This window comes from Photobacterium makurazakiensis (assembly GCF_050336715.1).
Classification (GTDB): Bacteria; Pseudomonadota; Gammaproteobacteria; order Enterobacterales; family Vibrionaceae; genus Photobacterium; species Photobacterium makurazakiensis.
Genome location: NZ_JAKJSJ010000061.1, coordinates 1 through 40446 on the forward strand (window position 1 = coordinate 1; position 40446 = coordinate 40446).

Annotated in this window: 35 protein-coding genes, 1 pseudogene and 1 riboswitch; of the genes and pseudogenes, 13 read left to right on the plus strand and 23 right to left on the minus strand. The window is 40.5% G+C overall.

What is annotated here, in order from left to right; all coding sequences use genetic code 11:
* Positions 1–659: 659 nt before the first annotated feature.
* Positions 660–836, plus strand: a complete 177-nt coding sequence (locus tag L4D09_RS22945) for a hypothetical protein (protein ID WP_428459861.1) — start codon at positions 660–662, stop codon at positions 834–836.
* Positions 837–1004: 168 nt separating this feature from the next.
* Here L4D09_RS22945 and L4D09_RS22950 read toward each other — a convergent pair whose 3' ends face one another.
* Entirely contained in the window at positions 1005–2024 is a 1020-nt protein-coding gene (locus L4D09_RS22950) for an AbrB family transcriptional regulator (protein ID WP_428459862.1), read from the minus strand.
* Between the two features lie 134 nt (positions 2025–2158).
* On the opposite strand from L4D09_RS22950, the gene L4D09_RS22955 reads away from it, so the two are divergent.
* The gene (locus L4D09_RS22955) at positions 2159–3178 is read left to right on the plus strand and encodes a helix-turn-helix domain-containing protein (protein WP_428459863.1); all 1020 of its coding nucleotides are present in this window, start codon (positions 2159–2161) and stop codon (positions 3176–3178) included.
* Here the strand turns inward: L4D09_RS22955 and L4D09_RS22960 are convergent.
* Positions 3165–4187 carry a DUF2955 domain-containing protein gene (locus L4D09_RS22960; protein ID WP_428459864.1) on the minus strand — a complete coding sequence of 341 codons (1023 nt, stop codon included), beginning with the start codon at positions 4185–4187 and terminating at the stop codon, positions 3165–3167. The two genes, L4D09_RS22955 and L4D09_RS22960, sit on opposite strands and share 14 nt — an antisense overlap.
* An 11-nt stretch (positions 4188–4198) precedes the next feature.
* A complete protein-coding gene (locus L4D09_RS22965) occupies positions 4199–5353 on the minus strand; it encodes an HlyD family secretion protein (RefSeq protein WP_428459865.1) in 1155 nt (384 codons plus the stop codon).
* 292 nt (positions 5354–5645) lie between these two features.
* On the opposite strand from L4D09_RS22965, the gene L4D09_RS22970 reads away from it, so the two are divergent.
* Entirely contained in the window at positions 5646–6554 is a 909-nt protein-coding gene (locus L4D09_RS22970; RefSeq protein WP_428459866.1) for a sensor domain-containing diguanylate cyclase, read from the plus strand.
* A 147-nt stretch (positions 6555–6701) separates the two neighbouring features.
* Complete coding sequence (locus L4D09_RS22975) at positions 6702–6983, plus strand: hypothetical protein (protein ID WP_428459867.1); 282 nt, start codon at positions 6702–6704, stop codon at positions 6981–6983.
* A gap of 69 nt (positions 6984–7052) precedes the next feature.
* On the opposite strand, the gene L4D09_RS22980 is transcribed toward L4D09_RS22975, so the two are convergent.
* From L4D09_RS22980 to L4D09_RS22990, 3 genes are all read right to left on the minus strand, one after another.
* Positions 7053–8684: a methyl-accepting chemotaxis protein gene (locus L4D09_RS22980; RefSeq protein ID WP_428459868.1), complete on the minus strand. Its 1632-nt coding sequence runs from the start codon at positions 8682–8684 to the stop codon at positions 7053–7055.
* A 132-nt stretch (positions 8685–8816) separates the two neighbouring features.
* Complete coding sequence (locus L4D09_RS22985; protein ID WP_428459869.1) at positions 8817–9575, minus strand: metal-dependent hydrolase; 759 nt, start codon at positions 9573–9575, stop codon at positions 8817–8819.
* A gap of 223 nt (positions 9576–9798) precedes the next feature.
* On the minus strand, positions 9799–10317 hold the full coding sequence (locus L4D09_RS22990) for a GNAT family N-acetyltransferase (RefSeq protein WP_428459870.1): 519 nt from the start codon (positions 10315–10317) through the stop codon (positions 9799–9801).
* A gap of 240 nt (positions 10318–10557) precedes the next feature.
* Here L4D09_RS22990 and L4D09_RS22995 point away from each other — a divergent pair, with 240 nt between their 5' ends.
* On the plus strand, positions 10558–12438 hold the full coding sequence (locus L4D09_RS22995; RefSeq protein WP_428459871.1) for a DUF294 nucleotidyltransferase-like domain-containing protein: 1881 nt from the start codon (positions 10558–10560) through the stop codon (positions 12436–12438).
* Positions 12438–13196, plus strand: coding sequence for a 3'-5' exonuclease (locus L4D09_RS23000; protein ID WP_428459872.1), 759 nt, complete (start codon positions 12438–12440; stop codon positions 13194–13196). The genes L4D09_RS22995 and L4D09_RS23000 overlap by 1 nt, the downstream gene beginning before the upstream one ends.
* Before the next feature lie 81 nt (positions 13197–13277).
* Here L4D09_RS23000 and L4D09_RS23005 read toward each other — a convergent pair whose 3' ends face one another.
* Positions 13278–14852 carry a BCCT family transporter gene (locus L4D09_RS23005; RefSeq protein WP_428459873.1) on the minus strand — a complete coding sequence of 525 codons (1575 nt, stop codon included), beginning with the start codon at positions 14850–14852 and terminating at the stop codon, positions 13278–13280.
* A 344-nt stretch (positions 14853–15196) separates the two neighbouring features.
* The gene (locus L4D09_RS23010) at positions 15197–16528 is read right to left on the minus strand and encodes an NCS2 family permease (protein WP_428459874.1); all 1332 of its coding nucleotides are present in this window, start codon (positions 16526–16528) and stop codon (positions 15197–15199) included.
* Positions 16529–16626: 98 nt separating this feature from the next.
* Positions 16627–16726, minus strand: a riboswitch (purine riboswitch).
* 242 nt (positions 16727–16968) lie between these two features.
* On the opposite strand from L4D09_RS23010, the gene L4D09_RS23015 reads away from it, so the two are divergent.
* Positions 16969–18873, plus strand: a complete 1905-nt coding sequence (locus tag L4D09_RS23015; RefSeq protein ID WP_428459875.1) for a PhoX family protein — start codon at positions 16969–16971, stop codon at positions 18871–18873.
* A 74-nt stretch (positions 18874–18947) separates the two neighbouring features.
* Here L4D09_RS23015 and L4D09_RS23020 read toward each other — a convergent pair whose 3' ends face one another.
* The 5 genes from L4D09_RS23020 to L4D09_RS23040 all read right to left on the minus strand — a co-directional run bounded on the left by L4D09_RS23020 (position 18948) and on the right by L4D09_RS23040 (position 22597).
* A complete protein-coding gene (locus L4D09_RS23020) occupies positions 18948–19985 on the minus strand; it encodes an acyltransferase (protein ID WP_428459876.1) in 1038 nt (345 codons plus the stop codon).
* A 118-nt stretch (positions 19986–20103) separates the two neighbouring features.
* Positions 20104–20625 (minus strand): peptide-methionine (S)-S-oxide reductase, encoded by a 522-nt coding sequence (locus L4D09_RS23025; protein WP_428459877.1) that lies wholly within the window; start codon positions 20623–20625, stop codon positions 20104–20106.
* Between the two features lie 97 nt (positions 20626–20722).
* A complete protein-coding gene (locus L4D09_RS23030) occupies positions 20723–21568 on the minus strand; it encodes a patatin-like phospholipase family protein (RefSeq protein ID WP_428459878.1) in 846 nt (281 codons plus the stop codon).
* 104 nt (positions 21569–21672) lie between these two features.
* Positions 21673–22149 (minus strand): hypothetical protein, encoded by a 477-nt coding sequence (locus L4D09_RS23035; RefSeq protein ID WP_428459879.1) that lies wholly within the window; start codon positions 22147–22149, stop codon positions 21673–21675.
* 31 nt (positions 22150–22180) lie between these two features.
* Positions 22181–22597 (minus strand): hypothetical protein, encoded by a 417-nt coding sequence (locus L4D09_RS23040; protein ID WP_428459880.1) that lies wholly within the window; start codon positions 22595–22597, stop codon positions 22181–22183.
* Positions 22598–22751: 154 nt separating this feature from the next.
* On the opposite strand from L4D09_RS23040, the gene msrP reads away from it, so the two are divergent.
* The 5 genes from msrP to L4D09_RS23065 all read left to right on the plus strand — a co-directional run bounded on the left by msrP (position 22752) and on the right by L4D09_RS23065 (position 27977).
* Positions 22752–23765 (plus strand): protein-methionine-sulfoxide reductase catalytic subunit MsrP, encoded by a 1014-nt coding sequence (msrP, locus tag L4D09_RS23045; RefSeq protein ID WP_428459881.1) that lies wholly within the window; start codon positions 22752–22754, stop codon positions 23763–23765.
* Positions 23765–24412, plus strand: coding sequence for a protein-methionine-sulfoxide reductase heme-binding subunit MsrQ (gene msrQ / locus L4D09_RS23050; RefSeq protein ID WP_428459882.1), 648 nt, complete (start codon positions 23765–23767; stop codon positions 24410–24412). The genes msrP and msrQ overlap by 1 nt, the downstream gene beginning before the upstream one ends.
* A 151-nt stretch (positions 24413–24563) precedes the next feature.
* Entirely contained in the window at positions 24564–25190 is a 627-nt protein-coding gene (locus tag L4D09_RS23055) for a hypothetical protein (protein WP_428459883.1), read from the plus strand.
* 342 nt (positions 25191–25532) lie between these two features.
* On the plus strand, positions 25533–26939 hold the full coding sequence (locus L4D09_RS23060) for an amidohydrolase (protein WP_428459884.1): 1407 nt from the start codon (positions 25533–25535) through the stop codon (positions 26937–26939).
* A gap of 465 nt (positions 26940–27404) precedes the next feature.
* Positions 27405–27977, plus strand: a complete 573-nt coding sequence (locus L4D09_RS23065; protein ID WP_428459885.1) for a DUF2913 family protein — start codon at positions 27405–27407, stop codon at positions 27975–27977.
* A 240-nt stretch (positions 27978–28217) separates the two neighbouring features.
* On the opposite strand, the gene L4D09_RS23070 is transcribed toward L4D09_RS23065, so the two are convergent.
* From L4D09_RS23070 to L4D09_RS23090, 5 genes are all read right to left on the minus strand, one after another.
* Complete coding sequence (locus tag L4D09_RS23070) at positions 28218–29819, minus strand: BCCT family transporter (RefSeq protein WP_428459886.1); 1602 nt, start codon at positions 29817–29819, stop codon at positions 28218–28220.
* A 471-nt stretch (positions 29820–30290) separates the two neighbouring features.
* Positions 30291–30911, minus strand: a complete 621-nt coding sequence (locus L4D09_RS23075) for a LysE family translocator (protein WP_428459887.1) — start codon at positions 30909–30911, stop codon at positions 30291–30293.
* A gap of 203 nt (positions 30912–31114) precedes the next feature.
* Entirely contained in the window at positions 31115–32467 is a 1353-nt protein-coding gene (locus L4D09_RS23080; protein WP_428459888.1) for a class-II fumarase/aspartase family protein, read from the minus strand.
* Between the two features lie 7 nt (positions 32468–32474).
* Entirely contained in the window at positions 32475–33839 is a 1365-nt protein-coding gene (gene dcuC, locus L4D09_RS23085; protein ID WP_428459889.1) for a C4-dicarboxylate transporter DcuC, read from the minus strand.
* 659 nt (positions 33840–34498) lie between these two features.
* Positions 34499–34873 (minus strand): winged helix-turn-helix transcriptional regulator, encoded by a 375-nt coding sequence (locus L4D09_RS23090; protein WP_428459890.1) that lies wholly within the window; start codon positions 34871–34873, stop codon positions 34499–34501.
* A 112-nt stretch (positions 34874–34985) separates the two neighbouring features.
* On the opposite strand from L4D09_RS23090, the gene nfsB reads away from it, so the two are divergent.
* Positions 34986–35642 (plus strand): oxygen-insensitive NAD(P)H nitroreductase, encoded by a 657-nt coding sequence (nfsB, locus tag L4D09_RS23095; RefSeq protein ID WP_428459891.1) that lies wholly within the window; start codon positions 34986–34988, stop codon positions 35640–35642.
* 93 nt (positions 35643–35735) lie between these two features.
* Here nfsB and L4D09_RS23100 read toward each other — a convergent pair whose 3' ends face one another.
* The 5 genes and pseudogenes from L4D09_RS23100 to L4D09_RS23120 form a co-directional block, all read right to left on the minus strand.
* Positions 35736–36434: a response regulator gene (locus L4D09_RS23100; protein WP_428459892.1), complete on the minus strand. Its 699-nt coding sequence runs from the start codon at positions 36432–36434 to the stop codon at positions 35736–35738.
* A gap of 2 nt (positions 36435–36436) precedes the next feature.
* Positions 36437–38020, minus strand: coding sequence for an ATP-binding protein (locus tag L4D09_RS23105; RefSeq protein ID WP_428459893.1), 1584 nt, complete (start codon positions 38018–38020; stop codon positions 36437–36439).
* A 310-nt stretch (positions 38021–38330) separates the two neighbouring features.
* The gene (locus tag L4D09_RS23110) at positions 38331–38534 is read right to left on the minus strand and encodes a hypothetical protein (RefSeq protein ID WP_428459894.1); all 204 of its coding nucleotides are present in this window, start codon (positions 38532–38534) and stop codon (positions 38331–38333) included.
* 383 nt (positions 38535–38917) lie between these two features.
* Positions 38918–39124 (minus strand): annotated as a pseudogene (locus tag L4D09_RS23115) (alternative ribosome-rescue factor A); the annotation flags it as partial.
* 89 nt (positions 39125–39213) lie between these two features.
* Positions 39214–40344 (minus strand): serine hydrolase domain-containing protein, encoded by a 1131-nt coding sequence (locus tag L4D09_RS23120; RefSeq protein WP_428459895.1) that lies wholly within the window; start codon positions 40342–40344, stop codon positions 39214–39216.
* Positions 40345–40446: the final 102 nt, after the last annotated feature.

Here is a 40446-nt window from a genome sequence, read left to right on the forward strand (position 1 = left end):
GGTAAAAACTTTACTATTCATTATATAACTCATCATGTCGTAGTGGTCATTTTTATAAACAAGACAAATGTACACATTATTAGGCACAAAAAATACCCCAGCTTATCCAGCCGGGTTTTTGGGAGCAATATCACATTAGTTATTATCTAAATACTCAATAATGATAATCAAATACTCCCCTAACTATCTAATAAAATTGAGTTTAATATGTGTAATGATAAATATGACAACATGCTAGATACATGTCCAAAATGCGAACAATCAGACCACTTCCTGATTGACGAAGAAGAGAATCTTATTATTTGTATTTGCGGTTATAAATGGTTGATAGAGATATATCACCCTGATGAAAAACGTCTAAATTAACGTTTAGTTACCCCGATAATTTATCAGCAACTTTATTAGTAAATATTACATTGCGAATCTGAAAGCACAAGTAGTTCCATTTATAGTCGAAATGGATGTATAAAAATGCATGCTTTCATAAACTAATAATTCCTGATAGGTGTGCTAATAACCATACCGTGACGTACATCACAGAACCCAACCAAGACATATGCCTATTATTCATATGCAACATAGATATTAAATTGCTTATCATCGTTCTTGGGGGGTTACTTTAGCTCATTTTTACGATACAGCCATTTATGAAGGTGTTTATGGATCAAGCAAATGGATTGCGTAATTTATTCAGTAAGGAAAGCAGTAAAGATAGAGTAATAAGTGCTCAACATAAACTGCGCCAAGCAATTATCAGAGGAGAATATAATGACTTACATAAATTAATGCTCGAGCTTGAAGATGCTCAGAGTGATTTCGAGTCTCGCTTTCAATAGCAAGACCAAAGCGCCTCACTTTAATAAAAGTAAAGTCGTTAGCAGAGTACCCCAATAGAAAATTATATTTTTCAGTGTCAACAATAAATACCAATATGACCAGTCAAAACTAGAAACGATATGCTTAAGATCACCTAAAGAGTAGTGACAGTGTCACTGCCGCTTTACTTATTTCATTAGGCTGATCTTTGACTTCAACATCATAAATACTGGAAATAAATGTAAAAGTAGTAATCGGACTACATGGCTAATCATAACAAATGCAGGCTCTATTCCTAATAATAACGCCGTCGCAGTCATCGCTTCGATGCTACCAGGCACCCAAGACATCACCAATACGAGAAATGATATATTCAGCAAACTACTAAAGATCCCTGCAACAACCAATGTCACCGAGAGCCCGATGAGCATGACTGCTATTCCTGCCCATATGTACCGTAACACCTCACGGAATGTAACAAACTGAACCCTGACAGCAACTAAACCGCCTAATAACACCATTGCAAGCAGCCCAGTAAATTCAGGAAGCTCAACATTAACATCAGGGAATGCAAACCTAAAAACTGCCGTAGATACAACACTGGTTACCATAAACGGTGCCGGCATTCCCCATTTTCCCAAAATGAAGCCAAGTACATAGGAGATTAGAAACACCCATAATATTGCGTGATAATTAGGTACAATAATTGTCGGGATATGGACAAGAGAACTGCTTGTATCCCCTCCCTTCATGGCAATAACACTGGCAAGTAACATCAAGGCGACTAAACGAACGGTATGAGTAAATACCACACGCTGAGATGGTGACTTTTGGCTATCGGCAATCGCTAACACAGCTCCCATTGCACCAGGAAAAGACCCGAGCATACTTTCATCTTTACTCCACCCCGCCATTTTATTCAGCCATACATAACCAAATAGCATCTGCAAGCTTAAACAAATCAGTAAGCCTATAAGTAATGAAGGTGGCAGTGTCTCATGAAACGTTTGAACATTAATGAGAGCTCCAACCCCAATGCCTAAAATCAGCTGTATTACCGTTAGTACCGAGCTGGGTAAGTGCATTTCCTTATGAAGTTTACTCGCACCAATAACCGCGATCATTGCCCCAAACATTTCACCCATAGGTAAATTAGTCTGTGCTCCTAACATGGCACCCAAGATCATATAGCTGAAGGTTAATAACATTCCATGTCCTAGTCCTATCGTGGGCTTTGAAATACAATGCCCATTAATCACAGTGTACCAACCATTGGTAACTCACTCTGAGTATATAATGTGTATGAGTCTTTTTAGTTCACTACTTTTCGGAGCGCTATTTCATGCAACAGGGGCAACTGGTTCCACTCATTAAAACCGTTCATGCCAGTACTTTTGTATCTTTACTCAAACACTTTGAACAGGATATCTACCCTCTGCTGCAAACTGTTGGGCTACCCGACGATATTTTGTCCAGCAAGCATGAGTACATCCCTGAAGCACCGATAAAGCACCTTTTAGTTCTGATGTCTGAACGTGCAGAGCCCGATTTTTACGGTAACTTACTTCGCACCACTATACGCGAATATTTCATACCTAAAATTCTTAAGCACCTGAACCAACCATCAACGATCGGTGAGGCACTCGAGCAACTCAGAACAGCAATATTACACGATTCGCCCTCAACTGAGTTAAGTATTCAATATTTTAAAAACACACCTTGGATTTGTCGTCATAAAAATAGAGAAATAACGGAAGGTTTTATGTGGGCAGAGATTTTTTCTGTCTTATACCTCATTGAATTTATACAGTATGTATCTAAAAAAAATTGGCTACCCAATAACATAGCATTACAAGCAGACGGCGCTCATCATCTAAGAGGGATTCTGAAATGTCGCCGAACAACCTTTTATACAGAAAGACAACTTGCCGCCATAGAGCTGGATACAGAGATAATGGCACTACCATGCCATTTACCCGTCAGTTTAAGTTTAACCCCTGCAGATGTAGCAAAGACGCAACCTGATGCACCAACGTTTATCGAGTCTGTTTATCTTGCTTTGTCACCCTACCTTTCTCGACAAGATATGGCTATTGAACAAGCAGCAGCTTTACTAAACACAAGTACCCGCACCCTTCAGAGACGGCTATCAGCTGAACACACTAGCTTTAAACATGTTAAAGATAACATCATGCTCGCAACTGCCTGCCGCCTAATGGAACAGAAAGAATACTCACTAACCGATATCGCCTCAGAGCTTGGTTATGCCAATATTGCGCACTTCTCTCGTGCATTTAAAAAACTAACGGGCTTCCCTCCAAAAGATTACCGCAAACGCTTTTTAACCCTTAGCAATACCTAATGCTCCGCTGTTGTGCTCGATATTCCAGCCAACAGGCAACTAATACCATGTATACGCTGGCTAAAATAATCTGCCAGATCCGAGCATAAACATTCAGGTCTATTTCTTTACCTTCACTGGCAATAGCTGCGCCAAAAAGTACCAACATTGCTGATAATACACTCGCATATAGCGCTGCTTTTTCCGGGTTACTGTATAGGTTCTGTGCAAACAAGAGAACGATAAATGTCATCAAAGCTATTAAGAATGGAAACCAAGGGACTATCACCAATAGCTCGTAAGCAACAACAGCTAAGACCCCTCCCGTCACATTCGTAAGAAGTAAGAATACAGATAACTTAATACTTTTTAAACGCGTGATTTGTAATGACAATATCCCAATGAATGCCATTGTGAGTAAGGCACCATGTATTTGAAAATAATAAAAATACACAATCACAGGAAAACTAATTAGTAGCGCTTTTATCGATTCATTGACCTGAATAACCTGTTGTTGCTTGATTCTACCACCAGTAACAGCTTGCTCATCTTTGCTTGTCGAAGGCTCAGGTAATAAGGCATGCATGGCCAAAAAAATAACGACAGCGCCAACGCCTGACATCATAAGTCCCTTACCCAAGCTTAATGCTGCTATTGGGTGAGAAATCCCTAAGTAGGGAATAAGAAGCGTTGAAATAATGAGTAATGTTGCAAAAAAATTCCATTCTGGGTTCTGAAATAAATAGTAGGCCCAAAACATAAGCAAGCCGATAAGTAGCAAGAGAATAAACGGGTAATGAGTAATACCGTTACTCACTAGCAGCGCAATGAGTACAGTCCCGATCATTGATGCAAATAACTCTATGACGGTATGACTCGTTGGACTAGGTTTATCAATAAAAATTTTAGCGACAAATACCGGCATAATATATGCCAGATCCCAATTAATACCATAAGCAAGTGTGATAGATAGCATAACCCCTAAGGTATATCGAACAATTTTCCTCGTTGGTGTGTTTAGCTTCGTCATTCTCTTGCCCTCTATCGAATATATGACAACCAACTAATTACACGTATCCAAAGCCTGCCAAACATATTCATTAATGACGTTTCTTGGGTATAGAGCATAACATCTGCTTGACCGCCAACACGTAAGGCCCCATCAGGTGATTTACCATCAAAACGGATCACAACAGGGAAACGCTGGCTCTGACGTAACCAACCGATTTGGTTTTCTACACTCGCCAACTCTCCAGACTGATGGCCTTGCCCCCAATTCACCCCAAAGTCAATACTGGCAACTTGCCCTGTAAATATCTCACCAGGCACATTGTCCAACGCAATTTCAACAGCATCACCTGCTTTAATGTTACCCAGACTGTTTTCACGATAATAAGCCTCAATCCACCGATCTTCGCCTGAAACAAATGTCATTATGGGTTGGCCTTTATTGGCGTAAATACCTTCATCTAAACGAAAGTTTGATACTCCACCGAAAGAAGGTGCACGAATCGTTGTACGCTCTAAATCAAGTTGTGCTTTTTGAAGTGCCAAGATCGCAGTTTGCATTTCTGTGTTTTGCTCACCGTCACGACCTAACTGTTTCTTCGCTTGTACCAAGCCTGCTTTTGCTTTTTCGACCTGAGCACGAGCTTGAGCAAGTGCTGCCCGTGTTTTGTCAGCATCCGACTGCGTTACAATGCCTTTTTCGACCATTGATAACACCCGGTTCGCTTGGCGGCGAGTATTTTCTTGATTGGCAATCGCATCAGAGAGTTGAGCCTGTGCCGCTTTAATGGACGCAGTTTGTACACCAATCTGCTTACCGGCAATTTCAAGCCCTTGCTCTGCTTTCTTAACAGCAATACGATAATCTGATTGATCGATCTCAATCAACGGCTCCCCTATGCCAACAACGTCATTGGGTTTAACGTGCACAGCTGTTATCTCGCCAGAGACTAATGGCGTCAATGGCACAACATTACCACGCACCCTAGCCATATCTGTACTCGGGATCACGCGATCAGCAAGCACATAAAATATGAATAAACCGATACATACTAACAAAACATACAACGTCACTTTCTCTGGTGCTATCGCTACTTTCTTAGCTTGTGTATTACTTCCGTCGACTTCGGAATCTAACTCTTGTGAAGACGGCTCATTCTTTACTAATTCATTGCCACGTTTACTCATACCAACCTCAAGAATAAATACTTATTCGCAGACTTGCTCTGGATGCTGGCCTATATTGTATGCAGTTTTATTATTAATAATTTACCAATAGACGCCAGATGGTAAATCGAGTGCTTATGCTGTGTAACCTCAAAGTGATTAGACACAAGTGATTGTTTAAACGAAGTAAAGAAGAAGCACCTCAAAATTTTGGAATCGACCTCTCACATTTCAGCTACTGATTATTATATAAATAATGCTAAGCGGAATAGCATGATGGCTATGAAGAATGAAGTAAGTCACACGAGGCAAAATGGAAAGGTTTCCAGAAGTACATATTGACTATGATAATGCATTCGATTCCGATTTTGGCACCTTAATACATCGTGAATTTAAACCCGTTTATGCCGATGAAAGTTTATGCCGTATTCTTGGGTTTGATTCTACTTTTGATATCCTATCGCTACCAAGTCTACTCGACCTTTTCAATAACGTTTCACCGGAGTCAGCTTTCAAGCAATATCACAACGTCATCTCTGGTAAATTAAAGCCAAGAGTACGTACTTTTTTCTTTAGTAAAGCTGATAATAGACGAATGAACCTTCTTACAACAGAGTCTGTAGTTGAGTGGGAGGGTAATCCAGCAATACAAATATTCGTTATTGATATCACAGAAAAATATGAAAAATACAACCAGCTACAACAACACGCGAATATAGATTCACTGTCGAAACTCGCGAATCGCTATCGATTGGGAGAAATTTTAGAAACTGAGGTAAAAAAAGCACAGCTGCAAAACTACCCTGTCACTTGCTTATTTATTGATATAGATAACTTTAAAGCCATAAATGATCAATATGGTCACGCCGCTGGTGATGAAGCTATTCGGCGACTTTCGCATTGCTTTAAAAGTAGTCTTCGTAAATCTGATTTTATTGGTCGTTGGGGAGGAGATGAATTTTTGGTCATTCTTCCTAAAACCCCCCAAGAAATTGGTGAAAACCTAGCCGAACGATTACGCTGTCGAGTCAGTAAACTCACAATCCCTCATGCTTTGGGCACGTTTTCATTCACGATTAGTCTTGGCAGCCACACACTCATTCACAATCCTTATAACGCCCTTACCTTAGTCAAGCAAGCTGACATTGCATTACACCATGCTAAAAGTCATGGTAGGAACAAAGTTATAACCTATTCGTCATTATTTGAAGATGCCGTTTAAATCTAACATGACCTATATTCACCTAAAGTATAAACCTACAAGTATGTAGACCGAAGCTACTGAGTCAGTTGGCGTGAAATGGTAAATATGTGTTGATGCTTTCTCATACACTTCGTCTCGTTATCAACAACATTAAGCGAGATAAAGATGAAGAGCATTTGGACGAACATCAAGCAGTTTCTGATGACTCCCTACGGTAAAGCATACTTAGTTTTAATCACTCTAACCAAGTTATACCTTGTTTATATATGGGCATTAGAGCATGTAAAAAGCTTTGGTGGTGAAGTGTTTAATATGGTTGGCGCGTCAGTATCTTTCGGTGAAAGTTTATCGGCTATCATTTTTACTTGTATCTGTGGCTATTATACTGTGCAAGCAATTATCAATATATTCCGCACACCCACAAAAAAAGTTGAAGAAATTGTATGACACCCATTGTTATAAAAATGGGAGTATTCGCTCCCATTTATACATCAACAGCAAGTATCTAGAACACAACTAGCACTGGAAGAATGAAAGCTGCTTACGCTGATGTTCTGCTAATTGGGAAAGCTCTTCACTTGCACTAGCACTTTGTGAAATACCCACCACATTCTGGTGAACCAACTCTGACATCGTCACAACGTTGCGGTTAATATCTTGGGTAACTTGTGACTGTTGCTCAGCCGCGGTTGCAACCTCCGTATTCATATCACCAATAACACTCATGGCATCAGTAATACCTTCAAATACTTCATTTGCTAAGCTGGTTAGATTTTCTGACTCTTCCAACATTTGCAATGATTCTTGCATACCTTGGTTTGCATTGACCGATTGCGCTTGCAGATCTTCAATAATGATCTGTATTTCACGAGTTGAATCTTGTGTTCTTGCTGCCAGTAATCGTACTTCATCAGCGMCAACGGCAAAACCTCGTCCAGAAGCCCCAGCTCGTGCTGCTTCAATCGCGGCGTTCAGTGCTAACAAATTTGTTTGCTCTGAAATGCCTTGGATGACATCAATAACTTTACTGACTTGAGCTGATTGTTCTCGAAGATGTAATACTACTTTTGCAGCTTCAGACATTTTACCCGATGTTTCACGATTAGCTTGCTCGCTTTGTACGAACACACTTTGACCTTCATCGACCATTTTCTGACTTTGCTTTGCACATGTATCAGCTTCACCCGCATTGGTGCTCACGTTATCAGCCGTACTCGATAGTTCATTAACCGCAGAAGCAACTTGTTCAATCTCTGCAAGTTCACTTTGTGCATTATTTTGTGCTGAAACCATAACGGCAGTAAGCTCTGTTGATGCTGACGATACTTCTTCACTAATACGATTTAAAGAAGAAATAGTGTCTTGCAATCTATCAAGCGTGTTATTTAGATCTCGGCTTAATTCACCGATTTCATTAACACCCACCTCTTGCGAGCGTACCGTCAAATTACCTTGAGACAGTTGACGCAATACATCTCTTACCGCAACAATTGGCTGTACAATGCGACCTGAAAGGTACCAGGCTATAAATAATCCAATGGCAACAATACCTGACATTATGACCATGATGTTTCGCATCATTTGGCGATAATCTTCAGCCACATCACGAAGCTGTACTTGAACATTATTATTAATCGCAAGCGATAACTCATCGATAGCATCAATCAACTCTGTACCAGCTAATTGAAAGCTTGTTGACATGCGCTCAGCTTCAGGCTGAGTAACGCCCATGCTCGCTGATTTCACCACAAAAGGTTTCAACTGATTTTGAATAAATTGTTTATAGTTTTCAGTACGTGAATTCACGTTATTTACTGCACTCGAAAGTGCGGAGTCTTCAGCAATGTTATTCAATAACGTTTTATTCTCATTGAACCCTTGCTGTACTGTCTGATCAAGGTTGCGAAATGCGACCTCATCATTTAATGCATAAATAGCACTCACTCGAATATTAAACGTGTTTTCCAATACTTGCTGAATGCTGGTCTTATGGTTCAATGCATTGAATGTAACATCATTATTACGCTCACGCTGAGCAGCAGATTGCTTTGCAACCACCGTAAACGCGATTAGCATGATCAAGCAAATCAGCAGGACAGGTATCAACACCTGCTTTCTCACTGAAATATCATTAATATTCAACAACATATGAAACCCACAATCAAAGATAGCTATTTATAAAATATTTAGCTGGCGACTTTAACATGTATCCATAAAGGAATGTTGATACTTATCAATATATTAATAGTGAAACCCCACTGTTGCGATTACTTACCCACATCAACTTGCTTTATTATTCATTGCATCTCGGGTTGAGGAAATAACGCTGTCAAAAAAGCGGGTTACCTCTTCGCGATTAAGCCATTCTGGCTTAAAACGAAATTCACTCCAATTACTTACCTCTACCACCGTTCTATCCCAAGAGGGGCTATGGATATATAGCATGCCTATTAGTACGCATTGCAGCGCGCTTAAGAATGGGTTTTTCGGTGAGAATACTTTTAATGCCGATCCAAACGACATCTTCAACCGGCGGTTCGCCAAATCAACACTATAAAGTTCATCAAGTAGCAGGTGGACAATACCACCAAAAAATAGAAAGCAGCCAGAGAGCCAAGCAGTAACATCATTATAGCCAAGCAAATAAAGTAGCCAGACCGTAAATAGCCCCGAAAGGAGGATAAAAGCCAATGAATGACAGCACCCGCGATGAACCGTTATTTTTTCTAGCGTTGACTTACAGTTATATCGAATAGTTAAATAACAAAAACAGCCATAAACCATAAGCTCTAGCATTGATACCATTTGATAGATATGGCCTACGAAACTAAACGTAACCAACCCGCCGAATAGTCGGAATAATGTACTCATTGATGTTGAGTTATCTGAATCAATATCGGGCAGTAAACCACCAACTGTACCCAACAGCATAAGCCACAGTGCTGTTATTGGCACAACATGTCCCGCAGACAATAACGCAGTCGCCGCTAAACTACTGGTTATCGCGGCTGATCCAAGATGTGTTTTGAAATTAGCCACATTATTCACACTACACGACTATCACTAGAATGAAGTTTACTCCATTAACGTACAGTCACCGCCTCTAAAACTGGATAAATAAACAGTATTATGTAGTAAATGCATGTGACTGCAATAAAAATCACAAAATTAACAATAACATGACGTCATATGATGCTTTTTTAGTCACTAACTGTGTTTGGGGTTTTATAACATGCTATCGATAAGGCTCACTGTAAGTCGCTTATTGAAACTGTTCGTTTGTTTTTCCTAAATCATATTGATAAAAAACCAAATCGAGCCAGCGGTCAAATTTATACCCAGCCTGCGTGATCGCGCCTTGCTTACGAAAACCTCTTTTTTCATGAAGCGCTAAACTTGCTAAATTTTCTGCATCAATAGCGCCGACCATAACATGAAAGTTCTGCGCTTTTGCGGCATCAATAATGGCGTTCAATAATTGCTTAGCAACCCCTAGCCCCCTGAAATCAGGATGGATATACACACTGTGCTCCACGGTGAATTGAAAAGCGGGTTGCTCACGAAAGCGACCAAATGTCGCAAAACCCATAAGCTCTCCATGACGATCAAATGCGCCTATAACAGGGTAGCCACCGGTTACCTTGGTATTAAACCAATGCTTCATAACAAGCATATTTCGCGGTTCATACTCATACAATGCCGTTGTATTTAAAATAGCGTCATTAAAAATATCGAGAATGGCTTCTGCATGTTGTTCATAAGTACAAGGTTGGATGTACATATACTTGTCCGTAAGCTAATGTCTTGGTTCTTTAACCTTTATAATATCGAATAGCTTCAAGTGTTCAATCCTCGTAGTGGTAGATTTGCTTTCTCGCGATGAACCTCTAGCCCTAGAATTGGTTAATAGTTCCTTGTTCTTAGAGAGTTAACCTCTCATTCATCACCATCAATAACATACAGAGCTAAAGATTATCGGTATACTTAAGACATACAAGAACGCGCAATATATGGATAACACATGGAAGCTGAACAGCTCGAAATTCTCAACTTCATCAGCCAATACACCCCCTTTAAGCAGTTACCAGAAGACGCCCTCAAGCATATCGCTCTGAATATTGAAGTCTCTTACTATCGTGCTGATACAATGGTTTTAAATTTTGGCGACGATATACATGATTTATACCTCATTCGTAGTGGCACCGTAGAGATTTACCGTCGAAAAGGTGAGTTGTATAACCGTATAGATGAAGGTGACTTGTTTGGACAAATGGGTCTATTGATGAGTAATCGCGTTCGAATGCCAGCCCGTGCTATTGAAGACACACTTGTTTACTGTATCCCTGAACAAATTTTCAATTCGCTATGTGATGAGTTTGATTCCTTTGCTGACTTTGTTGAAGTAGAAGAAAATACACGATTGCGAAATGCTGTATCTACTCACTCAGAAGGAAATGATTTAACCACATCAAAAGTGCGTACTCTACTAGCACGTGAACCCATAATGATTGCAAAGAACGAGTCGATTCAGACTGCAGCAATGACCATGGCAGAAGAAAGCGTTTCATCATTACTTATTACCGACCCAGAGCGAGATAATAGTGATGAGGAATATGATCCTTTAGTGGGAATTATTACTGACCGTGACCTTTGTTCACGAGTAATAGCTGAAGGTATTGATATTTCAACGCCAGTGTCTGAAGTAATGACCACAGAACTCATTTCACTCGATCATAACGCCTATGTGTTCGAAGCAATGTTAACCATGCTGCGTTACAACGTTCACCACTTACCCGTATTAAGAAACAAATATCCAATCGGGGTTATTGGGCTAACAGATATCGTTCGTTACGAATCACAAAATAGCTTGTTGCTCGTTAGTACTATATTCCAACAGCAAACAATTGAAGAGCTGCAAGTCGTCTCTGAACAAGTTAAACACTGTTTTGTGCGTATGGTAAATGAAGATGCCAATGCACATATGGTAGGTAGCGCCATGTCCGTTATTGGCCGGAGTTTCAAGCAACGCCTAGCTGAACTTGCCGAAGAAAAATTTGGTCCACCACCTATTCCTTATTGCTTAATAGCGCTTGGTTCAATGGCGAGGGATGAACAACTCATTGTTACCGACCAAGATAATGCACTGATTTTAGACGATAGTTACGATGAAAAGATTCACGGTGAATATTTCGAAAAGTTTTCGCATTTTATTTGTGACGGACTGGCGGCTTGTGGCTATACCTATTGTACTGGCGATATTATGGCAACCAACCCGGAATGGCGGAAAACGCGCAGCCAATGGGAAGACTGCTTTGCTGAATGGATAGATAATCCTAAGCCTCAAGCATTACTTAACAGCTCTATCTATTTCGACCTTGCTGGTGTTTATGGACGTGAGAAATGGGCAGAGCAGCTAAATGGTTTTGTTATTCGCCGAGCACGAAGAAACAACCGATTCCTTGCTTGTTTAGCACGAAATGCGATTACTCGCACACCACCACTAGGCTTCTTTAAAGACTTCGTGATGGAGAAAGACGGCCAGCACCGAAATTCCATTAACCTGAAACGCCGTGGTACAGCCCCACTCGCTGACCTCATTCGTGTGCACTCTCTTGCTGTCGGCTCTCGTGCTCAGAATTCATTTGAACGTTTAGATGACATCATTGACGCCGGCATCTTACCCAAAGGACGAGGGCAAGATTTACGCGACGCGATGGAATTTATCTACATGGTTCGCATTCGACATCAAGCACTCGACATAGAAGCTGAAATCGAAGCTGATAACAGCATTGAACCTGAAAACATGTCAGATTTCGAGCGACGAAATTTAAAAGCGGCATTCCAAATTCTAAGTAATGCTCAAAACTTTATTAAATTCCGCTATCAAGGGAATCGTCGTTAATGAGTGATACATCTTCAGGTTCAAAAACAAAAAAGCCGAGTCGTCAGCTATTGAATACTCGTTCGACCCCTGAATGGCCGACGTTCTTTAATACTTTATTAGAATCAGCAAATGATGAGCGCATCAAGCAGTATTACTCAACCCCAGTGCCTAGTGGTTCAACACCATTAAAAGAGGTTGAATTCGTCGCACTTGATTTTGAAACAACAGGATTAGACCCCAAAAAAGATGCCATCATCAGTATTGGCGTTATTCCTTTTAACATAAACCGTATTCGCTGTCGTGACTCAGCTCAATGGTTTGTTAACCCTCACCGCCCGCTTCAAGAGGAGTCTGTTATTATTCATGGCATTACAGACTCAGAAGTAGAAAACGCACCAGATTTATTAAAGATTCTAGAGAAAGTATTAGATTCATTAGCAGGAAAAATTGTTGTTGTTCACTACAAGCAAATTGAGCGCGAGTTCATGAATCAAGCGCTGCATGACCGACTGAATGAAGGAATACATTTCCCTGTTATTGATACGCTTGCGATAGAGTCGGCGATACAACAGCGTAAATTTGGCGGCTTAATCAACCGTATGAAAGGCATTCGTCCTGGTTCCGTTCGTTTAGGCCGTGCACGCCAACGATATGGTTTACCGCCTTATCAACCACACCATGCCCTAACAGATGCGCTTGCAACGGCTGAGCTATTACAAGCCCAGATTGCTTACCACTTCTCGCCTGATACACCATTGTCAGAAGTCTGGTTATAACGCCTTACGTAGCACCATAAAAAAACGCCGCAAAATTTGCGGCGTTTTTACATTTGAGCACTAACTAAACAGGAAAATTAATTAACGAAATTTCTCTGTTTTAAAGCCCATAATCAAGCTCACACACATCAACAGCAGAATGAATACAAATGGCAATGCTGTAGAAATAGCACCCGCTTGTAATGCTTCAATGGCTTCAGTACCACCGACATAAAGCATCACTGCTGCAACCGCACCTAACAGTGCTGCCCAGAAGATACGTTGTGGCATTGGTGACTCAATTTTACCACCAGCGGTGATATTATCGATAACCAGCGAACCTGAATCAGATGACGTAATGAAAAACACCATAACCAAGATAATCGCCACAATAGAAATGAATGAACTCATTGGTAGTGAGTCAAACATTTCATACATCGCTAGTGGAACAGATGTTAAACCGTTCGCACCAAGCGTACCAACGCCATTTATGACCTGATCAATTGCCTGACCACCAAATACAGACATCCAAAGGGTCGTAATAAGGGTCGGTACAATCAGAACTGCGATCATAAATTCACGAACAGTACGGCCTTTTGATACACGCGCAATGAACATACCCACGAATGGTGACCATGACATCCACCAAGCCCAGTAGAAGATTGTCCAGCCATGCATCCAAGACTGATCTTCACGACCATGCGGGTTACTTAGCGCTACAAAGTTCTCGGCATAACCCGACACTGTTGCTGGAATTGTCCCCATAGAAACCGCAAAACTAGCAAGTGCAACAAATACAAGTAGGGCTATAGCCACTAACATGTTTATGTTACTAAGTAGCTTTACACCACCATCAATACCGCGTGCAACGGATACGATAGCAAGCAAGGTAACAACAACAATCACGGCAATTTGCAGACCTATGCCACCATCAATGCCAAACACATGCTCAATACCGCTCGCAGCTTGTTGTGCACCTAAGCCAAGTGATGTAGCCAAACCAAACATCGTTGCGATAACAGCAAAGATGTCAATAATGTGGCCAGGCCAACCCCAAACGCGGTCCCCTAATACTGGGTAGAAAATTGAACGGATAGAAAGTGGTAAGCCTTTGTTATAAGCAAAGAAGGCAAGAGATAATGCAACGACACCATAAATAGCCCATGGGTGTAGACCCCAGTGGTACATAGTTGCACCCAGAGCCAACTCCCTTGCTTCAGGTGTGTTTGCCATAACATTCAATGGCGTACCAAACCAACCAGTATAGTAAGCAACAGGCTCCGCAACACTCCAGAACATCAGGCCGATACCCATACCGGCAGCAAATAGCATTGCTAACCAAGACATACGAGAGTAGTCGGCTTCTGCATCTTGACCACCAATTCGAATTTTACCGTATGGTGAAACAATTAGAGCAAGACAAAATATAACAAAAATATTCGCAGCCCAAACAAATAGCGAATCAAAGTGATCGATGATGCCATTCTTTACGCCGTTAAGGGTTTCTTTAGCTGTAGTAGGGTCGCTGATTAACACTGCAACCAAAAACAAAACAATCAAGCCAGCGCTGGTACCAAATACGGGATTATGAACATCAAACCCCCACTTTTGGACGTTATCCTGACCTACCGTATAATCCGTATTATCGATACTGTACTTATCTACTTTACTCATCATTAAACCCTACTTGGTACAACTTTCACCAAGAATACTTAGCCCTATAAATAATAGAAAAACATATAGATCAAACCATTCTCACCACTACAATGTCAAGTTTTAATATAAATCAACGATTAACGACTAAATTTTAGACACAAACTCCATTTATGAGGACATTAGAGTATAAAAAACATTCACACAGTTATTTCGTGATCTAAGTATTTTTCTGCTGATAAGTTTGAAAATACTTAGAGCTATACCTATTTACTCAGCATTTTTGCCATTCTGCGGTCACTGGTATTAGCCTTAATAAAAAAGCGACCAATTTGGTCGCTTTTGTCAATCGGCTTAAATGCTTTACGCTAGATAAAAATCAGATAAGTCAAAAACATCGCTGCTAAGCTGTAAATTAATGGATGCACTTCTTTACCCTTTCCTGCTACAACCATCGAGAATGCATAGCTAACAAAGCCCATTGCCATACCGTTTGCCGGTGAGAACGATAGCAAGGTGAACATAATGGTAAAGAAAGATGCTATACGAACTTCAACAACGTCCCAGCTGATATCTGCAATACGGCCAATCATGTAAACACCCACAACAACCATTGCTGGCGCAACCATTGCAGCAGAGAAGATGGAGAACACCGGATAAAGGAATAATGAGACAAAAAACAATCCTGCAACTACAACCGCACTCAAGCCTGTTTTAGAACCTTGCGATGACGCAATGCCAGACTCTGAGAATGCTGTTACAGAAGTTGTGCCTAATACCGCACCTACAACCGTACCACCTGCATCTGCAACCAGTGCCGACTTCGCATTTGGAACCTTACCGTCTTTATCAATAATACCAGCATCGCGCCCTACCCCAACAATGGTGCTCAAACCATCAAAGAAGTCGACAATTAAGAAGATAAGTACAATGAAAAATAGATCAAATAGCTTTTCAGGTGTAAAGCCTGAAAAGTTAAAAATATGCCCAAATGTCGGTGCAATACTTGGTGGCAACGAGAATAAAGAATCAGGAATTGGTGCATTGCTGGTGCCCATAAAGAAATCAGCAAGCATGGTTAATACAATGGCAGAGACAAAAGCAATGAAGGTCGCAAGTTTAATATTGCGAATCATGCACGCTAAAGCAATGAAGGTTGAAATATACGCAATCGCAACTTGAGGATTCGTTACATCACCTAGGCTTACTAAGATAATAGGGTTTGAAACAATGATACCTGCGTTTTTCAACCCTAAGAATGCGATGAATAAGCCCAGTGACACCGAAATGGCTAGCTTAAGATCTTCTGGAATAGATTCGATCAAAGTCTTACGAATCGAGGTCATGCTAAGAATTAGGTAAATAATACCAGATAGGAATATACCCAATAATGCTTCATGCCAAACCAGAGCAATAGAGCCACTGAGTAGAATGCCTTTAAAAAAGCCGTTCATACTCATGCCCGGCGCTAACATGACCGGATAATTACCCCATACGCCCATGACTAAGGTTGCTAATGCTGAAGCCAACGCTGTCGCTGTGAAAAGTGCTCCGCGGTCCATCCCCGGAATATCACCCAAAATAGCTGGGTTAACGGCAAGAATGTAGCTCATGGCCAAAAAAGTAATAAAACCAGCGTAAATTTCAGTTGAAACCGTTGATTTACGTTCCGTAAGCTTGAATATCTTATCCAGATTCACAACAAAGATCCTAAGATGTTAAAAGTAGTTGTCACTTGGGTATAAGACAGGTATCAAATTGATATTCAAGGGTTGGATCAGCCGCTAGCTACTACAATATCGCTAGCATGTTCAATTGTAGTTTCGAGAATAGGCCTCGAAGTAGAAACTTTTGGTCCATATCACCAAAAATATACAATAGAATCCGTCTTTGGCGCGGATTTTATAGTGATATGGAAGAAATACAATACTGAAAAGTGTGATCGGTCATTATTGAAACATTTTGAAACAAATCAAGGCAAACGGTTGCGCAACCGTTTTCATTTTCTTGCTAATAAAATCAAAATTCCGTCATCAATTATTAACAAAAGTGAAACAATACCGCTTTACGATTAACGGCACAAAACAGCTTCAAGCACCAACGACTATCCGTTGGAATTAATAAGAAAAAGGAAGTAATAATGAGTCGTCTTGATCGCCTAGATAGCCTTCTACACCCGCGTAAAGAAGAGCCAGAGTTCAATGATATTATTCGTAAAGGTGTTAATCGCCGTCAGTTTCTAAAAGCAAGCACGGCAACAAGTACTGTGGCTTTCTTTGCTTCTGCACCAATTGCACAAGCTATCGCCAGTACTAAACAAACGAATAATCATCTGCTGGGTTTTGACGCGGTTCCGGCTTCTACTGCAGATGATATTGTCGTCCCTAAAGGCTATCAAGCGGATGTTCTTATCTCTTGGGGTGACCCAATGTTCAAAAATGCACCACGCTTTACTCAAGGTGCAGACAGCAACGCACAACTCCAGCAGTTTGGCGACAACAACGATGGTATGACGTTCTTTCAAATCAGCGATGATCGCGCCGTATTATCAGTGAATAATGAGTATACCAATCACGTTTACCTTTTTGCTCACCAAGGGAAAAACTTAACGGCTGATGATGTACTCAAGTCTCAAGCAGCACATGGTATTTCTGTGGTTGAGCTTCATAAGAAAAACGGTAAGTGGGTGATCAATCAAGAAGGTCGCCTAAACCGTCGTATTACTGCTAATACTGAAATGGAAATTACAGGTGAGGCTGCCGGTCATGAGCTAATGAAAACGGCGGCAGATCCTAAAGGAACAAAGGTACTCGGCACATTCAATAACTGTGCAAACGGTGAAACACCTTGGGGCACATACCTTACTTGCGAAGAAAACTTCAACGGCGTATTTGGCTCCGACAGTAACCCTGCCCTTGATAGTAACTATAAGCGCTACGGCTTATCAAAAGATGACTGGGATTATCAGTGGTATAAGCATGATGAGCGATTTGACCTTGCTAAAAACCCTAACGAACCACACCGCCATGGATGGGTTGTTGAAATCGATCCAATGAACCCAAATTCTACACCCAAAAAACGAACAGCCCTTGGTCGCTTCAAACATGAAAATGCCGCATTAACAATTAACAATGATGGCTACGTGGTTGTGTACCTTGGTGATGACGAACGTGGTGAGCACCTTTACCGCTTCGTATCTAAAAATAAATACAACCCATCTAATCCAGCAGCTAATCGTGATTTGCTAGAAGAAGGCACGTTATATGTGGCTAAATTCTCGGCGAAAGACGGTGAGCTAGAAGGTAAAGGTGAATGGATTGAGCTGACCTTTGGTAAAAATGGGCTTACACCCGAAAACGGTTTTGCTAGCCAAGCTGAAATTTTGATTTTCGCGCGTAAAGCGGCAACACAGGTTGGCGCAACGACAATGGACCGTCCTGAGTGGGTTGCCATCAATCCAAAAAATCAGCAAGTCTTCTGTACGTTAACCAATAACAAGTACCGCGGCGTTAAAGCCAACCAACCGGTTGATGCTGTTAACCCACGAGAAAAAAACCCGTATGGCCACATTGTTCGTTGGTCACCTTCTGGCTCAGACCATACCTCGAAAAACTTCGACTGGGATCTCTACTTAATTGCTGGCAACCCAACCGTACATGAAGGGTTAATGGCTGGTAGTGACAACATTAATGCAGATAACATGTTTAACAGCCCTGATGGTGTCGGTTTTGACAACGCAGGTCGCCTATGGATTCAAACTGATGGTAAATACTCGAATAAAGGTGATTTCGAAGGCATGGGTAACAATCAAATGCTATGCGGCGATCCAAACACAGGTGAAGTACGTCGCTTTTTAACAGGCCCTATTGCTTGTGAAATTACGGGGTTAACATTCAGCCCAGACCAAACAACCATGTTTGTTGGCGTTCAGCATCCAGGTGAAGATTTAGCGCCCTCACATTTCCCTGATGGCGGTAAATCAATACCACGCTCTTCTGTTATTCGCATCACTCGCACTGATGGTGGCATTATCGGCGCGGCGTAAAAATATTCCAATAACGAAAAGACACACCTGCATCACGTAATTTGGCAGACCAACATGGTCTGCCTTTTTTCGCACTAGATACATCGATTTAAATATCTCACTTTACTCATGCAGAAAGCCGTTATATACGATAGAGTAAAAGCTAAAAATGCCACTAGCCATATATACAAATATATATCCATCATCTCTAGCAACCGCTGTTCACCAAACGAGGATATTAATTTTATAAAAAGTGGATGTATAAGATAAATTCCAAAACTATGAACCGCGAAACAGCTTAATTTCAAGTCGTTGTTGGCGTGCTTTTTAATCAGGAAAAACACTGCCACGGACGCAGCAGTAATATTCACACTTAAATATGAGTAAAAATAAAGGTGTGTTATATAATAGCTACCAACAATAGTAATTAATAACGCTACTATAAATATCAGAAAGCACCAATGAGTATTCGCCTTAACTTTATACTTGGCAATATACCCACCCAAGCAGAAATAGCCTAAATAACTTAGAAAATCATTGGTAAATAAGCTAACTTTAGCGCTCAAGTCAAAATATAAAAGAACAACATTTGAAAGAGCAGATAGCATGGCCAATGCAAAGCAGATGCTAATAAATGCGAAAAACTCCTTTTGTTTAAGCGAGCTGATAATCACCCTTAAAACAGGCGTTACTAAATATAAAAAAGGTATCATAAAGAGATACCAAAGGTGATAGTAAGGTTCACCAAGCGCCCAGCCTTGAGCAACCGTAAAATAAGCGGTAGAGATATCACCTTTAATAAAGTACTTTAGAAGCACCCACAGAGAGTAAAAAAAAGACCAAAATAAGAGCGGGATCAGAATTTTATTTATTCTTTTTTTGAAAAAAACGGCATTTGATTCTGTCTTATTTAGTAAGAAATAACCGCTAATCATTACAAATAATGGGATACACCACAGAGTTATAGATGCGTATATGTTACCAGCCCACCAGTCACGACTGCCGTAGATATCGTTACTTATATCAATATCACTAACAAAGCCAGAAGCAACATGTAATAAAACCACAGCAAAAACAGAAAATACGCGTAAGTTATCAGCCCACAAAAACAGAACCCCATCAATTTTTGCCAAAGTCTATCACTAAAGGAGGAATGATAGTATGAACAAAAGTAATATCTCGTTAGGTTGTGTATGAACCACTACAAATCGCCTATCTAGAGAGTAAAAATCTCTTTATTGCTTCTGTTTTCTATACACCTCGGATAATCGCTTTTTTTTCATCACTAATATGATCAGAGAATCGCATAAGTAATAGCTGTAATTTAGGGTTTATTCTCGATTGACAAAATGGCTTATTTGGGTCCGAGTAATAATAATTCCATAGCGTTTCCTTGCTCAACTTAAAATCGCCGAAATCATATACTCGAGTTAATAGAGGCATACTGAAATCAGCCTGATTTAACGCCATTGCTCGTTTAGCAACAGTACGTTGTGCTTCATTCATAACATAAACACCGGAAGGATACCGGTAGCGAAGTGCATGACTAGAGGTGCAATCATGGGTATGCAGGTGAACAGCAATAAGTACTTCCAGTGAGACTTTATCAGGGGAAAAATCAATTAAGACCCCTTCAGTATAACTCAATCCATTAATGGGTTTTATCCAGCCTTGCTGTACCGAACTAACCCCAATTAACGATTGAAATACAGCTTCGATACACCAGTAACACCCGCCAGAAAAACCAGCTCGCTGAATTTTTCTATCATTCATAGTGACCTACTTTTTTATGTGTTAGATATAAAATACATCTCGTCTAGTAAAGAATAGATTAATGCCTCAAGTCATCCTTTCGGTATCTAAAGTAAGCCTATAGACATAATACAGAGTATGCAGCGACTCCTTGTTGGTAACCTGTATCCAACTTTTGTTTATCTGTCGTTACACGCCCTACTGCAAACTCTTCCGGTGGTGCAATAACCGTTAACTTACAATCTGCTGGCGGGTTTTCAATAAAATCAATCGCTTTATTGTATGCATCAGCGCGTTGTAGCATTGCTTCCGCCAATTCAGGTGTATCTGACAGTAACTGCCTAACTAACCACTTACTCTTTGGCGCCGATTTACGGTAACCTTCAGGTTGAGAAAGCACAACAGTAATATCTCTTGCCCCCATGTCGTAGGCTTTAATGACAGGTATTGAGTCCGCGACCCCGCCATCAGTCATCGGTTCGCCATGAATTTCTGGATAATTTCGATAAGCAATAGGCACGGAACAAGACGCTTTTAATAACTCATTCAAATTTTCGGCAGTTGCTTGTATGTACGCCGCATCACCCGATTTAACTTTAGTGGTTACAACGTATAAAGGAATTGGTTGACGCATTAAAGTATTGCGGTCGATCTCAATTTCAGCAATTGTGATATCCCAAAGCCAATCAAGATCAAGCCAATGCCCGCCTTTGATGAAACGGTATAAATCAATGAATTCAGGTCGACAGGAGTAATCAGTAATAACGTTATAAATACGACCATGTTGATTCGCAAGCCACGATGCTAGGTTCGTTGAGCCAGCAGATACACCGATGCAGAAATCGAAAGGACGATGATCCTTCTCCAAAAACGTATCGAGTACACCTGCAGCAAAAATACCTCGCATCGCGCCACCTTCAACTACCAGCGCTGAAGAGCCGTTACTATTCTGTATCACGTCCATATCAAACCACCCTAATCATTCACGACTTCAACAGCTTAGAACATACGCTCTAGATGTGGGCTGAATAACGGTCAATTTGCTAAGGGGCTCAAACTATCCATTTTTTAGAGTTCAATGCCAACTCGTTGGAAACGAAGATTAGTATCAAGGTATGATAGGTTCGTCGGCTGATAATACTCTGGTGGCATCGCTTCAAGCCAACCATGCTGTTTCAGCGCTTGCCATTCCTGACGACCTAATATGATATATTCAAGCGATTCATCAAGAAGTTGAGAGATGGCTTCGATCGTTAATCGTTCATCTCTTACCAGCGTTTTTAACTTCCCAGTAAGTACGGATAACGGCAATAAGAGCTCCCTTACCGTTTGTTTTCGGTCAGTAATGTTCGCAGCTTGTTTTGTTCGACGAGCAACGTCAAAAATCTGTTCCCAGTCAGGCTTGCCTTGACGGGTCACCAATTGATGGCGATAGCAGTAATAGGCTTCAAAGTATTGTCTTAGAGAATGATAACGCTCAGCGTAAGCTTCAAGATAGATATGTTGAAGCTCAATGTTAGCATTAAACTCATTGATATTTTGCATTATATTTTCCACATATTACTGCTGCAATTTACTAGAGTCGGAATCTTACCCCAACTGCACCTTCAAGTTCGATATTTGAAGAGTCTTCTATATACCACGTTGGCCCTGCTTCCGCGTAAATCTGAACGTTGCGAAGCGGTAATACAAAACCTAACCCTGCTCTTGGCCCCCATTGATTATCCCTATCATCGACCCATTGCAGGCCAGTATACGAATAGAAAGGAGCGAGATCAGTACGCCCAGTTAACTCGTTGAGATACCATTTTGCGTCAACACTCACACTAAAAGTATCTAAACCAACCGCAAGTTGAATTTTATCCCAGTATTGGAACGTCAATCCAGATGTTGGACTTCCTAAAAAGACACCTGCAGATAAAGGAGATGACGCAGCAAAAGACGCCGCTGGTAAAACCAATGCTGATGCTAATAAAAGCGCACGTATTTTCATTCTATTTCCCTGAATTTTCTTTTGATACCAATGAAATAACGAGGAGACATTACCGTCTTCTAGACTAAAATCAAGTAATTGTAGGGTTTAATGAAATTTTATTAACAAGGATCAGGTCTATTGATGTAATAGAAATCTTTGAGTAAGGAATGCTATGTTAATCAAGAAACCATCTCGCTGGTCATTAAGCGAAAATGATGCAACACCAGAAGGTGTTTATCAGAAGCGTCGGGACATTTTAAAAAAGTTAGGCATCACCCTCGTCGGTATGCCATTGGCATCTCAAGCTAATGCAGGTTTATTTGACGCTTTTACCAGTAAAGATAAAAAAGTCATCGATAACCGTACGGCATTGTCGACATCTCCATCGCCTTATTCTAACAAGCAACTGGCCTTAACCCCGGAAAGTAAAATATTGCAATACAATAATTTTTACGAGTTCGGTACCGATAAGTCTGATCCTGCTGAACGCGCTCAGAATTTTAAAACAAACCCATGGAATATTGAAATTGATGGCATGGTTCGCCGCCCTCTTACACTGGGCTATGAGGATATCTTTAATAAATTCACCCTTGAAGAGCGTATATATCGCTTACGCTGTGTTGAAGCATGGTCGATGAATGTACCGTGGGTTGGTTTTTCATTAGCAGACTTAATCAAACTCGCCTCACCAACTAGCAATGCAAAGTACGTTGCTTTTGAAACATTGTACGACCCTAAACAGATGCCCGGACAAGCTTCTCGACGGCTTGGAGGAGGGATAGATTACCCCTATGTAGAAGGCCTACGTTTAGATGAAGCTATGCATCCTCTCACACTCATGTCGGTAGGGCTATATGGTAAAACGTTAGCACCGCAAAATGGTGCACCACTACGCCTTGTCGTGCCTTGGAAGTATGGGTTCAAAAGCATTAAATCCATCGTCAAAATCACCTTAACCGATAAAATGCCGCCCACAACATGGAATATATTAGCCCCCAATGAGTACGGTTTTTATGCCAATGTAAACCCAACGGTCGATCACCCGCGCTGGAGTCAAGGTAGTGAACGTTTTATCGGTGAAGGAAGCCTATTCAGCAGTCGACGCCAGCCCACCCAAATGTTTAATGGCTATGAGCGCGATGTTGCTAGCTTATACAAAGGGATGGATTTGAAGAGGAACTTTTAATGAAAAAGGCCATTGGGAAAATATCACCGAGACAGATTATTTGGCTAAAAGCCTTCATTCATTCAGTGTCGCTTGGCTTTCTCGCTTTCCTTATCTATTCAGTTTTTTCTGGTGGTTTAGGGGCTGACCCTATTGAGGGGATCAGCCACTTTACGGGGAAAGCAGCACTTAACACGTTAATGTTAACCCTGATTATTTCCCCGCTTGCCCGTTTTCTTAAACAAGGCTTACTCGTAAGAACACGACGATTAGTTGGGTTATACAGCTTTTTTTGGGCATTACTTCATTTGGTGGGCTATCTGGCGCTCGATCTAAATTTTAATGGGTCACTATTATTATCTGAAATTATTGAGCGTCCCTACTTAACATTGGGCGCCGTAAGTTGGTTAATTCTTTTTGCCCTAGCGATTACATCAACTCAAGCAATACAAAGAAAAATGGGTGCCCACTGGCAAAAGCTGCATAATTGGGTCTACCTAGCGGTACTTCTTGCTCCTATTCACTACTATTGGTCGGTAAAATCAGGGCTTATTGAGCCCGCCATTTATATTATTTGTGTGCTAAGTATTTTGGCGCTACGCCATAAAATATTTCGTCGTTGGTTAATGACTTTCATACCACTTCACCGTTCAACCGAAAAAAGTTAGCTCTATAGCATATCTATATTAAATTACGGTTCTCAAACACTTGAATTAAGTAGAATATATTGTTTTTTCTGATACGATATAAACCATTACATATCTAACTCGGCGGGCATCACCCTTACCCGTTAAGTTAGTCGTTTGATGGGGTCTACCTTTGGTTTCTGAGTATCTTTCAATTAGCATTCAAGCATTTCAAGCTGATTGCCTTCAACTTTGTGAACAGCACTATCCAACTGTTCACAATAGAGGAATGCGTGAAAATCACTTAGGTAAAGCACTTTGTCGCCGCATTATTACCACGTTACATCAAGCGGGTATTTCATCAACGCTGCAACAGTGTCAAAACAATGACAGCCTTTCACAACCTATATTTCATATTGAAACCGATGACTTTTCGGTTTGGGTCGTTGCACATAGTATGCTGAGTGCGAACATTGCACGACGTAATAGTTTGCTTACTGCGATAGTGCAGACTCAACAAAAAACCAGCTCAGTTAAAGACCAATATTTAGTATTAGTCGCCGATCACTGGTTTGACCGAAGTAAAGCCAGTAAAGAAATACCAGCGTGGTGGCTTGGACAATTACCCTCAAACAGCCAAGATTATCTACAAGATGGCGTTAAATTGCTAACACCCGTAAAAAGCTTACCTGAACAACTTGAGCAAGAGCTCGGCTTCACTGATGGGAGCCATCATATTCACCACCCATTAAAGCGTGAAAATGATGGAAAAACCGTTCATAAGTATATTCTTCTTACCGCGCATTACCTTCTTCCGTAAGTGAACGCCTCATGTCTGGTACTAGCACTGCATCACACCTATCTTTAAAAAACGACTCTCTATACCGCTTATTTATTCACAACACTATGTTTAGTTATTGCGTTGGTCATCTGCTGCTTAGGTGTGTTATTTAGCGACGACATTCTGATATGGCTAGGTGCTTTTGCAAAAGGCAAACGTTTACACCTCGGAGTTCGATGGAAAATTAAACATTAGTAACCGCCCTACAAAGAAAAAGTGAGACTCTAATCACAGAATGTAACTGACCATTACAATAGTGATTCTCAACCGATTTGCAGTAGGTATCATCAGACCAATTCAATCGCACTTCTGGTGGTAACCATGTTCAATAAAACCCTGCTTGCAGTTTCTCTGGCAGCAGCCTCTTTTGTAAGTAGCCCAGCATTTTCTGCTGAGAATGTAGATCTTCTTATCAAGAATGCTACTGTTCTTACCATGAACAATGAGAAGACTGTTTATGAAAATGGCCTTGTCGCAGTAAAAGAAAATAAAATCTTCGCGGTTACCGACGGTAGTGATGTAAAAGAATACAAAGCAACAAAAACCATTGATGCTGACGGTGACATCGTTATGCCAGGTTTAATCAATACACATACCCATGTATCAATGACCGTTTTCCGCTCAATGGCTGATGATGTTCCAGACCGCCTGCACCGATACATTTTCCCACTTGAGAGCAAACTCGTTTCTCGTGACATGGTTCGCATTGGTGCGCAATTAGGTAATGTCGAGATGGTAAAAGGTGGCGTTACCACTTATGCCGACATGTACTACTTTGAAGACGAAGTAGCTAAAACCGTCGATGAAATCGGTATGCGTGCAGTACTTGGTGAAACCGTTATCAAATTCCCTGTTGCCGATGCTGCGAATGCTGAAGAAGGCATTAAATATGCGGTTAACTTTATTAAAGAATACAAAGATCACCCACGTATTACCCCAGCATTTGCACCACACGCTCCTTACACCAACACCACTGAAACACTGCAGAAAATTACTGAGCTGTCTAAAAAGTATGATGTGCCAGTAATGATTCACCTTGCGGAATCTGAGCGTGAAAACCAAGTGATTGCTGAACGCAGTGGTGGTAAATCACCTGTTGAGTACATGGCTGATATCGGTGCCCTAACCCCTAACCTTATTGGCGCGCACGTTATCAATGTAAGTGATAGTGATATTGAGCTACTTAAAAAACACGATGTTGGTGTTGCTCACAACATGAGCGCTAATATCAAATCAGCAAAAGGGGTTGCGCCTGCACCCAAAATGCTTGAAAAAGGTGTACGTATCGGCTTAGGTACTGACGGACCGATGTCTGGTAACACCATTAGTACTCTCGACGAGTTCAACCAAGTTGCAAAAGTACACAAGCTAGTAAGCCAAGACCGTGCAGCAATGCCTCCAATTCAAGTCATCGAAATGGCGACTATTGGTGCAGCACGTGCACTTCATATGGAAGATACTATTGGCTCACTAGAAATCGGCAAACTTGCTGATATTATTGTCGTCGATACAACAGCGCCAAACATGGTGCCAGTTTATAATCCATATTCTGCGCTAGTTTATTCAGCCTATGCAACGAACATTAAGCACACCATTGTTGATGGTCAGATCCTAATGGAAGACCGCAACATGCTAACGGTTGATGAAGATGCTATTCGTGAAGAAGCACTTGAATTTGCTGATAAAGTTCGCAAAACAGTCGTAGAAAGTGGCGAAGTAGTACAATAATACCTCTTCCCTTTTACTTCTCGACCTAAATGATAGGCTGCATGAATATGCAGCCTTTTTTATACACTACACAACGAGTAAATAAACAAAAGTTCCGACAAAGCCTATGATGAACATACAGATAGATGCTTTAATGTAGAGCCATAGAATTTTTACCATATAAGGCTCCATTCATTGTTAATTGCTCGAATTAGACCTCATACAAAGCTCGTTAATGAGCTCAAGAGTATTAGAGGATCGATTCATTAACCATAGCCGCTATCGTCAACTCAAATTGTCTCAAAATCGCAGCAAAGACACTCAGCTTAATAGGGTTAAGCCATTGCTACCCATCTAGCCGGTGCAGCTGATTGTTTAAAACATAATCAAATATTGCCCGTAACAAGAAAGAGCTTAGGTGACAGTTATCTTACAGCGGTAATAGTATGATATTATTCAGCTATACCGCTTCAACTTGGTAAAAGAATGAACCAGTCTCAACTGCTTTTAGACATTAGTACCAACGCTTTATTACACCTCGAATTTAAAAAACTCGACAAACGCCTAACACAAGCAGAAAAGAATAACCTGCTTGTTCAAGTACTTAAACGAGTTGTGAAATCCAACAGATATAGAACGGTTAGAAAAACAACTAAGAAATGGCTTTTACTTGGCCGGAAATCAGGCACCAACCTAGAATCAATTATAGAACAAGAGTATGAGGGCCTATTGCAAACCTGCTCAACGGATCTGTTTCGTTTTATTGAGCTTGTTGGGGGTGTAGAGTCTCAACTGAATACCAACGTGCAATACTCACAGGCTCGCGACATCGACCTAAATGCTCGATACGGCGAAGTATTAGTATGTGTCGTCGATGAAAATTTAACATCGAGTTTTGATGATGACGGGTTAATGATCAAGTCGACCCAGATCCTTTTCATCGGAAGCTCTGATCACAAAGATATTTTTTCTGCTGCTATAGAACAAAGTGATTATTTTCAATCTGTTATCGCATACGAAGACGAAAACCACCTGAGAGTTGAGCTCTTTAGGTTGTAAAAGTGCCACCCACAAACACCGTTGGGTATGACGCCACAATGAGTGATTATTCATGACCGAATTTGGGTATTGGAAAAACATTTATGTTAACGGTACTAACACGATAAAATAAATTAACCCGTTTCATATTCGCTTTGAATCGCCCTTTCCCATTAAAATAAAAGCCAGTAACGCCCTCCTGAGTGATATTCAGGACGAAACATTACTGGCTCCTGTTCTTCTTCAGAACATCGTTCTTGGTTAATTCGCTGTTGCGATTTTAGCCTGCTTCGGTCGAGGTTCTGTACTCAGCCCCTTCATTAAACTAACGCATATCAACAATAAAACGAATGTAAAAGGTAACGCCGTTATGATAGTGCCAGCCTGAAGTGCTTCAATCGCTTCAGTACCACCAATCCAAACGAGTACAGCGGCAATTGAACCTGATACAACTGACCAAAATACTCGCTGCGGTGTTGGGGTATCAATTTTCCCGCCTGATGTAATGCTATCTAGAACCAAAGACGCTGAATCAGAAGTCGTTATAAAAAAGATCATGATTAAAACAACAGCAATGGCTGAAATCGCATAGCTAAATGGTAACGCATCAATCAATTGGAATAGTGCTAAAGAAACATCGGTAATACCATTAGCACCAAGCTCTCCGATACCATTCATGACTTGATCGATAGCAATGCCACCTAAAATCGTCATCCAAAAAATACACACTACGGAAGGAATAAAAATAACGGCAGATAAGAATTCACGAATTGTCYGGCCTTTAGATATTCTGGCGATAAATATGCCAACAAACGGCGCACACGTAACCCACCAAGCCCAGTAAAATACGGTCCAGCCCTGCATCCATCCTTCATCCCCCCTGCCATGTGGGTTACTTAATGGGATGATATTTTCAATATAACCCACTAGCCCTAACGGCAAGCTAGACACAAACGACGAAAAGCCAACACAGCCCATGAAGATAAGAAAGCAAAAAGCAATGCAGATATTAGTATTGCTTAAAATTCTCACCCCACCTTGCATTCCTCTGACGATTGATACGATGGCTAACGATGTAACAAATACAATTACGGCAAATTGTAGCCCTAAGCCGTAGTCAGTACCGAAAAGGTGATTTAAGCCTGTCGCAGCTTGTTTTGAACCAAGGCCGAGTGATGTTGCCATACCAAAAATAGTGACTAAAACAGTCATGACGTCAATAATATTGCCAAACCAGCCCCAAGTACGATCACCAACAATAGGATAGAATATTGAGCGTACAGATAAAGGCAAACCTTTATTATAAAAGAAGAAAGCCAGTGCTAATGCCATGACCCCATAAAAAGACCATGCATGTAATCCCCAGTGGAATATCGTCGCGCCCAATGCAACTTTTTTAGCTTCAATTGAATAAGCCTCTACACCAAGCGGCGTTCCGCCCCAGCCAGTAAAAAATGCAGTAGGCTCTGCAACCCCCCAGAAAATAAGACCAATACCCATACCAGCAGCAAATAGCATGGATAACCATGAAACCATTGAATATTCAGTTTCACTTTGCTCTCCGCCCAACCTGATTCTACCGTAGGGAGAAACAATTAAAAACAAACAAAAAAATAAGAATATATTACCGGCCCACAGAAATAAGCCATCGAAATTATTAATGACCTGCCATTTAAAATTATTAAGAACAGTATTGGCTGTTGAGGCGTCTGATAATAATATCRCAACGAGAAAAAACAGAATTAAACCAGCACTTAAACCGAAAACACGGTTATGTACATCAAATCCCCATTTTTCCACATTGTCTTGGCCAACTGAATAATCAGTATTTTCTATACTGTACTTGTCTTTGTTTATACTCATTGATCCTCTTAAAAACGTTAGAGTACTAATAGCCACCAGAAAGGTGGCCTGCTAATAAATTGCATTATTTTGTTAGTACTCAAAGTGTTTTGATTTATGAATTCCCGAGTACAGTACCAGCTAAATCCCTACAAACCAAGGATCTGTTGATAGATCCATCAGAAAAATTGATATAGGATAACTTTATAGAGAGTAACTTTACTTAGACATCGAAACAAATTTAACCTTCAACAACCTACATATTGACTAAATTATGCCTATCAAATGGCTAGGATAGACAACTTTGGCACTTGAATTTTCAGCTGAAAGTTTAATCGTCACTAAATAACAGTGGCTACCTAGCCAATACGCTGAACAGCATAAATCTTATTTTCTACAGGATCACGAAATGGGGCGAAATAATGCTTCCCCCCATAAGAATAATCTCGAACTAATGTAATTTACTTATTTAGAATCAGACTTCAATTGTCATTAGCTCAAGAGTAACCAAACTGCAACACCAAACATTAAGCTACCAGAAATACGGTTCATCGTACTAACGTTTTGCTGGTTCATTAATAGCGCACGCAACGCTTTACCGCCGCTTGCATACAACGACATGCAAACAAATTCAGATAACATGATTATACCAACCAGCACACTAAGTTGAGGAATAAGTGATTGCTCAGGATTGATAAAGGGAGGAAGTAACGAAATCATAAACGCCCAGCCTTTCGGGTTAGCAATTGCAGTCACAAAACCTTGAACTAACAACCCTAAATTTGAGGATTGTGTTGACTGTAAATTATCGTCACTTAGCGCCATTTTTCCGCGCGATTGCCACATTTGTAGCCCTAAGTAGGCCAGATATAGTGCACCCGCTGTTTTAAAAGCAATAAACAACCAAGGCATTTTAATCATAATTGCAGCAATACCCAGCACGGCACTAATCGCAACCAATGCAACGCCAAAGACTTCCCCTAGCATCATCCATAAAGTGCGGCGAAAGCCAATGCTCATACCAAGCCCTAACGCTAACGTCATACACATGCCTGGGGTTATCGACACAAAAAAGAACGTTGGAATAAATACCAACAACACTGCTAATTCCAAGTGACCACTCCTACTAAATACTGACACGGCACTTTAACGGTATTATTTTTTTTCACAAATGTTTTATTGGCTCAAATCTCAACCAGTAGTAACGCAGGCTACCTATCCCAATAACCTCAGAAGAAACACGCAAAAAAAAGCGCTGTTAAATGAATAACAGCGCCTCTCTATGGTCATGGCTACCAATTGAATAAATTATCGGTTTAGACAGACCTCAACACTTCATCAATGAGTTGATCATTCGAACCCAAGTAATTACTTGGATAACAGGCTTGAGTGATTTCAGATTCACTTAGGTGAAATCTAATTTCTTGGCACTCCAGCATCATTGCTGGCAATAGTTTTGCCTGACAAGAATGCTCAGCAATAGCTTGCTTCACCAGTTGATAGCTTTGGCCCCGCCCAATTTTCCGCGCCAATGCCATCATTACCGACTCAGACATCATCATATAACGTGAATGCTCAAAATTCTTTTCCATCCGTACGCTATTAACGCCCAATGTCGACATCATTTCGGTAGCTTTCGCTAATGATGTTGAAACAGCAACACTCGCCTCAGGAACTACACTCCAGCTCACGACACGCATAGAGGCTGCCCTAATATCTTGCTGATCCATTAACGACGGCGCACCTGAAGCATACATCCAGCCTAAACGCGATAATGACTGGATCATATTCGCTAAACGTGGATTTGACTTATGTGGCATGGTTGATGATGCCCCACCCTTCGCTCCCTCAACAAGCTCTCCGATAGCACTACGCCCCTGCAACTCCACATCATTTGCCATTCTGACTAATGAACCGTGAATTAACGCAAAAACTTGTACCACTTCCACAATACTGTCTTGGCTGCCATTCCAAGCACCATTGGGCACTGTTAAGCCTAATGCTGCTAACAATCGGTCACGAATCATAAGCCCATCGACATCATCACCCAGTGACGATAAATTACCAATCGCACCACCAAACATGCCAGTACATGCTCGTGGATACAGTTCAGTAACTCGTTGCCTATGGCGTATCAACTCCGATAAGTAGCTTGATACTTGCAACCCCCAAGTTGTCGGCAAAGCATCCTGTGAGTTTGTTCGAGCAACCATTACAGTATGGCGATGCTCATCTGCCATTTTGGCTAATACTTCAATGAGCTGTTCTAATTGACTCAGAACTAGATCAAGCGTACTTTTCAGTCGTATTGCTTGGCCCGTATCAAGCACATCTTGCGTCGTTCCCCCCCAATGAAGATAAGACTTAACGTACTCATCCCCAGCGTGGGTCAATTGGTCAATAACAGGCTTAATTGCCATGCCATTAAATGCAGTCTGCTGATTTAACTCCTCCCAATCAATTATATCTAAGTGACAAATTTGCTTTATTGAGGCCAATGCTTCAGCGGGTATAATACCGACTTCTGATTGCACTTTTGCGAGTGCCACTTCAAAATCTAGCCACGATTGAACAACAGCTTGGTCATTCCAAATCGCTTTCATATCCGCGTTAGAAAACACTGATGAATATAACTGAGAGTCAAATACAGAGACCGCATTTTCATTCATAATTTAATTATCCTAACATCGCGCTCATTGCAACAAGTGCAACCAAACCACCCATCATAGGAATCGCAGTACGTTTAACAAGTTCTATTGGTGATACACCTGCAGCACCGGCACACGCAATAACAACACCTGCAACAGGCGAGAATGAACGGAAGATACCTGATGATAACTGCATTGGCAGTGCGAATGCGGCCGTTGATACACCCAACGTACCTGCAACTTCTGGTGCTAGGTTAGAAAAACTAAAGAACGGTGCATTACCTGAACCAGAAAGAAGCGCCGTGGCACCAATGATTGATACCATAACGATAACCATTGGTAAGTAGCCTAAACCTGCCGTTGATGTTGCACCCAATAGCATGCCGATGAAACCAATAGTGCTTAAACCAACAACAAACGTTTGAGCTGCGATAATCAGTGATACAACACTTGCAAACGCTTTGCCCATACCATCTAGGAACACTTTTAATGATGCCGCTACTTTTTTACCGTTGCGAGTGACAATAAAATCACAAACCATCGAGATAAATAGGCTGACGAACATTGCTGTTACAACGTCAACTTTAATGGTATCAATCGCAAAGCTACTGAACGTTAGTAACATTAATAGAGGAAGAACTGGAAGAATAGCAAACCATTTTGGTGCGCTTGTTTCTTCTTTCTCTTCGACTTTCAGCTCGTAAGTAACACCGTTTTCTGCATCTTTCTTATCAAACCAGCGTTGACAGAAGAAGTGAAGAACCGCGATAACCGCCATAACAACTGGTGCAACAACAATCTGGTGGTTGATAAAGTAAGCCGCAGCATCAATACCAATAACTTCTGCTGCCTTTAATGAGTTACCCGATGCTGGACCTAAATCCAAACATGCTGTTGTTGCTAATACTGCAGCAGTTGATGCTGGTGTACAGCCGATACGTACTAAGACTGGGTACATTGCAACAAGCAACAACATCGCCAAACCAACCGCTGATGGAATGAAGATATTCAGCACCTGACCAAGTACATAAGTCAGTGCTAGTACAACATATGGGCTTTTGATCAATGAAAGTGGCTTGGTTGATACCTGAACCATCGCATTTGCAGCACCAATATGATTCATGTAGCTAGAGAAACCCGCTACACTCATGATAATTAGACCAAGATTCGCCACTGTTGATGAGGAAATGGCTTTAATTACTAGAAAGAAATCAAAAACAACGGCGCCTGACGAATTAGTTCCTGCAGGTAGAAAGTCACTATTACCTGATAGAACACCAATAAAGATCATTAAAAGACCAGCTGCGAACAGTGCAGCTTGTGTATTATATTTTTTAACAATCAAAAAACCCGCACCGAATATAATCGGTAGCGATAGTAATGGGATGAACATAATATTTCTCACTCTGTAGCTTCAGACAATATCTATTGTTTCATATAACCCTAAGATTAATTACAAGTTAAATTACCTTTTTACTTGTTTGAAACAACACAAATGGGTCTACACAATACATTTGTATACAAGGCCAGTCCTTCAGCTTTATAAACCCTAAAACTTGACGGTGCGCAATAAAAACAGAACACTTACAATCACCGTAAATAATTCAACCATGACTAACACTCTCGATAACAAAGCGTTAACCTATCAAACGCAATCTTTATTCCGTCTTCATCGTTGCACCACATGTTTAATTTTACTGAATATCTAATTAGAGTAATTGTATAATCAGCGCCTGTTGAGAGCTGCATCATATTCGCATTTGTAACATAATGTTACTTGTGAAGGAGTTAATTACAGAAGGTGAACATTATAAATAACGATGGGTATTTATAATGGCTCAAAGTTTCAAAAAATGAATGACTGGTGACCAGATCAAGCAACATGTTAAATAAAGATCAAGCGTCAAACAATATTGAAACGTTTCGCCATTCTTATCTACATGCTATATAAAGGCGATATATAACACCTTTATATACCAAATGAGAATGCACAGCTATCATTATTATTCCAGGGTGGCAATGCAACCCCTTTGTAGCAAGTATTAGCTAAAATTAACTTTCATCAAATTTTACAACCGCCTTTTCTTTTAATAACGTCGGCAGTGCATGCTCTTCTCCCCAGTCTTTTAACGCAAGTAAAATAGGTTCGAGTGAACGTCCTGTTTCCGTCAAACTATATTCAACCTTAGGCGGTACTTCTGGGTATACTTCTCGGTGAATAAGCCCATACGCTTCCAACTCTCTCAACTGCTTAGTCAGCATTCGTTGGGTCACAGTACCAAGACGACGTTTTAACTCATTAAAACGTATGGTTCCAGAGAGTAAATGGTAAAGAATCATGCCTTTCCCTTTACCACTAAACAGCTCTAATGTTGCCTCTACAGGACACCCTTCATAAGCGTATGAGTCATACCTACTTCGTTTCATAGTATCCTTTTTGTACCTATGGCACATAAATGTGCGTACTTGCGATTTTGGAACATAACACTATCATAGCTCGCCAATAACAGGATAAATATATAAGCAGGAGACGCTTTAAATGAACCTTACTGATATCGTGCAAACCCGCTACTCCACTAAAGAGTTTGATGCGACAAAGCAAATCCCAAGCGAAATTTTTACTCAATTAAAAGATCTTCTTCGTTTTAGCCCTTCAAGTGTAAACTCTCAACCTTGGCACTTTATCATTGCTGATACTGACGAAGGTCGTAAGCGTATCAGTAAAGGCACACAAGGTTTGTTTGCTTTCAATGAAGCAAAAGTACTAAATGCTTCTCACGTTATTCTTCTTTGTGCAAAAACCCAAATTGACGAAGAATACTTAGGCCACCTTTTAGACGCTGAAGAAAAAGATGGACGTTTTGCAGAATCTACATTTAAAGAAACCGTTCATAAAGGCCGCTCAATGTTTGTTAACATGCATCGGTTTGATCTGAAAGATGCTCAGCATTGGATGGAAAAACAAGTCTACCTAAACATGGGAACAGTATTACTGGGTGCTGGTGCGCTTGGCGTTGATGCTCTACCAATCGAAGGTGTCGATACCAAAACGCTAAATGAAGAATTCGGTCTACTTGATAAAGGTTACTCTGCGGTTGCACTTATCGCTTTAGGTTACCGTAAAGAGACAGATTTCAACGCAGCATTACCTAAGTCTCGATTACCAGAAGAAGAGATTTTCACGATCCTGCCTTAAATAGCTCGATATAAATCGTAATAGCAAACACTTAACTAACCTAGAAAGCGTATTCATATGAATACGCTTTTTTATTGTGTGCAACTACTCATGTTAATATTCGAGTTTATAACCTGCCCCGTATACGGAATGAATAAGCTCATAATCAGGCTGAATTTCAGTGAACTTCTTACGCAGTTTCTTAATATGGCTATCAATGGTACGTTCACTAACAATGCGATTGTCCCGGTAAATTGCTTCCATCAACTGCCCTCTTGAATATACCCTTCCAGGCGATGCTGAAAGTATATCAAGCATGGCAAATTCAACAGCAGTGAGCTCTAGCTCTTTTCCTCTGAGCTTGGCCTTATATCGAGCTTTGTCGAGCTGCAATACCATTTTCGGCTCAGTATTAGATTCTGTTGTTTGAACAAGGTTTTCAGGCACTAATGCGTGACGCCGTAACACCGCCTTCACCCTAGCTACGACTTCTCGTAAACTGCATGGTTTGCAAATATAATCATCTGAGCCAATCTCTAGCCCTAGCAGCCTATCTATCTCATCAACTTTAGCCGTAACCATAATGATAGGTACCTGAGAGAACTGCCGTATCTCTTTGCATATTTCAACACCATCTTTACCAGGTAACATACCATCAAGTAAAATTAAATCAGGACTATGTGTTCTTACCCATTCAACAACTGATAACCCCTCATAAAGAGCACTTGTTTGAAATCCTGATGCTTTTAAATAGTCTTCTGTTAATGTCGCTAATTGTATTTCATCTTCAACGACTAATACGTGCTCATTCATGTCTACACTTCCTTGCGGATAACCAACTTCATACACACACCACCCAATGAAGAATGCTCTGCTGATAACGTCATACCGTGTGCATCAGCAATGTTATTGCATATCGCTAAACCTAACCCTGCACCATTATTATTTTGCCGAGTGCGGGAACGATCTGTACGATAAAGTCGTTCAAAAATCTGATTCATCTCGTCATCTGATAAACCTGGTGCCGAGTCATAAAAAGAAAATAATAACTTATGCTCACCAATCATTTGGGCTTCTATTTTCAAAACCCCACCACTATCGGTGTACTTCAAAGAATTCTTTATTAAATTTGAAAATAATTGCTGAATCCGATTTTGATCCAGTTCAATCATCATATTTCTCATTAACTCTGGATTACCTTCATAATGAAGACCAAGTGTCAGCGTCTTCTCTTCAAACGCATCGCTATAAAGATCAACACACTGTTCAAGCATTGCCACTGGTGATGCTTGAATTTTATTGTAGCTCAATGCACCGATATCACTTAAAGAGAGTTCATAAAGGTCATTCACTAAATGCGAAAGATGTATCACGTTGTAGTGCAATGATTTAAATGTTGCATCACTATTTTCTCTAACACCATCCTGCACCGCTTCAACTTCAGCCTGCATTATTGCTAGTGGGTTCCTTAGCTCATGAGAAATATCAGCGATCCATTGCTGCCTAGCCTTTTCATTTTTTTCTAATACCTTCGCAAGATGATTAATATCGCACGCAAGATGCCCTAGCTCATCGCGTCGTTTTATAGGTAGTCTCGTTTTATAAGTGCCTAAAGCCAATTGACGAACGCTGGCATTAAATGATTCAACTGTTTTAATCAGTCCATGCGCCCAAGGATATGCCATTGCTAAGGTTACACCGCATGATATAACCCAAATCCATAAGAGACTGCCATTAAAATCTTGCACAAACTGCACTTCTGTTGCTTCAAGGATTTTTTGATGGGGAATATGACCAAGAAAGGCAATAGTTTGGCCATTAGCTGTAATAGGATACAGCATTTCATCTGGGTGATTGTTCGCTCCAATGATAAGGTTTTTATCAGCATCAAGGAGCATTAAACGGTGTTCAAACAAAGATGACCCAGCTTCTCGCCTTGGCGGAAAGCCTTGCTGCTGGCTTCCATCTACGAATTTGCCGTCAGTCATGTTCCATCGCGGTTGTTCATTAAACATGGTGGGCTTAGGTGACAAAGAACTGATACGACTACGTTCCAATTCATTAGGATTAAAGCCAGCACTTAATGGTGATGCTGGTCTTTGCCACTCCTCAGCACTCTCAGGCAAGGTGGAGTTAACGAGTTTTGGCCACCAGCTATGTGGATTACTACTATTTTCTAAGTAAGCAGGAAGATATTTCTCTAATTGGACAATTAGCTTCTCAACTCTTAACTTTTCTTCACTATTAACATAACGTAGAAAACCTTCATTCATGGTCATTTTCGTTAGCATAATAAGTGTTATCGATCCGACAAGCGTAGTCGCAACAATCATCAAAATTGCACGAAATCGTATATGATTTTGAATCGCAGATATCAGATTTCGAATCATAGTATCCATTTAATGACTCTTAATAATCAGTATGTAATAGTTTAATTATAACCATTATTCAATATTTATTAGACTTTATTTAAATATGGTTATTCTGATGAATCAATAATATATAAAGTAAATTTGCTTTTTCATTTTTCTTAGACTACTGACCTCTATCAATGCAATAATCATTAAAAGCATAAAACCAATCATAAATAATGCTGTAACCACGATGTTATTCAACAGCAATGATAGCATTAAGCATATAAATGAAAGTATTAAAGAAAAAGTCCTCATAATAATATCTATCCTTGTTATACAAAAAGAGGGGATTAAGCTACTCTACAAACCATTTATCACTATAAACAGCTGTTGATGTTATTTTTTCCTTTTCTTTCTGACTCGACACTGAATCAACAATAAACCCTAAAACAATTGAAAAGTAACCGAGTAATGAGAAAGAAATCAATAAAATATCCTCTATCTCAACGGCTAGATATATACTAAAAAACGATATCAATAAGCCTATATACTTTGTCATCATCTTTCCCTCTCAATCAATACATTCTTCAATGTGAAACTTACCTAAAATCTTGCAGCTAATCATTTTTCCAAGGTTGTCAAAACACTCACAATCAGACAGTACATCTGTCACTTTCACCGTCACAGCACGATACGAACGACTTTCCAGTTTTTGTCTATTTTCATTTTGACATCCACAAAGAATGATAATGGAAATACTGAATATCATTTTCAAAAACATCACTCTGCCCCGTGTTGTTGATTTGATTTAAATGATACGAGTTGAATATGGAAGGATTGGGGATGAAATGTGCAAATAATGAGGAGAAACACAATAGCGGTATTTTAAGAAGAGATAGATAGAAAAAGTCCTATTCAATAATGGCTAAATTAAGCGGCTATTGAATAGGACTCTCGTCCTGAATGCTTACCTTTACGCTGAAAACTGCCCTTGCCCTTCTTCGATTTCACAATACGAGTATAAAACAACTGACTCGTCACTGCAGCTTTTAACGCATTGTCTTTAATTATACCACGGCCCAAATCGGTATCATGACAACCGCTGCTTGGAGAAACCTCTACCAGCTGCAATTTACGCTTTTTACTCATCGCTGTATCCTCTTTAATCTTTGTTTATGGTTGATAGCCTCGCTATCTAACACCGTAGTTTAACGCGCTCATGCTACCGTTGACTAGTGTTAGCTTGTTTGCGGTTGATAATGCGCTTTATAAAGCTTCAAGAAGTGCAACACAATCTCACGCGCTACATCAGTCTCACAGTTTGTGAGAAAGACAATCCCCGTCTGCGTTTCAGTATTAAATAACATTTCAGTTCGAATCCCCTTCACCCAACCACCATGATGAACAAAGCCTTTAATCTTCTTGTAATCAAACGTACGCCACCCTAATCCATAATATACATTACTAAGCTGTTTACGATATCGATATTGATTTGCGCGAATATGAGGCTTATGCATTACATCTAATGAAGATGGCCGAATTACTGTTGGGTTATGACCAAATTGCGCCAGCATCCATTTAGCAAGATCTTGCGCACTGGCATTCACACCTGCAGCGGCTGGTACTCGATAATAATAAGGTGCAGGCTTAACTGCCGCAAAACCCGCTTTCACTTTTACATGAGGTACAACACGGTTTTTCGTCGCTTTAAAAGCATCCAGCCCATATGAGGCATGATCCATTTCTAATGGGATGAATACGTTTTCTTTCACAAAAGTGGCGTAATCCATACCAGAGGCAAGTGCCAACATTTCAGCGCTGAGATTATAAACAATATTTTGATAGCCGTAGCAATTACCAGGATCACAAACAAATTTGACGCGATCAAGCATCTGTAAAATGCGCGTATATTTCACATTATCTTCTAATAAGTCTGAATATGCTTGTGGTACCAACCCAGTAGTATGCGACAACAAATGACGTAAAGTCACTTCACTGCCAAGTTCAGCATCACTGAACTCTATGTTTTCGAGATAAGGTATAACATGGGTATCCCATTCTAATATGCCTTTATTCACCAAGATAGATACTGCAGCCGAGGCAAATGTTTTAGAAATAGACGCCAAAGGAAACACTGTAGCTGAATTGACTTTTTTTGCCCCCCCGGTCTTCGTAACCCCATACCCTCTTAATAAACGTACATTGCCATCGATAATGACGGCTAAAGATGCGCCGGGAATACCCTTCTTCACGGCTTTTTTCACGTAAGTATCAAGGTTAAGTGCTATATCATCATTATTAGCCGCGACGCTCTGATTTGTAATCGTTATTAAAGCAGCGAACCACAGCACCTTACATAACTTGCTCACGATAAACACCTCACCATTCACCCACACTAAGCGTAGTTGCTGGTAATGCCTTCCCTTTTTCTCTCAATTGAGAATTTACGCGATTATTAGCAGGCTAATGAG

Bases quoted from the DNA above. Each gene is read 5' to 3' on its own strand.
- L4D09_RS23105 (WP_428459893.1), bottom strand. From the start codon at position 38,020: ATGGATACTATGATTCGAAATCTGATATCTGCGATTCAAAATCATATA.
- L4D09_RS22995 (WP_428459871.1), top strand. From the start codon at position 10,558: ATGGAAGCTGAACAGCTCGAAATTCTCAACTTCATCAGCCAATACACC.
- msrP (WP_428459881.1), top strand. From the start codon at position 22,752: ATGTTAATCAAGAAACCATCTCGCTGGTCATTAAGCGAAAATGATGCA.
- L4D09_RS22945 (WP_428459861.1), top strand. From the start codon at position 660: ATGGATCAAGCAAATGGATTGCGTAATTTATTCAGTAAGGAAAGCAGT.
- L4D09_RS22970 (WP_428459866.1), top strand. From the start codon at position 5,646: ATGGAAAGGTTTCCAGAAGTACATATTGACTATGATAATGCATTCGAT.
- L4D09_RS23000 (WP_428459872.1), top strand. From the start codon at position 12,438: ATGAGTGATACATCTTCAGGTTCAAAAACAAAAAAGCCGAGTCGTCAG.
- L4D09_RS22960 (WP_428459864.1), bottom strand. From the start codon at position 4,187: ATGACGAAGCTAAACACACCAACGAGGAAAATTGTTCGATATACCTTA.
- L4D09_RS23080 (WP_428459888.1), bottom strand. From the start codon at position 32,467: ATGAATGAAAATGCGGTCTCTGTATTTGACTCTCAGTTATATTCATCA.
- L4D09_RS23090 (WP_428459890.1), bottom strand. From the start codon at position 34,873: ATGAAACGAAGTAGGTATGACTCATACGCTTATGAAGGGTGTCCTGTA.
- L4D09_RS23025 (WP_428459877.1), bottom strand. From the start codon at position 20,625: ATGAATGATAGAAAAATTCAGCGAGCTGGTTTTTCTGGCGGGTGTTAC.
- L4D09_RS23110 (WP_428459894.1), bottom strand. From the start codon at position 38,534: ATGACAAAGTATATAGGCTTATTGATATCGTTTTTTAGTATATATCTA.
- L4D09_RS22950 (WP_428459862.1), bottom strand. From the start codon at position 2,024: ATGTTATTAACCTTCAGCTATATGATCTTGGGTGCCATGTTAGGAGCA.
- L4D09_RS23005 (WP_428459873.1), bottom strand. From the start codon at position 14,852: ATGATGAGTAAAGTAGATAAGTACAGTATCGATAATACGGATTATACG.
- L4D09_RS23060 (WP_428459884.1), top strand. From the start codon at position 25,533: ATGTTCAATAAAACCCTGCTTGCAGTTTCTCTGGCAGCAGCCTCTTTT.
- nfsB (WP_428459891.1), top strand. From the start codon at position 34,986: ATGAACCTTACTGATATCGTGCAAACCCGCTACTCCACTAAAGAGTTT.
- L4D09_RS23040 (WP_428459880.1), bottom strand. From the start codon at position 22,597: ATGAAAATACGTGCGCTTTTATTAGCATCAGCATTGGTTTTACCAGCG.
- L4D09_RS22990 (WP_428459870.1), bottom strand. From the start codon at position 10,317: ATGTACATCCAACCTTGTACTTATGAACAACATGCAGAAGCCATTCTC.
- L4D09_RS22975 (WP_428459867.1), top strand. From the start codon at position 6,702: ATGAAGAGCATTTGGACGAACATCAAGCAGTTTCTGATGACTCCCTAC.
- L4D09_RS23030 (WP_428459878.1), bottom strand. From the start codon at position 21,568: ATGGACGTGATACAGAATAGTAACGGCTCTTCAGCGCTGGTAGTTGAA.
- L4D09_RS23100 (WP_428459892.1), bottom strand. From the start codon at position 36,434: ATGAATGAGCACGTATTAGTCGTTGAAGATGAAATACAATTAGCGACA.
- L4D09_RS23035 (WP_428459879.1), bottom strand. From the start codon at position 22,149: ATGCAAAATATCAATGAGTTTAATGCTAACATTGAGCTTCAACATATC.
- dcuC (WP_428459889.1), bottom strand. From the start codon at position 33,839: ATGTTCATCCCATTACTATCGCTACCGATTATATTCGGTGCGGGTTTT.
- L4D09_RS23015 (WP_428459875.1), top strand. From the start codon at position 16,969: ATGAGTCGTCTTGATCGCCTAGATAGCCTTCTACACCCGCGTAAAGAA.
- L4D09_RS23065 (WP_428459885.1), top strand. From the start codon at position 27,405: ATGAACCAGTCTCAACTGCTTTTAGACATTAGTACCAACGCTTTATTA.
- L4D09_RS22955 (WP_428459863.1), top strand. From the start codon at position 2,159: ATGCAACAGGGGCAACTGGTTCCACTCATTAAAACCGTTCATGCCAGT.
- msrQ (WP_428459882.1), top strand. From the start codon at position 23,765: ATGAAAAAGGCCATTGGGAAAATATCACCGAGACAGATTATTTGGCTA.
- L4D09_RS22965 (WP_428459865.1), bottom strand. From the start codon at position 5,353: ATGAGTAAACGTGGCAATGAATTAGTAAAGAATGAGCCGTCTTCACAA.